The organism is Streptomyces bambusae (genome assembly GCF_020532645.1).
Taxonomy (GTDB): domain Bacteria; phylum Actinomycetota; class Actinomycetes; order Streptomycetales; family Streptomycetaceae; genus Streptomyces; species Streptomyces bambusae.
The window spans coordinates 1-57,230 of record NZ_JAJAUZ010000028.1 but is presented as its reverse complement, the minus strand read 5'-3'; the positions used below and the strand labels follow the sequence as shown (position 1 = coordinate 57,230).

The 57,230-nt window shown below is 72.4% G+C and carries 51 protein-coding genes and 1 riboswitch; of the genes, 16 read left to right on the top strand and 35 right to left on the bottom strand.

All coding sequences use genetic code 11. The features are described from left to right. Positions 1–4: 4 nt before the first annotated feature. A complete protein-coding gene (locus LG634_RS20335; protein ID WP_226735319.1) occupies positions 5–445 on the bottom strand; it encodes an SRPBCC family protein in 441 nt (146 codons plus the stop codon). A gap of 81 nt (positions 446–526) precedes the next feature. After that, positions 527–1,309: a metallophosphoesterase family protein gene (locus LG634_RS20330; protein ID WP_226735318.1), complete on the bottom strand. Its 783-nt coding sequence runs from the start codon at positions 1,307–1,309 to the stop codon at positions 527–529. A 274-nt stretch (positions 1,310–1,583) separates the two neighbouring features. Here LG634_RS20330 and LG634_RS20325 point away from each other — a divergent pair, with 274 nt between their 5' ends. Then, positions 1,584–3,380 carry an AMP-dependent synthetase/ligase gene (locus LG634_RS20325; protein WP_226735317.1) on the top strand — a complete coding sequence of 599 codons (1,797 nt, stop codon included), beginning with the start codon at positions 1,584–1,586 and terminating at the stop codon, positions 3,378–3,380. A gap of 33 nt (positions 3,381–3,413) precedes the next feature. On the opposite strand, the gene LG634_RS20320 is transcribed toward LG634_RS20325, so the two are convergent. Together LG634_RS20320 and LG634_RS20315 are read right to left on the bottom strand one after the other, a co-directional pair. Beyond that, complete coding sequence (locus LG634_RS20320) at positions 3,414–5,021, bottom strand: GMC oxidoreductase (protein WP_226735316.1); 1,608 nt, start codon at positions 5,019–5,021, stop codon at positions 3,414–3,416. Positions 5,022–5,158: 137 nt separating this feature from the next. Continuing rightward, a complete protein-coding gene (locus tag LG634_RS20315; RefSeq protein WP_226735315.1) occupies positions 5,159–6,301 on the bottom strand; it encodes a glycosyltransferase family 4 protein in 1,143 nt (380 codons plus the stop codon). 68 nt (positions 6,302–6,369) lie between these two features. Here LG634_RS20315 and LG634_RS20310 point away from each other — a divergent pair, with 68 nt between their 5' ends. Further along, the gene (locus LG634_RS20310; protein WP_226735314.1) at positions 6,370–7,551 is read left to right on the top strand and encodes a glycosyltransferase 87 family protein; all 1,182 of its coding nucleotides are present in this window, start codon (positions 6,370–6,372) and stop codon (positions 7,549–7,551) included. Here LG634_RS20310 and LG634_RS20305 read toward each other — a convergent pair. From LG634_RS20305 to LG634_RS20285, 5 genes are all read right to left on the bottom strand, one after another. Next, positions 7,508–8,737 (bottom strand): hypothetical protein, encoded by a 1,230-nt coding sequence (locus LG634_RS20305; protein ID WP_226735313.1) that lies wholly within the window; start codon positions 8,735–8,737, stop codon positions 7,508–7,510. The two genes, LG634_RS20310 and LG634_RS20305, sit on opposite strands and share 44 nt — an antisense overlap. 40 nt (positions 8,738–8,777) lie before the next feature. Then, on the bottom strand, positions 8,778–9,812 hold the full coding sequence (locus tag LG634_RS20300) for a C40 family peptidase (RefSeq protein WP_226735312.1): 1,035 nt from the start codon (positions 9,810–9,812) through the stop codon (positions 8,778–8,780). A 242-nt stretch (positions 9,813–10,054) separates the two neighbouring features. Continuing rightward, positions 10,055–11,086: a C40 family peptidase gene (locus LG634_RS20295; RefSeq protein ID WP_226735311.1), complete on the bottom strand. Its 1,032-nt coding sequence runs from the start codon at positions 11,084–11,086 to the stop codon at positions 10,055–10,057. Positions 11,087–11,331: 245 nt separating this feature from the next. Then, positions 11,332–12,678: an NYN domain-containing protein gene (locus LG634_RS20290; protein WP_226735362.1), complete on the bottom strand. Its 1,347-nt coding sequence runs from the start codon at positions 12,676–12,678 to the stop codon at positions 11,332–11,334. Between the two features lie 42 nt (positions 12,679–12,720). Further along, positions 12,721–12,960, bottom strand: coding sequence for a hypothetical protein (locus tag LG634_RS20285; RefSeq protein ID WP_226735310.1), 240 nt, complete (start codon positions 12,958–12,960; stop codon positions 12,721–12,723). Positions 12,961–13,104: 144 nt separating this feature from the next. Between LG634_RS20285 and LG634_RS20280 the strand changes: the two genes are divergently transcribed. Next, a complete protein-coding gene (locus LG634_RS20280) occupies positions 13,105–13,827 on the top strand; it encodes a rhomboid family intramembrane serine protease (RefSeq protein ID WP_226735309.1) in 723 nt (240 codons plus the stop codon). Beyond that, complete coding sequence (locus LG634_RS20275; RefSeq protein WP_226735308.1) at positions 13,824–14,105, top strand: Lrp/AsnC family transcriptional regulator; 282 nt, start codon at positions 13,824–13,826, stop codon at positions 14,103–14,105. The genes LG634_RS20280 and LG634_RS20275 overlap by 4 nt, the downstream gene beginning before the upstream one ends. Positions 14,106–15,062: 957 nt before the next feature. Here LG634_RS20275 and LG634_RS20270 read toward each other — a convergent pair. The 6 genes from LG634_RS20270 to ctaE form a co-directional block, all read right to left on the bottom strand. Then, positions 15,063–16,517, bottom strand: coding sequence for an aminotransferase class V-fold PLP-dependent enzyme (locus tag LG634_RS20270; protein ID WP_226735307.1), 1,455 nt, complete (start codon positions 16,515–16,517; stop codon positions 15,063–15,065). A 253-nt stretch (positions 16,518–16,770) separates the two neighbouring features. Then, positions 16,771–16,887: riboswitch (SAM riboswitch) on the bottom strand. An 86-nt stretch (positions 16,888–16,973) separates the two neighbouring features. Continuing rightward, positions 16,974–18,065: an anthranilate phosphoribosyltransferase gene (trpD, locus tag LG634_RS20265; protein WP_226735306.1), complete on the bottom strand. Its 1,092-nt coding sequence runs from the start codon at positions 18,063–18,065 to the stop codon at positions 16,974–16,976. A gap of 171 nt (positions 18,066–18,236) precedes the next feature. After that, the gene (gene qcrB / locus LG634_RS20260; protein WP_226735305.1) at positions 18,237–19,865 is read right to left on the bottom strand and encodes a cytochrome bc1 complex cytochrome b subunit; all 1,629 of its coding nucleotides are present in this window, start codon (positions 19,863–19,865) and stop codon (positions 18,237–18,239) included. Then, a complete protein-coding gene (gene qcrA, locus LG634_RS20255) occupies positions 19,862–20,920 on the bottom strand; it encodes a cytochrome bc1 complex Rieske iron-sulfur subunit (RefSeq protein ID WP_226735304.1) in 1,059 nt (352 codons plus the stop codon). Before qcrA ends, qcrB begins: the two co-directional genes overlap by 4 nt. Further along, on the bottom strand, positions 20,917–21,726 hold the full coding sequence (qcrC, locus tag LG634_RS20250; RefSeq protein ID WP_226735303.1) for a cytochrome bc1 complex diheme cytochrome c subunit: 810 nt from the start codon (positions 21,724–21,726) through the stop codon (positions 20,917–20,919). Before qcrC ends, qcrA begins: the two co-directional genes overlap by 4 nt. 76 nt (positions 21,727–21,802) lie before the next feature. After that, a complete protein-coding gene (ctaE, locus tag LG634_RS20245) occupies positions 21,803–22,423 on the bottom strand; it encodes an aa3-type cytochrome oxidase subunit III (protein WP_226735302.1) in 621 nt (206 codons plus the stop codon). 185 nt (positions 22,424–22,608) lie between these two features. On the opposite strand from ctaE, the gene LG634_RS20240 reads away from it, so the two are divergent. Further along, the gene (locus LG634_RS20240) at positions 22,609–23,010 is read left to right on the top strand and encodes a hypothetical protein (protein WP_226735301.1); all 402 of its coding nucleotides are present in this window, start codon (positions 22,609–22,611) and stop codon (positions 23,008–23,010) included. Between the two features lie 92 nt (positions 23,011–23,102). Here LG634_RS20240 and LG634_RS20235 read toward each other — a convergent pair whose 3' ends face one another. From LG634_RS20235 to ctaC, 4 genes are all read right to left on the bottom strand, one after another. Then, the gene (locus tag LG634_RS20235) at positions 23,103–24,353 is read right to left on the bottom strand and encodes a L,D-transpeptidase (protein WP_226735300.1); all 1,251 of its coding nucleotides are present in this window, start codon (positions 24,351–24,353) and stop codon (positions 23,103–23,105) included. Between the two features lie 136 nt (positions 24,354–24,489). Further along, positions 24,490–24,888, bottom strand: a complete 399-nt coding sequence (locus LG634_RS20230) for a cytochrome c oxidase subunit 4 (RefSeq protein WP_226735299.1) — start codon at positions 24,886–24,888, stop codon at positions 24,490–24,492. Then, positions 24,885–26,621, bottom strand: a complete 1,737-nt coding sequence (gene ctaD, locus LG634_RS20225) for an aa3-type cytochrome oxidase subunit I (protein WP_226735298.1) — start codon at positions 26,619–26,621, stop codon at positions 24,885–24,887. The genes LG634_RS20230 and ctaD overlap by 4 nt, the downstream gene beginning before the upstream one ends. Beyond that, on the bottom strand, positions 26,618–27,652 hold the full coding sequence (ctaC, locus tag LG634_RS20220) for an aa3-type cytochrome oxidase subunit II (protein ID WP_226735297.1): 1,035 nt from the start codon (positions 27,650–27,652) through the stop codon (positions 26,618–26,620). Before ctaC ends, ctaD begins: the two co-directional genes overlap by 4 nt. A gap of 283 nt (positions 27,653–27,935) precedes the next feature. Between ctaC and LG634_RS20215 the strand changes: the two genes are divergently transcribed. Continuing rightward, a complete protein-coding gene (locus LG634_RS20215; protein ID WP_226735296.1) occupies positions 27,936–29,321 on the top strand; it encodes a cysteine desulfurase/sulfurtransferase TusA family protein in 1,386 nt (461 codons plus the stop codon). A gap of 58 nt (positions 29,322–29,379) precedes the next feature. Here the strand turns inward: LG634_RS20215 and LG634_RS20210 are convergent, their stop codons facing one another. Continuing rightward, complete coding sequence (locus LG634_RS20210; RefSeq protein ID WP_226735295.1) at positions 29,380–30,357, bottom strand: carbohydrate kinase family protein; 978 nt, start codon at positions 30,355–30,357, stop codon at positions 29,380–29,382. 132 nt (positions 30,358–30,489) lie between these two features. Here LG634_RS20210 and LG634_RS20205 point away from each other — a divergent pair, with 132 nt between their 5' ends. Beyond that, positions 30,490–30,705: a hypothetical protein gene (locus tag LG634_RS20205; protein WP_372482464.1), complete on the top strand. Its 216-nt coding sequence runs from the start codon at positions 30,490–30,492 to the stop codon at positions 30,703–30,705. A 67-nt stretch (positions 30,706–30,772) separates the two neighbouring features. Continuing rightward, positions 30,773–32,167 carry a hypothetical protein gene (locus tag LG634_RS20200; protein ID WP_226735294.1) on the top strand — a complete coding sequence of 465 codons (1,395 nt, stop codon included), beginning with the start codon at positions 30,773–30,775 and terminating at the stop codon, positions 32,165–32,167. A gap of 91 nt (positions 32,168–32,258) precedes the next feature. Here the strand turns inward: LG634_RS20200 and LG634_RS20195 are convergent, their stop codons facing one another. Beyond that, complete coding sequence (locus tag LG634_RS20195) at positions 32,259–32,615, bottom strand: HesB/IscA family protein (protein WP_125640545.1); 357 nt, start codon at positions 32,613–32,615, stop codon at positions 32,259–32,261. Positions 32,616–32,923: 308 nt separating this feature from the next. On the opposite strand from LG634_RS20195, the gene nadA reads away from it, so the two are divergent. Continuing rightward, positions 32,924–34,111: a quinolinate synthase NadA gene (gene nadA, locus LG634_RS20190; RefSeq protein WP_226735293.1), complete on the top strand. Its 1,188-nt coding sequence runs from the start codon at positions 32,924–32,926 to the stop codon at positions 34,109–34,111. Positions 34,112–34,211: 100 nt separating this feature from the next. Here the strand turns inward: nadA and LG634_RS20185 are convergent, their stop codons facing one another. From LG634_RS20185 to LG634_RS20160, 6 genes are all read right to left on the bottom strand, one after another. Further along, a complete protein-coding gene (locus tag LG634_RS20185; protein WP_226735292.1) occupies positions 34,212–34,925 on the bottom strand; it encodes a response regulator in 714 nt (237 codons plus the stop codon). Beyond that, the gene (locus LG634_RS20180; protein ID WP_443729018.1) at positions 34,922–36,160 is read right to left on the bottom strand and encodes a sensor histidine kinase; all 1,239 of its coding nucleotides are present in this window, start codon (positions 36,158–36,160) and stop codon (positions 34,922–34,924) included. The genes LG634_RS20185 and LG634_RS20180 overlap by 4 nt, the downstream gene beginning before the upstream one ends. Before the next feature lie 47 nt (positions 36,161–36,207). Then, positions 36,208–36,918, bottom strand: a complete 711-nt coding sequence (locus LG634_RS20175; protein ID WP_226735291.1) for a hypothetical protein — start codon at positions 36,916–36,918, stop codon at positions 36,208–36,210. Beyond that, positions 36,915–38,777 (bottom strand): phosphatidylglycerol lysyltransferase domain-containing protein, encoded by a 1,863-nt coding sequence (locus LG634_RS20170; protein WP_226735290.1) that lies wholly within the window; start codon positions 38,775–38,777, stop codon positions 36,915–36,917. Before LG634_RS20170 ends, LG634_RS20175 begins: the two co-directional genes overlap by 4 nt. Positions 38,778–38,867: 90 nt before the next feature. Beyond that, the gene (gene cobT, locus LG634_RS20165) at positions 38,868–39,941 is read right to left on the bottom strand and encodes a nicotinate-nucleotide--dimethylbenzimidazole phosphoribosyltransferase (protein WP_226735289.1); all 1,074 of its coding nucleotides are present in this window, start codon (positions 39,939–39,941) and stop codon (positions 38,868–38,870) included. 152 nt (positions 39,942–40,093) lie between these two features. After that, on the bottom strand, positions 40,094–41,299 hold the full coding sequence (locus LG634_RS20160) for a bifunctional adenosylcobinamide kinase/adenosylcobinamide-phosphate guanylyltransferase (protein ID WP_226735288.1): 1,206 nt from the start codon (positions 41,297–41,299) through the stop codon (positions 40,094–40,096). Between the two features lie 94 nt (positions 41,300–41,393). Here LG634_RS20160 and LG634_RS20155 point away from each other — a divergent pair, with 94 nt between their 5' ends. After that, positions 41,394–41,606, top strand: a complete 213-nt coding sequence (locus LG634_RS20155) for a hypothetical protein (protein WP_226735287.1) — start codon at positions 41,394–41,396, stop codon at positions 41,604–41,606. 79 nt (positions 41,607–41,685) lie between these two features. On the opposite strand, the gene LG634_RS20150 is transcribed toward LG634_RS20155, so the two are convergent. Beyond that, on the bottom strand, positions 41,686–42,438 hold the full coding sequence (locus LG634_RS20150) for a class I SAM-dependent methyltransferase (protein ID WP_226735359.1): 753 nt from the start codon (positions 42,436–42,438) through the stop codon (positions 41,686–41,688). Positions 42,439–42,476: 38 nt separating this feature from the next. Beyond that, the gene (locus LG634_RS20145; protein WP_226735286.1) at positions 42,477–43,085 is read right to left on the bottom strand and encodes a DUF3043 domain-containing protein; all 609 of its coding nucleotides are present in this window, start codon (positions 43,083–43,085) and stop codon (positions 42,477–42,479) included. A 244-nt stretch (positions 43,086–43,329) separates the two neighbouring features. On the opposite strand from LG634_RS20145, the gene LG634_RS20140 reads away from it, so the two are divergent. Both LG634_RS20140 and pspAA read left to right on the top strand, forming a co-directional pair. Next, positions 43,330–44,121 carry a PspA/IM30 family protein gene (locus LG634_RS20140; RefSeq protein WP_226735285.1) on the top strand — a complete coding sequence of 264 codons (792 nt, stop codon included), beginning with the start codon at positions 43,330–43,332 and terminating at the stop codon, positions 44,119–44,121. Positions 44,122–44,135: 14 nt separating this feature from the next. Further along, a complete protein-coding gene (gene pspAA / locus LG634_RS20135) occupies positions 44,136–44,414 on the top strand; it encodes a PspA-associated protein PspAA (protein WP_226735284.1) in 279 nt (92 codons plus the stop codon). Here pspAA and LG634_RS20130 read toward each other — a convergent pair. After that, positions 44,386–45,222 carry a hypothetical protein gene (locus tag LG634_RS20130; protein WP_226735283.1) on the bottom strand — a complete coding sequence of 279 codons (837 nt, stop codon included), beginning with the start codon at positions 45,220–45,222 and terminating at the stop codon, positions 44,386–44,388. The genes pspAA and LG634_RS20130 overlap by 29 nt on opposite strands. 70 nt (positions 45,223–45,292) lie before the next feature. On the opposite strand from LG634_RS20130, the gene LG634_RS20125 reads away from it, so the two are divergent. Continuing rightward, positions 45,293–46,120 carry an adenosylcobinamide-GDP ribazoletransferase gene (locus tag LG634_RS20125; protein WP_226735282.1) on the top strand — a complete coding sequence of 276 codons (828 nt, stop codon included), beginning with the start codon at positions 45,293–45,295 and terminating at the stop codon, positions 46,118–46,120. Between the two features lie 39 nt (positions 46,121–46,159). Here the strand turns inward: LG634_RS20125 and LG634_RS20120 are convergent, their stop codons facing one another. The 5 genes from LG634_RS20120 to LG634_RS20100 form a co-directional block, all read right to left on the bottom strand. Beyond that, positions 46,160–46,987 (bottom strand): endo alpha-1,4 polygalactosaminidase, encoded by an 828-nt coding sequence (locus LG634_RS20120; protein ID WP_226735281.1) that lies wholly within the window; start codon positions 46,985–46,987, stop codon positions 46,160–46,162. Next, the gene (locus LG634_RS20115; protein ID WP_226735280.1) at positions 46,984–47,631 is read right to left on the bottom strand and encodes a spherulation-specific family 4 protein; all 648 of its coding nucleotides are present in this window, start codon (positions 47,629–47,631) and stop codon (positions 46,984–46,986) included. The genes LG634_RS20120 and LG634_RS20115 overlap by 4 nt, the downstream gene beginning before the upstream one ends. Before the next feature lie 29 nt (positions 47,632–47,660). Then, complete coding sequence (locus LG634_RS20110) at positions 47,661–49,193, bottom strand: hypothetical protein (RefSeq protein ID WP_226735279.1); 1,533 nt, start codon at positions 49,191–49,193, stop codon at positions 47,661–47,663. Beyond that, positions 49,190–50,746, bottom strand: a complete 1,557-nt coding sequence (pelF, locus tag LG634_RS20105; protein WP_226735278.1) for a GT4 family glycosyltransferase PelF — start codon at positions 50,744–50,746, stop codon at positions 49,190–49,192. The genes LG634_RS20110 and pelF overlap by 4 nt, the downstream gene beginning before the upstream one ends. A 225-nt stretch (positions 50,747–50,971) precedes the next feature. After that, positions 50,972–53,005, bottom strand: coding sequence for a hypothetical protein (locus LG634_RS20100; RefSeq protein WP_372482463.1), 2,034 nt, complete (start codon positions 53,003–53,005; stop codon positions 50,972–50,974). Positions 53,006–53,343: 338 nt separating this feature from the next. Between LG634_RS20100 and LG634_RS20095 the strand changes: the two genes are divergently transcribed. From LG634_RS20095 to LG634_RS20085, 3 genes are all read left to right on the top strand, one after another. Continuing rightward, positions 53,344–54,873, top strand: a complete 1,530-nt coding sequence (locus LG634_RS20095; protein WP_226735276.1) for a leucyl aminopeptidase — start codon at positions 53,344–53,346, stop codon at positions 54,871–54,873. A gap of 291 nt (positions 54,874–55,164) precedes the next feature. Then, entirely contained in the window at positions 55,165–56,553 is a 1,389-nt protein-coding gene (gene lpdA, locus LG634_RS20090; RefSeq protein ID WP_226735275.1) for a dihydrolipoyl dehydrogenase, read from the top strand. 54 nt (positions 56,554–56,607) lie between these two features. Continuing rightward, positions 56,608–57,230, top strand: a 623-nt coding sequence (locus LG634_RS20085; RefSeq protein ID WP_308072598.1) for a biotin/lipoyl-containing protein, incomplete at its 3' end; no start/stop codon positions are given.

Sequence of the window (57,230 nt, the reverse complement as noted above, 5' to 3'; positions counted from 1 at the left end):
GGGCCTACTTGCCGGACTCGACGCGCTTCTTCAGGCCGGCGAGGGCGCGGTCGATGATGACCTTCTCGGCCTTGCGCTTGATCATGCCGAGCATGGGGATCTTCACGTCGACGGTCAGCTGGTAGGTGACCTCGGTGCGGCTGCCGCCGAGCCCGGCCAGCTTGTACGAGCCGTCCAGGACCCGCAGCATCTGCGACTTGACCAGGGTCCAGCTGACTTCGTCGGCGCCGGTCCAGGTGTAGGCGAGGGTGTGGTCGTCCTTGATGGCGCCCGCGTCGAGCAGCAGCCGGACCTGCTCGGCGCGGCCCTGGCCGTCGGTGGCGAGCACCTCGGCCTCCTTCACCTCGCCGGTCCACTCCGGGTAGCGGGCGAAGTCGGCGATCACGGCCATGACGTCGGCCGGGGCCGCCTCGATGGTGATGCTAGAGCTCGTGTGTTCCGCCATCGCTGCGGCTCCTCCAGAGGTGGTTTCGCGGTGAACAGGCGCCGCGCGGCGCCGCGTGAAGGCTACCGCGCACCGCGCCGGTCACCACTCCAGGGCCCAGGGGCGCCCGGTCGCGGCGAAGTGGCCGACGTTCACGCATTCCGTGGCGCCGATGCGCATGCGGCGGGCCATGGGCTGGTGGACGTGGCCGAAGAGCGCGTACCGGGGCCGGGTGCGGTGGATCGCGTCGAGGAGGGCGGTGCTGCCGCGTTCGAAGCGGCGGGCGACGGTGTCGTAGCAGAGTTCGGGGACCTCGGGCGGGATGTGCGAGCAGAGCACGTCGACCTCGCCGAGGGCCTCGACCTTGGCGGCGTACTCGTCGACGTCGACCTCGTAGGGGGTGCGCATCGGGGAGGGCAGGCCGCCGCCGACGAAGCCGAAGACCAGCCCGCCGATCTCGGTGCGTTCGCCGTCGAGGACGGTGGTGCCGGGCCGGGCGTACTCGGGCCACAGGTGGGGGACGTCGACGTTGCCGTACGTGGCGTAGGTCGGGGTGGGGAACGCGGCGAACATCTCGGCGTACTGGCGGCGCACGCCCTCCTCGATGAGGGCCTCGCGGTCCAGGCCGGACCAGAGCCGGGCGCCGAGGCGGCGGGCCTCGTCGAAGCGGCGCTCGGTGCGGAGCTTCACGATCAGTCCTGCGTTCTCGGCGCCGAAGAGCTCGGGGAAGATGCCGCGCGAATGGTCGGCGTAGTCGAGGAAGAGGACCAGGTCGCCCAGGCAGATCAGGGCGTCGGCGCCCTCGCCGGCGCGGGCGAGCGCCTCGGTGTTGCCGTGGACGTCGCTGACGACGTGGACTCGTGTGCTGCGCCTGCTGCCACCCATGCGGATCACCCTAGGGGCGGCCGGGCGCGGCCGGTAGGGGGCGGTGGGACGGGTGGGGCGGGGCCGGCCGGGTGTGCTGTCGCGACCCGCACACGGGCGCCCTACCTGCGGTTACTTCCTGGTCGCAAACCGTGTCGACTACTGTCGGCCAGGGAGGAGCGCGGCGTGTGACGCATGGAACATCTGGCCGGTTCCCTCTATCCGGAACCCACTACCGGTGGGTAACGTCCGGTCGGTCCACACCGTGGCGATGGCGCCCAGAGGAGCAGCAGTCTTGCGCGAGTTCAGCCTTCCGGCCCTGTACGAGGTCCCGTCGGACGGGAATCTCACGGATCTCATCCGCCGCAACGCAGCTCAGCACCCGGACACCGCCGTCATGGGCCGCAAGGTCGACGGCGTGTGGCAGGACGTCACCGCGACCGCGTTCCTGGCCGAGGTGCGGGCTGCCGCCAAGGGCCTGATCGCCGCGGGCGTCAAGCCCGGCGACCGGGTGGCCCTGATCTCCCGCACCCGCTACGAGTGGGTGCTGATCGACTTCGCGATCTGGTCGGCGGGCGCGGTGACCGTACCTGTGTACGAGACCAGCTCCCCCGAGCAGATCCAGTGGATCCTCGGCGACTCCGGCGCGACGGCCGTCGTCGTCGAGAGCGCCGGGCACGCGGAGGCGGTCGCGGGTCTGCGCGAGCAGCTGCCGGCGCTGGCTCACGTGTGGCAGATCGACGCGGGTGCGCTCGACGAGCTGCGCACCGCGGGCGCCGGGATCACCGACGAGCAGGTCGACGAGCGCAGCTCGGTGGCGAACGCCGACGACCCGGCCACCATCGTCTACACCTCCGGCACCACCGGCCGCCCCAAGGGCTGCGTGCTCACCCACCGCAACTTCTTCGCGGAGTGCGGCAACGTGGTGGAGCGGCTGAAGCCGCTGTTCCGCACCGGCGAGTGCTCGGTCCTGCTGTTCCTCCCGGCGGCCCACGTGTTCGGGCGGCTGGTCGAGGTGGCGTCCGTACTGGCGCCGATCCGGCTGGGCTGCGTACCGGACATCAAGAACCTCACCGACGAGCTGGCGGGCTTCCGGCCCACCCTGATCCTCGGTGTGCCGCGCGTCTTCGAGAAGGTCTACAACTCGGCGCGCGCGAAGGCGCAGGCCGACGGCAAGGGCCGGATCTTCGACGCGGCCGCCGACACCGCCATCGCGTACAGCCGGGCGCTGGACGCGCCGGGCGGTCCGGGTCTGGGCCTGCGGCTCAAGCACAAGATCTTCTCGAAGCTGGTCTACTCGAAGCTGCACACGGTGCTCGGCGGGCGCGGCGAGTACGCGATCTCCGGCGGCGCCCCGCTGGGCGAGCGGCTGGGCCACTTCTTCCGCGGCATCGGCTTCACGGTCCTGGAGGGCTACGGCCTGACGGAGTCCTGCGCGGCCACCGCCTTCAACCCGTGGGACCGCCAGAAGATCGGCACGGTGGGCCAGCCGCTGCCGGGCTCGGTGGTGCGGATCGCGGACGACGGCGAGGTGCTGCTGCACGGCGAGCACGTGTTCGCGGGCTACTGGCAGAACGAGGCGGCCACGGCCGAGGCGCTGACCGACGGCTGGTTCCACACCGGTGACGTCGGCACCCTCGACGAGGACGGCTACCTGGCGATCACCGGCCGCAAGAAGGAGATCCTGGTGACGGCGGGCGGCAAGAACGTCGCCCCGGCGGTCATCGAGGACCGGATCCGCGCGCACGCGCTGGTCGCGGAGTGCATGGTGGTCGGCGACGCGCGGCCGTTCGTCGGTGCGCTCGTCACCATCGACGAGGAGTTCCTGGGCCGCTGGGTGCAGGAGCACGGCAAGCCGGCGGGCGCCACGGCGGCCTCGCTGCGCGAGGACCCGGACCTGCTCGCCGCGGTGCAGAAGGCCGTCGACGACGGCAACGCGGCGGTCTCCAAGGCGGAGTCGGTGCGGAAGTTCCGGATCCTCGGCTCCCAGTTCACGGAGGAGTCGGGCCACATCACGCCGTCGCTGAAGCTCAAGCGGAACGTGGTGGCGAAGGACTTCGCGGACGAGATCGAGGCCCTGTACCGGGGCTGACGGGTGCGGCCGGCCGGTCTTCGGCCGGCCGGGTCAGCGGGGGTCCTCGGCGAGGATCCGGTCCATGTTCCGCTCGGCGAGGGCGGTGATGGTGACGAACGGGTTGACGCCGAGCGAGCCGGGCACGAGCGAGCCGTCGGTGACGTACAGGTTCGTGCACCCCTTCACCCGGCCGTGCAGGTCGGTGGCCCGGCCGAGCACGCAGCCGCCCAGCGGGTGGTACGTGAAGTCGTCGGCGAACGCCCGGTTGCCGCCGAACAGGTCGTGGCGGTAGACCGTGAAGTTGGACCGGTTGACGCGGTCGAAGAGGCATCTGGCGGCATTGACGGACGGGGTGTTCTGGTCCCGCGTCCAGTGCAGCCGGGCGGAGTCGGTGGCCGGGTCGTAGCTGAACCGGCCGCGTTCCGGGTTCTTCGTGATGGCCAGGTACATCGAGATCCAGTGCTCCAGGCCCATGGGCAGCGGGGCGATCTCGGCGAAGACCGGGTTGGCCGCGTTGTCCCAGTCGTCGATGCCGAGGGCGGGCATGGTGGCCTGGTGGGCCCCGACGGTGTCCCACAGGTGGTTGGCGCGGGCGGTCATGACGTTGCCGTTGGGACCCCAGCCGAGCCCGACTTCGGGGCTGAGCCCGGGGAGCGCGCCGGTCTCGCGGGCCCGCAGCAGGATCTCGGTGGTGCCGAGGCTGCCGGCGCCCAGGAACAGCTGCCGGCACCCCAGTTCGCGGGTCCCGGTGACCCGGCCGGCCAGGTCGATGGTGCGGACGGTGAGGACGTAGGTGCCGTCGGGCTCGCGGCGGACGGCGGTGACGCGCCGGAGGGTCTCGATGGTGACGTTGCCGGTGCCGACCGCCTCGGCCAGGTAGGTCTTGTCGAGGCTCTTCTTGCCGTGGTTGTTGCCGTAGATGACCTCGCCGGCGAGCGCGGACCGGGGTGCGGTGCCGGCCGCTTCGCGCTGCATGTACGCGAAGTCGTAGACGTTGGGGACGAAGACGGTCTTCAGGCCGGTCCTGGCGGCGTGCTTGCGGGAGACCCGGGCGAACCGGTACCACTCGGTGGACTCGAACCAGGCCGGGTCGATGTCGTTGACCCCGAGCATGCGGCGGGCGCGCGGGAAGTACGTGCCGTACATCTCGTCGGCGTCGACACCGGGGAAGACCTCGGTGAAGTACGAGCGGCGGGGCGTGGGTGCCATGCCGCCGTTGACGAGGGAGCCGCCGCCGACGCCGCGGCCGACGTAGACGGACATGTCGCCGTGGTGGACGCGGTCGAGGACGCCGGGGTACGGGGTGATGTTCCGGTTGACGACGTCGAGCCAGAGGAACTGGGCCAGGGGGGCTTCGGTCCTGGTGCGGAACCACATGGAGCGGTGGTCGGGGGCGGAGGTGGAGGGGAACACCTTGCCGTCGGGGCCGGCGGAGTCCCACAGCCGGCCCATCTCCAGGACGACGGTCCGCACGCCGGCCCGGCCCAGGCGGAGGGCGGCCACGGCGGCGCCGTATCCGGAGCCGACCACCACGGCCGGGGCGTGGTCCCGGTCCTCGGCCCTGGCCGGTTCCAGGCCGATTCTCGTCAATCCGAGCACGGCTGCGGTCTGTAGCGCGCCGAGTCCCAGTAGGTGACGCCTCGTCAGTTTTGGTGTCATGCCCGCATCATGTGCGGAATCGGCCCTTCCGCCCAGACGCGGCCTTGACACACATCTGAGTGACAGTCACCCCGCACCCTCGGGGCCCCGCGTCGCCCCCAGCCTCGCCGGCGAGGCTGAAATGGGCCCGGCCCCCGTTACAGCAGCGCGCGCAGCCGGTCCGCCAGCAGGTCCCAGCGCCACCGCTCCTCGACCCAGGCCCTCCCCCGCGCCCCCATCCGCGCACGGAGCGCAGGGTCGAGCAGCAGCGTGACGACCCGTTCGGCCGCATCCGCCGGGGAGCCACCCCGCACGACCCACCCCGTCTCCCCGTCCAGCACCGCATCCGGCGCCCCGCCGGAATCCCCGGCCACGACCGGCAGCCCGGTCGCCGAAGCCTCCAGGTACACGATCCCGAGCCCCTCGACGTCCAGCCCGCCCCGCCGCGTACGGCACGGCATGGCGAACACGTCCCCGGCCCCGTAGTGCGCCGGCAGCTCGGCCCACGGCACCGCCCCGGTGAACCGCACCGCGTCCGCCACCCCCGTGGCCGCCGCCAGCTTCCGCAGGTCCGCCTCGTACGGCCCGCCGCCCACGATCAGCAGCACCGCGTCCGGCACCGCCGCCAGGATCCGCGGCATCGCCTCGATCAGCGTGTCCTGCCCCTTCCGCGGCACCAGCCGCGACACGCACACCACGACCGGCCGGTCGGCCAGCCCCAGCCGGGCCCGGACCTCCGCACCCCCGGACTCCGGGTGGAAGGTCTTCTCGTCGACACCGGGCGGCAGCTGCACCATCCGGGCGGCCGCCGACTCGGTCAGCGCCCCCGCGATCCGGGACCGGGTGTACTCGCCCAGATAGGTGATCGTGTCGGTGCCCTCGCCGATCCGGCGCAGCAGCTGACGCGCACCCGGCAGCTGCGCCCATCCCGCCTCGTGCCCGTGCGAGGTCGCCACCAGCCGCTTCGCCCCGGCCCGCCGCAGTGCCGGCCCCATCAGCCCGAGCGGGGCCGACGCACCGAACCACACCGACTCGCAGCCGTGCTCCCGCAGCAGCCCGACGGCCCGCCGCGTCACCCGCGGTGTCGGCAGCAGCATGGTCGTACGGTCCCGCACCACCCGGAACGGCTGCTCCGCGTCGAACGCCGCGGTCGCCTCCCGCCCCTCGGCACTGTGCTTCCACGTCGAGGCGTAGACGACGATCCGCTCCGGGTCCAGGCGCAGCGCCATGTTGTGCAGGAAGGCCTGGATGCCGCCGGGACGGGGCGGGAAGTCATTGGTCACGATCAGCGTCTTGTGCATCGCCTGCGACAGTACCGAACGGCCGCGCCTCACCGCCGCGTACCCCGTCCGCCCGGCATCATGGCGCGATGCTCCTCACCGCCTGGGCGGCGACCCGAACCCTGCTCCTGCTGTGCGTCTTCCGGGTGGTCGTCCTACCGGGGACCGACGTCACCACCGACGTCCACGTGATCTACCGGGGCTGGTTCGAGGTGCTGCGCACCGGCACCTTCCCGCTGGACGACGTCACCTGGCAGTACCCGCCCGGCGCCGCGCTCGCGGTCCTCTCCCCCGGCCTGCTGCCGTTCCTCGCCTACCCGGCCGCCTTCTTCCTCCTGTGCCTGGCCGCCGACGCAGCCGTGCTGCGGCTGCTGGTCCGCGAGGGCCGCCGCCCGGACCGCCGCCGGTGGGGCGCCGCCGCCTGGACCGCCGGCCTCCCCCTCCTCGGCCCCACCGTCTACGCCCGCTACGACGTGATGGTCGCGGCCGTCGCGGTGGCCGCCCTGCTCCTGCCCCGGGCCCGCGGTCCGCTGGTGGCGCTCGGCGCCGTCCTCAAGGTCTGGCCGGTGCTCCTGCTGGCCGGCGTACGCGGGTACCGCACGGCCCTCGCCGCCGCCGTCACGGCCGCCGCGCTGCTGGCCGGCTTCGCGCTCGCGCTGCCCGGCTCGCTCGCCTTCCTCGCCTTCCAGCGGGACCGCGGCATCGAGGTGGAGGCGCTCGCCGCCCTGCCGTTCCACCTGGCCCGCTTCCGGGGCTGGCCGGGCACCGCGGCGATGAACTACGGCTCGGTGGAGTTCCTCGGCCCGTACGTGCCGCTCGCCGGCCGGATCGCCCTCGCGCTGACCATGGCGGCCCTCGGCTGGCTGGTGTTCTGGCGACTGCGGGCCCGCACCTTCCACCCGCACACCCCCGCGGACGCGGCCCTCGCCGCCGTGCTGCTGTTCGTCACGACCAGCAGGGTGCTCAGCCCGCAGTACCTGGTGTGGCTGGTGGCTCTGGCCGCGGTCTGCCTCGCGTTCCGCGGCACCCGGATGCGGCGCCCGGCCCAGCTGGTGCTGGCGGCCGCACCGCTGACGTTCCTGGAGTTCCCCCTGTGGTTCGCGGACGTCGTCCAGGGCGGCCTGCCGGGCACCGCGGCCCTCTTCGCCCGCAACGGCCTGCTGGTGGCGGCCGCCCTCCTGGCCTGCCGGGCCCTGTGGCGGGACACCGTCCCCGGCCCGCCGGCCGTCAGCCCAGCCGTTCCCGCAGGTACGCCCGCCAGTCGGCGGTGAACGTCCGCTCGTCGGTGCCGAGCACCGAGGCGAACGCGGCCGGCGCCGAGGACCGGGCGGCCGCCGCGTAGAACGCGGCCGGCGCCTGCGCACCCCACCGCTCGGCCATCATCAGACAGGCCAGCCAGGCCCCTTCGTACGAGGCGGCCAGCGCGTCCGCGTCCCCGCCGAAGGCGAACGCACCGCCGCCGGGCAGCGCGGCCGGCACCTCCCCGCGGCGCACCGCCCGGGCCAGCGCCGGCGCGGCCTGCGCCGGGCTGCGGCCGCTGCCCCGGTACGCCACCCAGTCCGCGAACCCCTCGGACAGCCACAGCGGGGTGCCGGCCGGGGTCGCCGAGCGGGTCGCGACGTGCACGGTCTCGTGGGTGAGCACCACCCGCCGGCCCAGCGCGCCGAGTTCCCCGTACGCCTGCGCGTTGACGGTCACCCGGTCCGCGGGGCCCGGCCCGCCGCCGACCCGGCCGGTGGTCACGGCCGCCATGCCGGCGTACGCGGAGGCCGGCGAGCCCAGCAGTGCCGCCATGTCGTCGACCGAGGCCGGAACCACGAGCAGCACCTTCCGCGGCCAGGTGCCGGGCCAGGCCGCGGACACCGCCGGGACCGCCTCGTCGGCCGCGGCCGCGAGGGCCGCCGGCAGCTCCGGCCGGACCGCGGCGGACCGGACCGCGAGCACCAGGCCGTACCGGCCACGGGACACCGACACCGGGCCCTGGTCCCACAGCTGTGGGCGGGCACCGGCCGCGGGCCGGTCCGCGGCCACCCGCCAGCGGTCCCCGTGCCGGACCAGCTCCACCTCCCGGGCGGCGGTCGCGGGGACGGTGTCGTAGCCGGCGATCCGGTAGCGCAGCTCGGCCGCGGCGTACGCCCGGCCGCCGCTGACCCGGACCGAGGAGACCGCGTACTCCCAGGACGCCAGCGGCACCCCGGACAGCCGGTCGAAGCCCTCCCGGGCCCCCGCCCGGCCGTCCTCTGCCGTGTATCGGGCGCGGTCGCGGGCGAGCAGCGCGGCCGACCAGCGGGCCAGCACCGCCCGGACCTCCTGCTGCGCCCGGTCCGGCGGCGCGGCGGTCCCCGTGCAGGCGGCCAGGAGCGGGAGCAGCGCCAGGACCAGCGCGGACAGCAGCGCGCCCGGCACGGCCCGCAGGGTCCGCACCGGGCGGGTCCCGCACGCTCCGGCCGCCGTCACGGGCCCGATCGTACGTGCGGGGGCCGCGGGATCCGGCCGGTCAGGGCCTGGTGACCGCGGAGACCGGCATCATCCCGACCGGGTCGTAGCGCACCGGGGCGCCCGGGTAGGGGGCGTGGACGACCTGGCCGTTGCCGACGTACATGCCGACGTGGCTGGCGTCGGAGCGGTAGGTGACGAGGTCGCCGGGCCGGGCCTCGGAGAGCGGGACGTGCCGGCCGGCGAACCGCTGGGCCTGCGAGGTCCGCGGCAGCGAGACCCCGGCCTGCCGGTACGACCAGACCATCAGCCCGGAGCAGTCGAAGCCGGACGGCCCGGTGGCACCCCACACGTAGGGGCGGCCGACGGCTGCGCGGGCCGCCGCGACGGCGGCGGCCGCCCGGCCCGACGCGGGGCCCAGGCCGGAGGGTTCGGGCAGGTCGACGCCGCGGCCGGAGGACCGGTTGGCCCGCTCGAAGGCGGCCCGCTCCTCGCTGGGCATGGCGTTGAGGATGCGCCGGGCGGCGGCGAGCTTCGCGGTGACCGCGCGCTTCTGCCTGGCCACGTCGGCGCGCAGGGCGTCGAGTTCGGCGAGCTTGTGGGAGGCCGCGCGGCGCTGCTGGGCCAGTTTCCGCTGGGCCTCGTGGAGTTCGGCGAGCTGCCCGGCCTGGCGGCCGGCCAGCCGGTCGAGGGCGGCGGCCTTCTCCAGGTAGCCGTCGGGGTCCTCGGAGAGCATCAGCTCGACGGCCGGGTCGACGCCGCCGGAGCGGTACTGGGCACCGGCGTAGGTGCCGAGGAGCCCGCGCATGGTGTTGATGCGGTCCTGGCCGCGGGCCACGCTCTCCTGCACCCCGCGGATCTCACCGCGCAGCTTCGCGGCCTTCTCGCCGGCCTTGTTGAACCGTTCGGTGGCCTGCTCGGCCTCCTCGAAGAGGCGGTCCACCCGGGCCCGGGCACCGGACGCCGGGTCGGCCGGGGCGGCGCTCGCGGGGGCTGCGGCGAGGGCGGCCGCGGCGGTGGCCGCGGCGGCGGAGAGGACCGTGAGCGTGGTGCTCCGGTCCGGGCCCGAGGTCACGGGCCGGCGATGGGACGCCACAGGAAGCCGCACTCCCTTCCGCGGTGCGGGTCCCGTGTCCGCCCCCGTGGACGGCCGCGACCGGGCTCCGCGCTGGCAGACAGTAGCCGCGCGGACACACCGCCGCCAAAGACCCCGGCAGGCACGCAGAGTGACGCCCCGCCGGAGAACACAGGTCACCGGCGGGGCGTGAGGTCAGCGGAGCGTGCCGCAATTCGCCCGGATGGGCGGTGTCGGCGCGTCCCGTCCGAGAAGTCCGGAGGTCAGCCGATCCGGACGCCGAACTGGAACGGCATGTTGTCCATCGACTCGTACTTGACGCCGCCGCGCGGGTTCGACGCGTGGAGCGTCATGTTGTTGCCCGCGTACAGGCCGACGTGGTGCAGGTCGTTGTAGAAGAAGACCAGGTCGCCGGGCTGGAGCTGACTGCGGCTGATCCGGGTGCCGTCGTTGGCCTGCGTGTACGTGACGCGGGATATGTTCACGTTCGCCTGGCGGTAGGCCCACTGCGTGAGGCCCGAGCAGTCGAACGAGTTGGGGCCTTCGTGGCCGGAGATGTACGCGGAGCCGACCTTGGTCTGCGCGGCGGCGAGGGCGGCACCGGCGCGGCCGGAGGGCTTCACGTTGCCGAGGTCGGGACGCTGGCCGCCGCCGGCGCGGCTGGCGCGGTTCTCCTCCTCGTTGAGCTTCGCCTTCTCCTCGGCGGTCAGCGTGTTGAGGAGCCGCTGGGCCTCGCCGAGCTTCGCCTGGACCTGCTTCTTCTTCTCGCCGAGCTCCTTGCGGGTCTCCGCGAGGTCCTTCAGCTTGCCCGCGGCCTCCTGGCGCTGCTGGGCGAGGGTGCGCTGCTTGGCCTGGATCTGCGCCACCGCGTCGGCCTGCTTCGAGCCCAACTGGTCGAGCACGGACGCCTTTTCGAGGTAGCTGTCCGGGTCGGCCGACAGGAAGAGCTGGAGCGAGCCGTCCATGCCGCCGGAGCGGTACTGGGCGCTGGCCATCGAACCGAGGGTGGCGCGCAGCTCGTTGAGCTCGCCCTGGCCGCGCGCGACCTTGTCCTGGAGCTGGCCGATCTGCTTCTCCAGCTTGGCCTGCTGCTCCTTGGCGCCGTTCCACTTCTCGGTGGCCTGCTCGGCCTGCTCGTAGAGGGCGTCGACCTTCGCCTTGACCTCGTCCTTGCCCGGCTTGGCCGGAGCGGCGGAGGCTCCCTGGGAGGTGAGGGCGACGGCCGCGGCGGCGGTTGCGGTGAGCACGGTCACACGAGCGCGGGTCGGCTGCTTGGGTCGACGGTGGGACGCCACGGGGGCGATCTCCTTCTTCCTGGAGCCGCCGATCGAACGCAGACTCGGCGGACCTCCGCCCGCCACCCCGAATGGGTGATCAACCGCACGAAGGTTTGAGCCCAGACCCTAGTGACCAAGTTGTGATCACTTCAAATCCTCCCGGGCAAAATCTCGCCGCACAGCCAGGTTCTTTACCGTGTCCGCACGCGCAGTAGCGGCCACTTGACCGTCCGTTCCGCGAAATCGGGCATTAGGCCCAGGAGTTACGAGATGCGCGAAAGCCGCTTGAGGAGCATCGCGGAAGCAACCGGACGGGCACCGGACTTGGCGACCCCGTCGGCCACCTCGCGGTCCGTCGACACCACGACCACCGGCCGGCCGGGCGGCTCGGCCCGCACCAGCTGCCGGATCAACTCGTCCGCCGTCACACCGGGCTTGGAGAACAGCACCCGCACCCCGCGCGGCGGCGCGAGCAGCACCGGCGCCGCCAGCTCCGCCCCGTCGAAGACGCACGTCATCTCGGCACCGGTCTGCGCGGCCAGCATCGACAGCCCGCCCAGCAGCCGCAGCCGCTGCTTCTCCAGCGGCATCGTCGGATAGCCGGTCTTGGTCACGTTGTAGCCGTCGACGACCAGGTGCGCCTGCGGCAGCGCCAGCAGCTGGTCCAGGAGCGCCGGATCGGTCTCCGACAGCGCCCGCGCCGCGATGTCCTTCGGCGTCATCCGGCCCGGCTCCACCGCGTCCACGGTCTCCGCCGGCCGCACCGACACCGGCGGCAGCGCCAGTTCGCGCCGCAGTCCCTGCGCCGACTCCAGCACGGTGTCCAGCAGCAGCCGCACCCGCATGTCCTCGACACTGCGGCCCTCCCGGGTGGCCCGCCGGCTCGCCTCCAGCGCCGCCTCGGCCTCGCCCAGCCGGGACTTCAGCCTCCGGGCCTCGCTCTCGGCAGCCGCGACCTGCCCGGCCGCCTCCGCCCGCACCGCCTCGATCTCGCCGGTCGCCTTCCGCAGCGCCGCCTCACCGCGCTTCACGTCGTTGAGGGCGCTGCGCAGCTTCCGCTGAAGCGATTCGGCTTCCTTCTTGGCGGCGTCCAGCTCCTGGCGCAGCTGCTCCCCGCCGGTCTTCTGCTGCTCCCGCAGCCCGGCCAGCTCGGCGCGCAGCCGCTCCAGCTCCCGCTGGGTCTCCTCGCCGGCCCGCTCGGCGTCGGCCCGTTCGACCTCTTCACCGGCGGCCGCGACCAGCTTGACCCAGCCCGGGGGGCGCAGCACGTACGCGGCTGCCGCCACGTCGAGCGGGTCCGCGGCGGCCGGCGGCACGCCGGACTCCAGCGCCCCCGCCAGTTCGGGCTGGGCCTCCTTCAGCTTCTCGCCGATCCGGCCGCGGAAGACCGGATCGCTCTCCAGCGCGGAGGCCATCGCGTTGCCGGCGAACTTCGCCCGCCGGGTCGGGGTGAACCGGGCGTACTGCCGCAGCTGCGCGGGCAGATCGGCGAGCGTCAGCCCCCCGAACGCATCGGAGACGAAGCCGACGACCCGCCGCCGCACGCCCTCGGGCAACGGGCGGTCGAGCGCCTCGGCGGCGTCGCCGGCGCCGCTTGCAGGCTCCACAATCCGTCACCCCTACCGTCAGAAAACGATCCGGACCCGACCCCCTCAGGAGTCCGTGCCCGGCCTGTCCACGAGCTCGATCTGGTCCACCGCGTTGCACCAGCGGCAGCGGACCGACTCGATGGTCTCACTCACCACCTCACGCTCCTCGACCTTGGGCTCTCCCGCAAGGTCGAGGTGGACGTACTCGACCACCTTCGACGAGCGGGTGACGTCGAACCGGGTGAGGTTGCCGCACAGCGTGCAGCGCCAGCGCGTCGTCTCGGTCGGCAGAGGAACCGTCATCTGGGCGCAGTCTCCTTCGGGTGGGTGCCTGAGTACCGCTCGTTACCCTACGGCCTCCCGGCGTCCCGGCGCGGGCCCCCGTCCTCCATGCGAGACACGGCGGGGCAACCCGCCCCGTTCCTCCCGGTACGCGATGCTCTGAGCATGATCGCACCGGGCAGGGTCAGGCAATGGGGAGCGGGCCCGGTCATCACCCACACCCTGATCGCGGCCTGCTCCCTGATCTTCGTCCTGAGCCCGCTCTCCGGCCTCAACCCGGCCTACGGCACCGGCGACGCGCTCCTCGCCGCGCAGAACGACTACCTCCGCCGCTGGGGCGTGGTCCCCGACGAACTCTTCACCTTCTCCGCCCGCACCGCCCTCACCCCCCTGACGGCCCTCTTCATCCACGGCAGCTGGTTGCACCTGCTCGGCAACATGCTCTTCCTGTACGTCTTCGGCGTCATGACGGAGGAACGCATGGGCCGCGCCGAGTTCACGGCCTTCTACCTGGTCTGCGGCTACCTCTCGCTCGCCGCGTACGCCGCCGCCAACGCGAGCTCCGACCAGACCCTGGTGGGCGCCTCCGGGGCGATCTCCGGCGTCCTCGGCGCCTTCCTCCTCCTCTTCCCCCGGGCCCGCGTGACCAGCCTCTTCCCCTTCCTCCTCTTCCTCCCCCTGCGCTTCCCCGCCTGGCTCGTCCTGGCCTTCTGGTTCGCCATCCAGAGCCTGGCCGCCCACCGCGCCGGCGGCGGCCCCGGCGTCGCCTACCTCGCCCACGTCGCGGGCTTCGCCCTGGGCTCCGCCTACGCGTGGGCCCGCTACCGGCGTACGACTAAAGTGAGCAGCAGCCCAGCCCCGGCCACCGAGGGAGACAACCCGCCGTGATCACCGCTCTCGTCCTCATCAAGACCAGCGTGGACCGGATCCCCGAGATCGCCGAGGCGATCGCCGCGCTGGAGAACGTCAGCGAGGTCTACTCCGTGACCGGCACCTACGACCTGATCGCCCTGGTCCGCGTCGCCCGCCACGACGACCTGGCCGACATCATCCCCGGCCGTATCTCCAAGATCCCCGGCGTCGAGGCCACCGACACGCACGTCGCCTTCCGCACGTACTCCCAGCACGACCTGGAAGCGGCCTTCGCGATCGGGCTCGACGCGTAACCGTTGCACCTGGCCTGCGTGGCTCCGGCCCTGCCCGTGCCGGGCTCGGCCTTCGTGTCCGGCTGCCCGCCGGTGGGGTGCCCCGCGCTCCGCGCGGGGATGTTCTCCCACCCGCACCACCCACTGAGCGCATCCGGATGCGGAGCCGCTGGTGAATGGCCGGGCTTTCGTTGGCGGCCTCCCGCGCCGGTGGGTGCCCCGCGCTCCGCGCGGGTTGGTCTCCCACCCGCACCACCCGTGCAAGGCATCACAGTTGCCGGGCCACTGGTGGGGGGCTGGGGATTCGTTGGCGGCCGTCGCCCGCCGGAGGGGATGGGCCCTTGACGGGGCCGGATGACCCGCTCAGCGCACTTTGTTGACGGCAAGCGTCACACGTCCCCCGGCGGGCATCTGCCCGGCGGAAAACCGCAGGTCACGGGGGCGCCGCCGGGCGAGGGCGCGCACGTGGCGATCGTGGGCGGCTTATGCCCAACCCCTGGCCGGCCCGGTGGCCGCCATACGGAAGTGACTGCGTAGCGATCGAAGGCGCGGGCTCAGCCCGCACCCCGCAGGACTACCGGACACGCCACGGCCGCACCCGTCCCCCTGCCCGTTCCTCCCCCTCCGGGGGGTGCTCGCAGGTCTGGACACCGGCGGCACGGTGGCCGGAGTCAAGGGTGGCCCGAAGGGCCATCGCGCAGCGACGCGACCGAAGGGAGCGCCCTTGACGCCGGCCACCGGGCCGACCGCACCATCAGACCAGCGGGCAACCCCCGGAGCCCCCACAACCCGGCCCGGCCCCGCCACCGCAAACCCCAGACCCCAGACCCCGCCCCACCACGGGGGTGGAGGGCAGATCCGGCCCCGCAGCATCGGGATAGGGGGGAAAGGAAACCCCGCTCAAGGGCAACACCCGCCTACGACACCGCCCAGCAACGCCTACCGGCTACCACCTACCGCCCACCGCCCACCGCCCCCTCACCCCACCACCGCCACGCACCTGCCGCCCTCCGTCCGGTACTGCCACCGCGCCCCGCACTCCACGAGTTCCCGGACCGCCCCCACGAACCGGTCCACGTGCTCGTCGGGGGTTCCCGCGCCGAAGCTCACGCGGATCGCGTTCAGGGACCGTTCCCCCGGCCCGCCTTCGGGGGACCCGCACTCCCCCGCCTCCTGGGGTTCGCTGCCCAGCAGCGTCCGTACCAGCGGGTGGGCGCAGAACAGGCCGTCGCGGACGCCGATGCCGTATTCCGCGGAGAGTGCGGCCGCGAAGTGGGAGCTGTTCCAGCCTTCGACCACGAAGGAGATGACGCCGACGCGCGGGGCGTCGTCGCCGAACAGCGACAGGACCTTGACCGCGGGCACCGCCGCGAGGCCTTCCCGTACCCGCCGGACGAGGGACTGCTCGCGTTCGACCAGCCGGTCGAAGCCGGCTTCGGTGAGGGCGCGGCAGGCGGAGGCGATCGCGTAGACGCCGATGACGTTCGGCGAGCCGGCTTCGTGGCGGGCGGCGGTGGTGTGCCAGGCGACGTCCACGCCGCCGTCTTCCCGCCGTGCGACCTGCCGGGACGCGCCGCCGCCGGCGAGGTACGGCTCGGCCTCCTGGAGCCAGTCGGCACGGCCGGCGAGGACGCCGGAGCCGAAGGGCGCGTACAGCTTGTGTCCGGAGAAGGCGACCCAGTCGACGTCGAGGTCGGCGATCGAGACGGCATGGTGGGGTGCGAGCTGGGCCGCGTCGAGGACGATCCGCGCGCCGTGGGCGTGGGCGGCGGCGGCGAGTTCCCTTACGGGCCAGAGTTCGCCGGTCACGTTGGACGCGCCGGTGACGCAGACGAGTGCCGGACCGTACGGGTCGCGGTCGGCGAGGGCCCGTTCCAGGGTGGCGACGGCCTGGGCGGGGGTCCGGGGCGCGTTGAGGTAGGTGACGTGCGCGTCCCGCCACGGCAGCAGCGAGGCGTGGTGTTCGGTCTCGAAGACGAACACCTGGCAGCCGGCGGGCAGGGCCTGGGCGAGCAGGTTGAGGCTGTCGGTGGTGGACCGGGTGAAGACGACCTGGTCGCCGTCGCGGCAGTCGAGGAATTCGGCGACGGCGGCCCGGCTCTGCTCGAACAGGTCGGTGGACAGCTGCGAGAGGTACCCGGCGCCGCGGTGGACGCTGCCGTAGTAGGGCGCGTAGGCGGCGACGTCGTCCCACACCCGCTGGAGCGCGGGCGCGCTGGCGGCGTAGTCGAGCGCGGCGTACGTGACTTCCCCGCCGGTCACGAGCGGCACGGTCACGTCCCGCCCGAGCACGGGCAGCGGCTGACAGGCGGCGTCGGCATCGCCGGCGCCCACAGCAGAGGCAAGGGCAGAGGAAGACGCAGACGCAGAGGCAGCCCCGGCCCCAGCGCCGGAAACAGCAGCAGAACCAGCAGAATTCAGGTACGCGGACATGACGGTATCTCCCGGGATGGAATGGCTTCAAGAAACCCGCACGAAAGCCGTCGGCGAAAACCGAAGACACCGAGGAAACCCACGCACGGGTAAACCCCCACGCACGCACGCCACACAAAGGAAGGAGGGGCGGCATCGGCCACAAACCCACGGGCCCGCGGAGGAAATGATGAAGAAGGGGCGCTACGCGCCTATCGCATTCGCTTGCTCACGGAAAACGCTCCTCGAATGACCAGGATCCCTGGTGTCGAGGGATCCGCGCTTGCCGGGGACCTTGTGGTCCACGGCCAGGTCATCACCCGGGGCACCCCGCCACGGAAGGAGGGTTGCCGGACAGCAAGCCGGGGCCTGATCGCTGTCACTCGTGACCTACATGCATCCTGCCACAAGATCCCGACACGACAAGGCCCGGTCCACCATTCGGACCGGGCCCTGAGGTTTTTCAGTCGCGCGGAGTCATTTCTGACTGAATCCGACCCACCGTTCCAGTGCCTCCCGGGCGGCTCCCGAGTCGATCGATTCGGCAGCGCGCTCGATCCCTGCCCGAATCCGCTCTTCCAGCGTCCCGGAGCCCAATTCCCCGGCCCCTTCCCCTTCGAGCCCGTCCAGGGCCACGAGCGCCGCCGCGGAATTCAGCAGGACGGCATCGCGCACGGGTCCGGTCTCTCCCGCGAGCAGCCGCCGTGCCACATCGGCGTTGTACGAGGCGTCCGCGCCCCGCAGCGCCGAGATGTCGACGATCTCGATCCCCACGTCCCGCGGGTCGAACGCCTGCGTGTCCACCCGTCCTTCCCGTACCCACCAGACCCGGGAGGTCGCCGTGGTGGTGAGTTCGTCGAGGCCGTCGTCGCCGCGGAACACGAGGGCGGAGGAGCCCCGCTCGGCGAGCACGCCGGCGACGATGGGGGCCATCCGGGCGTCGGCGACGCCGGTGGCCTGGGCGCGGACCTGGGCCGGGTTGGTGAGCGGTCCGAGGAAGTTGAAGGTGGTCCGGATGCCGAGTTCCCTGCGCGCGGCGGCGACGTGCCGCAGGGCGGGGTGGAACTTGACGGCGAAGCAGAAGGTGATGCCGGCTTCTTCGGCCACCTGGGCGACGCGGGCGGGCGTCAGGTCCAGGTTGACGCCGAGCTTCTCCAGGACGTCGGAGGCGCCGCTGGCGGAGGAGGCGGCCCGGTTGCCGTGCTTGACGACCTTGGCGCCGGTGCCGGCGACGACGATCGCGGACATGGTGGAGATGTTGACGGTCTTGGCGCCGTCACCGCCGGTGCCGACGATGTCGACGGTCCGGCCGGGAACCCGGATCAGGTTGGCGTGCGCGTACATGGTGCGGACGAGTCCGGTGATCTCGGCGACGGTCTCGCCCTTGGCGCGCAGGGCCACGGCGAAGCCGGCGATCTGCGCGTCGGTGGCTTCGCCCCGCATGATCCGGTCCATGGCCCAGGCGGTCTCGTCGGCCGAGAGGTCCTTGCCGCCGAGCAGGGCGTCGAGTACGCCCGGCCAGGTCAGGCCCGCCACGCCGTCGCCGCCTGTCGGGGTCGCAACGTTCATGGTCCACTCCTGGGTCCATCGCCGAATTACAGAGGGTGTCGCATGGTCACCCTATCCAGCCCGCAGCACAGCGAAGAGCCCCGTCCAGAGGCTGGACGGGGCTCCTGCTGTGGCGATCAGTTCGTCTCGGAGGGGTCCGGGGACCGCTCCGAGGGGGATCCCGGAGGGAGATCAGTGGTGGCCGTGGCCGCTCTGGATCTCCTTGTACTCCTCGGCCGTGGCCTTCGGAATCTGGTGGTCCTCCCCGTAGTAGCCCTTGCTGAGCTTCACGCGGAGCTTCTCCATCAGCTTCACCTTGCGCTCGACACCGTTCTCGTCGACCGTCGGGCCGATCTCGGCGGGCTTGTACTGCTCGTGCGCGGTGAGGGTGTGCAGCTTGCCAGGCGACAGCGGCTCGTGGACCTCGACGAACTCACCGTGCGGCAGGCGCTTGATGATGCCGGTCTCACGGCCGTGCAGCACCTTGTCGCGGTCGCGGCGCTGGAGGCCGAGGCAGATGCGCTTGGTGATGACGAACGCGATGACCGGGCCGACGAAGAAGCCGATGCGGGCGAACCACGTGATGGCGTTGATCGACAGGTGGAAGTACTGCGCGAACATGTCGTTGCCACCTGCGATGAGCAGGATGACGTACCAGGTCAGCCACGCGACGCCGAAGCCCGTACGGGTCGGCGCGTTGCGCGGGCGGTCCAGGATGTGGTGCTCGCGCTTGTCGCCGGTGACCCAGGACTCGATGAACGGGTAGACGGCGATGGCCGCGAGGACCAGCGGGAAGATCACCAGCGGGATGAACACGCCCAGGACGAGCGTGTGGCCCCAGAGGTTGATCTCCCAGCCCGGCATGGCACGGATGAGACCTTCGGAGAAGCCCATGTACCAGTCGGGCTGTGCACCCGTGGACACGTGGTCCGGGATGTACGGGCCGAGCGCCCAGATCGGGTTGATCGAGGCGATCGCGGAGATGACCGCGATGACGCCGAAGACCAGGAAGAAGAAGCCGCCGGCCTTGGCCATGTACACCGGCAGCAGGGGCATGCCGACGACGTTGTTGTTCGTGCGGCCGGGGCCCGCGAACTGGGTGTGCTTGTGGTAGAAGACCAGGATCAGGTGCGCCACCAGCAGGCCGAGCATGATGCCCGGCAGCAGCAGGATGTGGATCGAGTAGAACCGGGCCACGAAGTCGTGGCCGGGGAACTCGCCGCCGAAGAGGAACATCGACAGGTACGTGCCCACGATCGGCACGGACAGGATCGCGCCCTCCATGAAGCGGACACCGGTGCCCGAGAGCAGGTCGTCCGGCAGGGAGTAACCGGTGAAGCCGGTGAACATGCCGAGGACCAGCAGCAGGAAGCCGAAGACCCAGTTGACCTCACGCGGCTTGCGGAACGCGCCGGTGAAGAACACGCGCATCATGTGCACGAGCATGGCCGCGACGAAGATCAGGGCCGCCCAGTGGTGGATCTGCCGGATGAGCAGACCGCCGCGGACGTCGAAGCTGATGTCCAGCGTCGAGGCGTAGGCCTCGGACATCCGGACGCCCTGCATCGGCACGTACGAGCCGTGGTACACGACCTCGTTCATGCTCGGGTGGAAGAACAGCGTCAGGTACACACCCGTGAGGATGATGATGATGAAGCTGTAGAGGCAGATCTCACCCAGCATGAAGGACCAGTGGTCCGGGAAGATCTTGCGCATGTTCGACTTGGCGAGGCTGTAGATGCCCAGGCGGCCGTCCGCCCAGTCGGCTACGCGCTCGCCCGCCGGCGCTTTGCGCTTGTCGGTAGCGGTCGCAGTGCTCATCCGCGCTCCCAGAAGGCAGGACCGACGGGCTCTTCGAAGTCGCCGAGCGCCTCGAGGAAGCCTTCGTCATTCACGCCGATCCGCAGCTGCGGGAGGGCGTGACCGGCCGGGCCGAAGATGACGCGGGCGCCGTCGGAGAGGTCGAAAGTGGACTGGTGGCACGGGCAGAGCACGTGGTGGGTCTGCTGCTCGTACAGGCTGATCGGGCAGCCGACGTGGGTGCAGATCTTCGAGTAGGCCACGATGCCGTCGTGGGACCACTCCAGCTCCTGCTTGTCCTTGATGTCCTCCGGCTGGATACGGACGATCATCAGGGCAGCCTTGGCGATCTGCTGCATGTAGTCGTGCTGGTCCTCTTCCAGGCCCTCGGGCATGGCGAAGGTCAGCGAACCGACGGCGACGTCCTCGGGACGCAGCGGCTCCATCGTGTTCTGGTTGATGAGCAGCTTGCCCTTGGCCCAGATCGTCTTGCGGAGCTTGTCCTCGGGCAGCGGGCCCAGGTCGCGCAGCAGGACGACACCGGAGAGCGGCACCATGGCCAGCGCTCCGAGCATCGTGTTGCGGATGAGCTTGCGGCGGCCGATGTCGGACTCGCGGGCACCGTCGGCGAAGTCCGCCAGGACCTTGGCCTTGACCTCGGGGGCGGCCTCGATCGGGTGGCGCTCGTCGGCGACCTCGACGTCGGACATCAGGGTGCGGGCCCAGTGGACCGCGCCCGCGCCGATGCAGAAGAGGGCGATGCCGAGCGTGACGCCGAGGGCGAAGTTCAGACCGCTCACGTGGCCGAACGGCCAGATGTAGACGATCTTGTCCACCGGGATCGTCACGTAGGACGCGATGAAGCCGATCGTGGCCAGCATCGACAGCGTGAACAGCATGGCCACGGTGCGCTCGGAGCGCTTGGCCGCCCGCTCGTCGATGTCCTGGATGCGCGGCTTGTGGGCCGGCAGGCCGGGGTCGGCGAACGGGTCGTCCGCCACCGCCACACCACCGTGGTGCGCGTCGCCCTGCTCGGTCGGCAGGTGCTTGTCTTCGGGAATGTCTTGGCTACTCATGACTTCTTGGCCTTAGCGGTGTGGGCCGCGACCCAGACGGCGACAGCGATGAGCGTTCCCAGACCGAAGATCCAGCCGAACAGGCCTTCGCTGACGGGGCCGAGGCCGCCGAGCTTGAGGCCGCCGGGGCTCTCCGACTTGTCGCCGTTGACGGTCTGGAGGTACGCGATGATGTCCTTCTTCTCCTTCTCCGGCATGGTGCTGTCCGGGAAGGAAGGCATGTTCTGCGGGCCGGTGAGCATGGCCTCGTAGATGTGCTTCGGCGAGACACCCTCAAGGTTGGGGGCGTACTTGCCGTGCGTCAGCGCGCCGCCCTCACCGGTGAAGTTGTGGCACTGCGCGCAGTTGTTGCGGAACAGCTCACCACCGCGGGCGATGTCCGCGCCGGCCGGGTCGTACTGCTTCTCGGTCGGCGTGATCGGGCCGGCACCGAGGGACGCGATGTACGCGGCGAGCTGGTCGATCTGCGCCTGGGTGTAGATGTTCTTCTTCTTCGGCACCTGGGCGCCGGGCTGCTGGGCGGGCATACGGCCCGTGCTCACCTGGAAGTCGACGGCGGCGGAGCCGACGCCCACCAGGCTCGGGCCGTCAGATGAACCCTGACCCCCGGACCCGTGGCAGCTTGCGCAGCCCACGGCGTAGAGCTTCTGACCCTCCTCGATGGCGAGGGACTGGGCGGTTTCATCGGCCTGCGCCTTGCCCGCGGGCGCGAACGCGGCGTACAGCCCCCCAGTGGCCGCCAGCGCGAGGAGTAGAACGACGACCGCCGCCAGCGGATGGCGTCGTCGTGCGGAGAGCTTTTTCACGGATTACCCCGGTGTCAGGATCTTCTGCGTCGGTGTTGCTGGATGGATGCCGGGTTCGGACCCGGCGACGTGATCGCTACTTGATCAGGTAGATCGTCGCGAAGAGGCCGATCCAGACGACATCGACGAAGTGCCAGTAGTAGGACACGACGATGGCCGAGGTCGCCTGTTCGTGGGTGAACCTCTTGGCCGCGTAGGTCCGGCCCAGGACCAGCAGGAAGGCGATGAGACCGCCCGTCACGTGCAGACCGTGGAAGCCGGTGGTCAGGTAGAAGACCGAGCCGTACGCGTCAGACGAGAGCGAGAGGCCCTCGTGCTTGACCAGCTCGGTGTACTCGAACACCTGGCCGCCAATGAAGATCGCACCCATGACGAAGGTGATCACGAACCAGGTGCGGAGCTTCTTCACGTCACCGCGCTCGGCGGCGAAGACGCCGAGCTGGCAGGTGAGGGAGGAGAGCACCAGGATCGTGGTGTTGGTCGCCGAGAACGGGAGGTTGAGAAGGTCGGCCTTCTCGGTCCAGAAGTCGGTACCCGTCACCGATCGCAGGGTGAAGTACATCGCGAAAAGGGCCGCGAAGAACATCAGCTCGGAACTCAACCAGATGATGGTTCCGACGCTGACGAGGTTCGGCCTGTTGACCGTCGGGTGCGCGTGCCCGGTATCTACTGTCGTTGCTGTCGCCACGACCGACATTATGTCGGTCGCTTATCCCGCCCTCACCCCGGGGGGTGCCGTTCGGAGTGTCCGGGGGGTGTGCACTGCCCGAACGGCCCAGCAAACGGCCGTCACCGGGGCGTGCGAACCGATGTTGACAGGACGTCGGGAGGAGTACGATCCCGCGCAACATCACTGTGATTCCTGTGACGCGTGGAGGAACGATGCGGGCGACTGCGAGGGTTCTGGTCTACAGCGACGACGCCAACACGAGGGAGCAGGTGCGGCTGGCGTCGGGCCACAGGCCGGCCGCGGACCTGCCGCCGGTGGAGTTCGTCGAGTGCGCGACGCTGCCGGGCGTGTTGAAGGCCCTGGAGGACGGCGGGATCGATGCCTGCGTGCTGGACGGGGAGGCCGTGCCGGCGGGCGGCATGGGCGTCTGCCGGCAGATCAAGGACGAGGTGTTCCGGTGCCCGCCGGTGCTGCTGCTGATCGGGCGCCCGCAGGACGCCTGGCTTGCCACGTGGAGCCGGGCGGACCGTGCCGTCACCCATCCGGTGGACCCGGTGGAGTTCGCGGGCGCGCTGGCGGACGTCCTGCGGACCCGCCTCTCGGTGGATCACTGAGACGGCCGGTGCGGCCCTGCGGGGCCTGAGGAGGCGGTTCGGGGCCCCGAGGGGCCCCGAATGCGTGTGAGGGCCGCTCAGCGGCCTTGTGATCACACCCGGGGGCGCAGCCGGGCGCTGTCGGCGGGGGTGCTGCCGTCCGGGGTGCCGGCGATCAGGGCGCTGCCCTCGCGCCACTTCTTCCAGGGCACGTTCCAGTCGCCGAAGCCGTTCCCGAACGGGTCCATGTCCTCGCCGATGCTGTTGACGACGCGGACGATGTCGCCCTCCTTGATGTTCTCGTAGAACCAGGCGGCGTTGCCGGTGCTCATGCCGGTGCAGCCGTGGCTGACGTTGGCGTAGCCCTGGGAGCCGACGGACCACGGGGCGGCGTGCACGTATTCACCACTCCAGGTGACGCGGGTGGCGTAGTAGACGGGCAGGTTGTAGTACTCGCTGCTGCTCTGGGAGATGCCGACGGTGTCGCCGCGCATCTGGACGAAGTACTGCTTGCCGAGGACCACCTTGTAGCCGTTGCGGGTGGAGAAGCCCGGCTTGCCGGTGGTCACCGGGATGGTGTTGATCACTTCTCCGTTGCGTTTGAACGTCAGCTGGTGCGAGGAGGCGTCGGTTTCGACCTCGACCCGGTCGCCGATCTCCAGCTTCAGCGGCGCCCCGGTGGCCCCGTGCAGGCCGGGGGCGACCTGGATGCCCTCCAGGTTGCTGCGTACGGAGACGGTGGCGTGGGCGGGCCAGTACTCCTTCGGGCGGTAGTGCAGCTTCTTGTCGTCGACCCAGTACCAGGAGCCCTCGGTGCGGGGGGCGGACTCGACGACCAGGGCCCGCTCGACGACGGCGCGGGCCGCCTTGTCGGCGACGGGCTCGCTGAGTTCGGCCGTGATGGGCTGCCCGACGCCGTACGTGCCCGCGTCCGGGCCGAACACGACCTTGAGGAGCTTGTGGGCCGGGGTGGTGTCGAAGGAGAGGGTGCGCTGCCCGGGAGAGCCGTCGGGCTTCTCGGTGCGGACGGTGACGGTGTAGCGGACGCCGGCGGCGAGCGGGGTCGTGCTGTGCCAGCGGTCGCCGTCGGCGGAGAGTTCGCCGGCGAGGCGGCGGCCGTGCGTGTCGGTGACGGTGACGTCGGTGATCCGGCCGTCCTTGCCCTTCGCGGTCACCTCCAGCGGCCGTCCGGGGTCGACGGGGCGGCTGCCGGCCTTCTGGTTGAAGCCGACCTGGTCGGCCGCGTCGTAGGGGCGGGCGGCGAGCGGGCTGCCCTTGGACCCGCACGCCGTGGCGCCGGCTCCGAGGGACGCGACCAGCATGGAGCAGCTGAGGACGGTCCAAAGACGCGGTGTGTGGCTCATGCCACAAACGCTATGAAGATATGACTATTACTGCGCGCGGGGTGACTGCAAACGAGGGGCCCGGACTCCTCGTGACGAGGTGTCCGGGCCCCAACGCGTGCTGCGTGCCCACCGGGTCGTACCGGCGGAGCGGGTCCTACTGGTTCTGGTTCTCACCGCGGTAGTACTCGTACACCCAGCCCCACAGACCCACGAGGATCACCGGAGCGGAGAAGTACATCAGCCACCAGCCGAAGATGACGCCCATGAAGGCCAGGGCGCCGCCGACGGCCAGGGAGAGCGGCTGCCAGCTGTGCGGGGAGAAGAAGCCGAGCTCGCCGGCCTCGTCCGCGACGTCCGCTTCCTTGTTGTCCTGGGCCATGGCGTCGACACGCTTGGCCGTGAAGGCCAGGTAGTAGCCGATCATGACGCTCAGGCCGAAGGCCAGGAAGAGCGCGGTGGTGCCCGCCGGCTCCTTCGACCACACGCCGTACACGACGGCCATGATCAGGATGAACGCGGAGAGCCAGAGGAACATCTTGCCCTGGATCTTCACTTGCCGGCCTCCTTGTCACCGGTGACGGCCTTGGCCGGCTCGCCGTGGTTCTCGAGGTGGTCGAGAGCGGCGATCTCAGGGTGGTGCAGGTCGAACGCAGGGGATTCCGAGCGGATGCGCGGCAGCGTGAGGAAGTTGTGCCGCGGCGGCGGGCAGGAGGTCGCCCACTCCAGCGAACGGCCGTAGCCCCACGGGTCGTCGACCTCGATCTTCTTGCCGTACTTGGCGGTCTTCCACACGTTGTACATGAACGGAAGCATCGACAGGCCGAGCAGGAAGGAGCTGATCGTCGAGATCGTGTTCAGCGCGGTGAAGCCGTCGGCGTCCAGGTAGTCCGCGTAACGGCGGGCCATGCCCTCCGCGCCGAGCCAGTGCTGCACCAGGAACGTGCCGTGGAAGCCCACGAACAGGGTCCAGAACGTGATCTTGCCGAGGCGCTCGTCCAGCATCTTGCCCGTGAACTTCGGCCACCAGAAGTGGAAGCCGGAGAACATCGCGAAGACCACGGTGCCGAAGATGACGTAGTGGAAGTGCGCGACGACGAAGTACGAGTCGGAGACGTGGAAGTCCATCGGGGGCGAGGCCAGGATGACGCCGGTCAGACCACCGAAGGTGAAGGTGATCAGGAAGCCGACGGCCCAGAGCATCGGGGTCTCGAAGGACAGCGAGCCCTTCCACATGGTGCCGATCCAGTTGAAGAACTTCACACCGGTCGGTACCGCGATCAGGAAGGTCATGAAGGAGAAGAACGGCAGCAGCACACCACCGGTGACGTACATGTGGTGGGCCCACACCGTCACCGAGAGGCCGGCGATCGCGATCGTCGCGGCGATCAGGCCGATGTAACCGAACATCGGCTTGCGCGAGAAGACCGGGATGACCTCGGAGATGATGCCGAAGAACGGCAGGGCGATGATGTACACCTCTGGGTGTCCGAAGAACCAGAAGAGGTGCTGCCACAGCAGTGCGCCGCCGTTGGCCGCGTCGAAGATGTGCGAGCCGAACTTGCGGTCCGCCTCCAGCGCGAAGAGCGCGGCGGCGAGCACCGGGAAGGCGAGCAGGACCAGGACACCGGTCAGCAGCACGTTCCAGGTGAAGATCGGCATGCGGAACATCGTCATGCCGGGCGCGCGCATGCAGATGATCGTGGTGATGAAGTTGACCGAGCCGAGGATCGTGCCGAAGCCGGAGAAGGCCAGACCCATGATCCACATGTCGGCGCCGATGCCCGGCGAGCGGACGGCGTCCGACAGCGGGGAGTAGGCGAACCAGCCGAAGTCGGCGGCACCCTGCGGGGTGACGAAGCCGGCCACCGCGATGGTCGAACCGAAGAGGTACAGCCAGTACGCGAACATGTTCAGCCGCGGGAACGCCACGTCGGGCGCGCCGATCTGCAGCGGCATGATCCAGTTCGCGAATCCGGCGAACAGCGGCGTCGCGAACATCAGCAGCATGATCGTGCCGTGCATCGTGAACGCCTGGTTGAACTGCTCGTTCGACATGATCTGCGTACCCGGACGGGCAAGCTCGGCGCGCATGAAGAGCGCCATGATGCCGCCGATGATGAAGAACACGAACGAGGTGACCAGGTAGAGCGTGCCGATCGTCTTGTGGTCGGTGGTGGTCAGCCACTTCACGACGACGTTGCCCGGCTGCTTGCGCCGCACCGGCAGCTCGTTCTCGTACGAGTCGTCAGCTGCCGCGGCACCCTGAGGTTCGTTGAGGATGCTCACAGTTTGTTCGTCTCCGAGTTCCGGGCCGGGTCGGTCAGCTTGATACCGGCCGGGAGGTAACCGGTCTGCCCCTTCTCGGCCAGCTCCTTCAGGTGCGCCTGGTAGCGCTCCGGGGAGACGACCTTCACGTTGAAGAGCATCCGGGAGTGGTCGACGCCGCAGAGCTCGGCGCACTTGCCCATGAAGGTGCCCTCCTGCGTGGGGGTCACCTCGAAGACATTGGTGTGCCCGGGGATGACGTCCTGCTTGAACAGGAAGGGCACCACCCAGAACGAGTGGATGACGTCGTTGGACGACAGGATGAAGCGGACCTTCTCGCCCTTGGGGAGCCAGAGGGTCGGGCCCGGGTTGCCGTTCTGCGGGTTCCGGTCACCGGGGACGCCCTTGGTGTAGACGCCCTCGGCGCCCGCGGGGAAGTCCTTGGTGTACTTGTCCGGGATGGAGGCGAGTTCCTTGGGAACGCGCGGCGCCTTCTCGGCCTCGGCCTTCTCCTTCGCGGACGCGCCCTCGGGCACCTCCACGGGGGGAAGCTGCGGGGTCGCGGGGTCGCCGTCGACGTCCTCGATGTAGTTGAAGCCCCAGCTCCACTGGAAGCCCACCACGTTGATGGTGTGCTTCGGCTTGTCGGAGAGGGCGAGCAGCTTCGACTCGTCACGTGCGGTGAAGTAGAACAGCACCGAAACGATGATGAGCGGGACCACGGTGTACAGCGCCTCGATCGGCATGTTGTACCGGGTCTGCGGCGGAACCTCCACCTTGGTGCGGCTGCGCCGGTGGAAGATGACGCTCCACAGGATCAGGCCCCAGACCAGGATGCCCGTGACGAGGGCGGCCGCCCAGGAGCCCTGCCACAGGGAGAGGATGCGCGGCGCCTCCTCGGTGACCGGAGTGGGCATTCCGAGGCGGGGGAAGTCTTTCCAGGTATACGAGCAACCAGTCGCGGTCGCCAGGACCATACCCGCAGTCAGCGCCTGCAGCAGCTTCCGCCGCATCGGGCGCCGCGGCGAGCGGTCGGAGCCGTAGGGACTCACGTAGCGCCTTCCCGAGAGTCTCGGCCCGCGCGACCGGCTGCGGCCGTCTCGCGGGTCGGTCGCCGGCCCTGACGCGGGCAGGGGTTTGGATGTTTATGCGGACCAAACCCTACTGGACGCTATTTGGGGTCGCGCGGGGAGGGTGCCCAACGCGCCGCGACAGCCCCCGAAGGGGTGGCTCCGCCTTCCGGGGGACGGCTCGCGCGAGCCCGACCGGCGGGCCCGGAGGGCCATCTGACGCCCCCTGACCTGAGGAGCGGGGTGCGCGGCGTAGCGTGCCCACATGCCGTACTTCGACTCCGCTTCCTCTGCTCCGCTGCATCCCGTCGCCCGCCAGGCCCTGGTGGCCGCGCTCGACGAGGGGTGGGCGGATCCGGCCCGGCTGTACCGGGAGGGGCGGCGGGCCAGGCTGCTCCTGGACGCCGCCCGGGAGGCCGCGGCGGAGGCGGTGGGGTGCCGTCCGGACGAGCTCGTGTTCACTCCTTCGGGGACACGCGCGGTTCACCTCGGCGTCCGGGGGGCGCTCGCGGGACGCCGGCGGGCCGGCGGGCATCTGGTCGTATCGGCGGTGGAGCACTCCTCCGTGCTCCATGCGGCCGAGGCGCACACGGCGGGCGGCGGGACTCTGACCGAGGTGCCGGTGGACCGGACGGGTGCGGTGGCGGCGGAGTCGTTCGCCGCGGCGCTGCGGGCCGACACCGCGCTGGCCTGCCTGCAGTCCGCCAACCACGAGGTGGGGACGGTGCAGCCGGTCGAGGAGGCCGCGGCGGCCTGCCGGGCGGCTGGGGTGCCGCTGCTGGTGGACGCGGCCCAGTCGCTGCCGTGGGGGCCGGTGCCGGGCGACTGGTCGCTGCTGGCGGGGAGCGCGCACAAATGGGGCGGGCCGGCCGGGGTGGGGCTGCTGGCGGTCCGCAAGGGGGTCCGGTTCGCTCCCCAAGGGCCGGTGGACGAACGGGAGTCGGGGCGGTCGGCGGGGTTCGAGAACATCCCCGCGATCGTGGCGGCCGCGGCCTCGCTGCGGGCGGTACGGGCGGAGGCCGAGGAGGAGGGGCGGCGGCTGCGGGTCCTGGTGGACCGGATCCGGCGGCGGGTGGCGCGGCTGGTGCCGGACGTGGAGGTGGTCGGGGACGCGGAGCGGCGGCTGCCGCACCTGGTGACCTTCTCCTGTCTCTACGTCGACGGGGAGATCCTGCTGCACGAGCTGGACCGGGCCGGGTTCTCGGTGTCGTCCGGGTCGTCCTGTACGAGCTCCACGCTGACGCCGAGCCATGTGCTGCGGGCGATGGGGGTGCTGTCGGAGGGGAACGTGCGGGTGTCACTGCCGCCGGGCACCTCGTCGGACGACGTGAACCGGTTCCTGGAGGTGCTGCCGGGGGTGGTCGCGGGGGTGCGGGAGCGGCTCGGGGTGCCGGTCGCCGGGACCGATGCCGAGCCCGTCGCCGAGTCGGTGGTCGTCGACGCGCTCGGGCTGCGGTGCCCGCAGCCGGTGATCGAGCTGGCGAAGGTCATCTCCACCGTGGCGGTGGGGGGTGTCGTCACGGTCGTGTCGGACGACGAGGTGGCCCGGCTGGACATCCCGGCGTGGTGCGCGATGCGGGGGCAGGCGTACCTGGGCGAAGCGCCGGCGGACGGCGGCGGCGTGGCGTACCGGGTGCGGCGCCGGGTGTGACCCCGCACCGCACGGGGCTCCGCCCCGGACCCGCGGGTCCGGGGCGGAGCCCCGGTGCTCAGACGGTCAGGTGGGCCTGGACCTCGGCGGCGGCCTCGTCGCCGTACGCCTTGGTGAAGCGGTCCATGAAGTGCGCCCGGGCCAGGGTGTACTCCTGGGTGCCGAGGGTCTCGATGACCAGCGTGGCCAGCATGCAGCCGACCTGCGCGGCCCGCTCCAGGCCGACGCCCCAGCCGAGGCCGGTCAAGAAGCCCGCGCGGAACGCGTCGCCGACGCCGGTCGGGTCGACCTTGGCGTTCTCCTCGGGGCAGCCGACCAGGATCGGGTCGTGGCCGGCCCGCTCGATCTTGACGCCCTGGGAGCCGAGGGTGGTGACGCGGGTGCCGACCTTGGCGAGGATCTCGTCCTCGGTCCAGCCGGACTTCGACTCGATGAGGCCCTTCTCGTACTCGTTCGAGAAGAGGAAGGTCGCGCCCTCCATCAGGGTGCGGATGTTCTCGCCGTCCATGCGGGCGATCTGCTGCGAGAAGTCGGCCGCGAACGGGATCCCGCGGGTCCGGCACTCCTCCGTGTGGCGGAGCATCGCCTCGGGGTCGTCGGCGCCGATCAGGACCAGGTCCAGGCCGCCGACCCGGTCCGCGACGGACTTCAGCTCGATGAGGCGGGCCTCACTCATGGCGCCGGTGTAGAAGGAGCCGATCTGATTGTGGTCCTTGTCCGTGGTGCACACGAAACGGGCCGTGTGCAGGACCTCGGAGATGCGCACGGAGGCGGTGTCGACGCCGTGCCGGTCGAGCCAGGCACGGTACTCGTCGAAGTCGTACCCCGCGGCGCCGACCAGGATGGGGCGGGCCCCGAGCTGGCCCATCCCGAAGCAGATGTTCGGGCCGACGCCGCCCCGCCGCACGTCGAGGTTGTCGACGAGGAAGGAGAGGGAGACCGTGTGCAGCTGGTCCGCGACGAGCTGGTCGGCGAAGCGGCCGGGGAAGGTCATGAGGTGGTCGGTGGCGATGGAGCCGGTGACTGCGATACGCACGGCGTGGATGCTCCTGCGAGGGGCGGAAGGGGACAGTCAACGCTACCCGCTCCTGCCCGCTCCCGGGCACGGTGCGAAACTACCCCGTAGTAGCCCTTTCTTCGCAGAGAGCGCCGTGCTTACCGTGCCCGCATGAGGACATACCCCGACTCCGCCATGTCCACCGCCGGACCGGCGGCCGGTTCCGGCCTCGCCGGCCTGATCGGCGACTGCACGCGGATGGCCCCGCACTGGGCGGTGCCCGCCGGACCGGCCCCCGTCCGGGTGACCCCCGACCGGATCCACGGGATCACCGTCCCGCCCTCCTCGGCCCGCCTGATCGCCGGTACGGCCGCGTACGGCGACTGAGGGCCCGGGAACCGGATAGCGTCCGGGTCCGTCCCATCTGCACCACGGACGGCGAAGGAGCAATGCGGTGACCGGAGAACCCACCTCAGGGATGCGACGGCGGCCTTCGGTGGCCGTCGCCTCGATCGCGGCCGCGGTCCTGCTCGCGGGCGGCGGTACGGCGTACTGGGCGAGCACCGCGTACGGGGACCCCGCCGCGCCGCGCAGCGCGGCCGCGGCGGACACCCGTACGGCGGATCCCACCACTCCCCCGCCGGGCATCGCGCCCGGGGAGCCGGACCCGTCGGGCCACGGGGTGGTCTACCGGGCGGCCGGGAAGCTCCCGGAGGGGCCGGGGCGGGCGTACGCGTACCGGATCGCGGGGGCGGTGACGCAGGACGGGGTGGCCCGGCTGGCGTCCGCGCTCGGCGTGCCCGGCGTGCCGCGGGAGTCCGGCGGGCTGTGGCGGGCGGGCGTGGCCAAGGACGGCTCGGGCCCGCGGCTCCAGGTGTCGGCGCAGGCCCCGGGCGCCTGGTCGTTCAGCCTGTTCCAGACGGGCGGCTCGGACGACTGCGAGCGCGGGAAGGACACCTGCGGCCCTGCGGTGCTGCCGGAGGGCGGGGCGGACGGCGCCGGCACCCCGGTGGGCGAGGAGGCGGCGAAGGCGGCCGCGAAGCCGGTGCTGGCGGCGGCCGGGCTGGCCGGGGCGAAGCTGGACGCGTCGGTGGTGCTGGGATCGGCCCGGGTGGTCACGGCCGACCCGGTGGTCGGCGGGCTGCCGGTGCACGGCTGGTCCACGAAGGTGCACATCGGCCCGGACGGGCAGGTCGTGAGCGGCAGCGGTGAGCTGTCGGCGCCGGTGCGGGGCGACGAGCAGCAGGTGCTGTCGGCGGCGCGGGCGCTGGAGCGGCTGAACGCGGGCGCGCCCAAGCCGTCGATCGGCGGCTGCGCCACGCCGGTCCCGGACGCGGCCGTCGCACCGGACGCGGTGGCGGACCCGGCGGTGCCGTGCCCGCCCGGTTCCGGCACGCCCGGCACGCCCGGCCCGGCGCGGATCGAGCGGGTGACGGGTGCGGTGCTGGGGCTGACGCCGTCGGCAGACGGCGGTACCCGGCAGCTGGTGCCGGCCTGGCTGTTCTCGGTGGCCGGGCGGGACGGCGGCCCCGGGCACGTGGTGGCGCAGCCGGCCGCGGCGGCCGGGGAGACCCGGCCGGAGGTGCGGACCGTGCCGGGGTTCTCGTACGAGCACCGCGGCGGGAAGCTGACGGTGCACTTCTGGGGCGGGGTGTGCAGCACGTACGCGCTGGAGGTGCGGGAGCACCCGGCGTCGGTGACGGTGCGGGTGACGGAGACCAATCCGGACCCGGACCGGGCCTGCATCATGATCGCCCAGGAGATGTCGCTGTCGGCGGTGCTGGAGCAGCCGCTGAACGCGAAGCGGGTGGTCGACGGCACCACCGGCGATCCGCTGCGCCGGCAGTAGCGGGCGGCCGGCGGGGCCGGAACGCGAGAAGGGGCGGCACCGGGATTCCGGTGCCGCCCCTTCTGCGCGTGCCGCGGTTGCGGGGGTGCGCTTAGCTGAACGAGTCGCCGCAGGCGCAGGAGCCGGTGGCGTTCGGGTTGTCGATCGTGAAGCCCTGCTTCTCGATGGTGTCCACGAAGTCGATCGAGGCGCCGCCCAGGTAGGGGGCGCTCATGCGGTCGGTGACGACCTTGACTCCGTCGAAGTCCTTCACGACGTCACCGTCGAGGGAGCGCTCGTCGAAGAAGAGCTGGTAGCGCAGGCCGGAGCAGCCGCCGGGCTGGACGGCGACGCGGAGCGCCAGGTCGTCCCGGCCTTCCTGCTCCAGCAGGGCCTTGACCTTGGCGGCGGCGGCGTCGGACAGGAGGATGCCGTCGCTCACAGTGGTCTTGTCGTCCTGAACGGACATCTGCATTCACTCCCGAAGTGGGGCGGCTCCCCGCCGGGGCAGGGAAACGTCGGACTCTTGCCGTCGGTGGCAACCGACGGGGCCGCGGATTCATTCCGGGCCTGACGCTTGTTTCAGACATTCATGCTCGCACACCGGGACGGAGGGGTGGACCCCCTCGCGAGCCGCCCGCGAATTCGTCACATCGACACTATCGGCATCGTCAAAGTGACGTGAAGCGGTTATGATAGATAACGTCAACTAGACGAGAAGTCGCAGAAGTCGCCTAGCCGCAGACCTGCGGACTCCCAAGTCGCAGAACAGAAAGGGTGCGTGTCGTGACCACCGCCCAGCCTTTGGACGTCCAGCCGACGCCCCTCGCCCTGCTGCTGCTCGGCCGCGAAGCCGACCCCAAGAGCGAGCGCGGCGTGGAGTGCCCGGGCGACCTCCCCTCGCCGTCCGACCCGGACCTCGTGGCGCGCGCCCGCGCGGCCAAGGAGAAGCTCGGGGACAAGGTCTTCATCCTCGGCCACCACTACCAGCGTGACGAGGTCATCGAGTTCGCCGACGTCACCGGCGACTCCTTCAAGCTGGCCCGCGACGCCGCCGCCAAGCCGGAGGCCGAGTACATCGTCTTCTGCGGCGTGCACTTCATGGCCGAGTCCGCGGACATCCTGACCACCGACGACCAGATGGTGGTCCTGCCGGACCTGGCCGCGGGCTGCTCGATGGCCGACATGGCCACCGCCGAGCAGGTCGCCGAGTGCTGGGACGTACTGACCGAGGCCGGGATCGCGGACGTCACCGTGCCCGTCTCGTACATGAACTCCTCCGCCGACATCAAGGCCTTCACCGGCAAGCACGGCGGCACCATCTGCACCTCGTCGAACGCGAAGAAGGCGCTGGACTGGGCCTTCGAGCAGGGCGAGAAGATCCTCTTCCTGCCGGACCAGCACCTGGGCCGCAACACCGCCGTCCGCGACATGGGCATGTCCCTGGACGACTGCGTGGTCTACAACCCGCACAAGCCGAACGGCGGGCTGACCGCCGACCAGCTGCGCGCGGCGAAGATGATCCTGTGGCGGGGTCACTGCTCGGTGCACGGCCGCTTCAGCCTGGACTCGGTCAACGACGTCCGCGAGCGGGTCCCGGGCGTCAACGTGCTGGTGCACCCCGAGTGCAAGCACGAGGTGGTGGCGGCCGCCGACTACGTGGGCTCCACGGAGTACATCATCAAGACGCTGGAGGCGGCCCCGGCCGGCTCCAAGTGGGCCATCGGCACGGAGCTGAACCTGGTGCGCCGCCTGGCGAACCGTTTCGCCGCCGAGGACAAGGAAGTCGTCTTCCTCGACAAGACGGTCTGCTTCTGCTCCACGATGAACCGCATCGACCTGCCGCACCTGGTGTGGACGCTGGAGTCGCTGGCCGAGGGCAACCTGGTCAACCGGATCCAGGTCGACAAGGAGACCGAGAGCTTCGCGAAGCTCGCGCTGGAGCGGATGCTCGCGCTGCCGTAGTACGGCGGGCGGCCGGCGGCCGGCCGCTCCCGGGCACCGGAAGGGGCGCCCCTCACCCGAGGGGCGCCCCTTCACGTCGTTCTGCTGCGGGTGCGGCGGCCTACTGAGGGTGCGGCGCGCCGTCCCCGCGCGGCCTGACCAGGCCGGACTCGTACGCGATGACGACGAGCTGGGCGCGGTCGCGGGCGGAGAGCTTGGCCATGGCCCGGTTGACGTGGGTCTTGACGGTGAGCGGGCTGACTTCGAGGCGCCCGGCGATCTCGTCGTTGGACAGGCCGGCGGCCACGTGGACGAGGACCTCGCGCTCGCGGCCGGTGAGGGCGGCGAGCCGTTCGGCGTGCCCGGTGCCCGGAACCGGGTCGGAGCCGCCGCCCTGGGCGAGGAAGCGGGCGATGAGGCCCTTGGTGGCGACCGGGGAGAGCAGGGCCTCGCCGGCGTGCGCGATCCGGATGGCGTCGAGGAGGTCCTGGGGTTCGGCGCCCTTGCCGAGGAAGCCGGAGGCGCCGGCGCGCAGGGCCTGGACCACGTACTCGTCGGCCTCGAAGGTGGTGAGCATCACGACGCGGACGTCGGCGAGGGCCGGGTCGGAGCTGATGGTGCGGGTGGCGGCGAGGCCGTCGGTGCCGGGCATCCGGATGTCCATGAGGACGACGTCGGCGTGCTGCTCGCGGGCGAGGGCGACGGCCTGGGCGCCGTCGGGGGCCTCGCCGACGACCTCCATGTCCGGTTCGGAGTTCACGAGGATCTTGAAGGCGCTGCGCAGCAGGGCCTGGTCGTCGGCGAGCAGCACCCGGATGGGGCGGTCGGTGCTCATGCGTCCTCCCTGGCGTGGTCCAGGGGCAGGATCGCATGGACCCGCCAGCCGCCTCCGTAGCGGGGTCCGGCCGAGCAGCTGCCGCCGAGGGCGCCGGCCCGCTCGCGCATGCCGAGGAGGCCGTGGCCGCCGCCGGGGCCGGCGGGGACGGCGGTGGTGGTGCCGCCGTCGTCGAGGACCGTGACCTCCAGGGCGGAGCCGACCCGGACGATGCTGACCTCGGCGCGGGCGTCGGCGCCGGCGTGCTTGCGGACGTTGGTCAGGGCTTCCTGGACGATGCGGTAGGCGGCGAGGTCGGCGCCGGCGGGAAGCGGCGGGGCGCCGGGGTCGCGGGCGACGGCCACCGGCAGTCCGGCGTGCCGGAAGGTGTCGACGAGGTCGTCGAGGACGGCGAGGCCGGGAGCGGGTTCGGTGGGGGCCTCGGGGTCGCCGGACTGGCGGAGCAGGCCGACGGTGGCGCGGAGTTCGCCGAGGGCTGTGCGGCTGGCCTCGCGGACGTGGGCGAGGGCTTCCTTGGCCTGGTCGGGGCGCTTGTCCATGACGTGGGCGGCGACCCCGGCCTGGACGTTGACCAGGGCGATGTGGTGGGCGACGACGTCGTGGAGGTCGCGGGCGATGCGCAGCCGCTCCTCGGCGACGCGGCGGCGGGCCTCTTCCTCGCGGGTGCGTTCGGCGCGTTCGGCGCGTTCGCGGATGGCGTCGACGAAGGCGCGGCGGCTGCGGACGGCGTCGCCGGCGGCCGCGGCCATGCCGGTCCAGGCGAACACGGCGATGTTCTCCTGGGCGTACCAGGGCAGCGGGCCGGCCAGCAGGGCGGCGGCGGTGAGGCCGGTCATCGTGAGCAGGCCGACCCGCCAGGTGGTGGGCCGGTCGGTGCGGGCGGCGACGGTGAACAGGGCGACGACGGCGCTCATGGCGACGGGGGCGCGGGCCGGGCCGGCGAGGAGCTCGACGAGGGTGACCGCGCTGGTGGCGGCGAGAACGGTGCGGGGCCGGCGGCGCCGGAAGACCAGCGCGGCCGCTCCCAGCACCATCAGTCCGAGGCTGGGCAGGTCGGGGGTGCGGGTGCCGAACTCGGGCCCGCCGACGCCCTGCGGCTCGGCGAAGGAACCGATGACCATGGCCGCGAGGACCGCCAGCGCGAGCATGGCGTCGGTCCCGTCGGGGTGCGCGCACAGCCAGTCGCGGATGCGGGTGGTACGGGAGGCCTGCGGGGCCGGGGGTGTCGCCGTCACGACGGGCTACGGTACGCGCCCGGGCCCGGTGGCCGGCCCCCGGCCGGTCACCCCCCGGTCCGCCGGCCCGGGTGGAGCCGTGGCCCGGCGGGGGCCGGGGGGCGGGACGGGCCCCAGGCGGTGCGGACCGCGCAGACGGCGAGGACGGCGGCGATCGCGGCGAGGTGCTCCTTGCCCGCGAGGTTGTTCTTCACCAGCACCTCGATGATCATCACGGCGATCACGAGGGCTCCGGTGACGTACGCGCGGTAGCGCCAGCAGACGTACACGGCGAGGCCGACGACGGCGGCGGACGGGCCGGTGTCGTTGACGAGCCGGTCCGAGTCGGGCAGGCCCAGCGGGTGGTCCTGGCCCAGGGCCAGGCCGATGCGCGCGTACGTGGTGCCCGCGAGGGTGGCGACGTAGCCGATCAGCAGGGTCCGCCACCAGCCGATGCAGATCTCCGCGATGCCGAAGACCAGCAGGATCTGGGCGAGCGCGCCCCAGACCGGGAGGTCCAGGGCGGGCACGAACAGCGACAGCGGGGTGCGCAGCAGGGCCAGCCACAGCGGGTCGGTGGCCTTGACGGAGCCGAGGTTCTGGACGGGCTGGAAGCCCCAGGGCTGGTTCTGCACGATCTGGAAGACCGAGGTCAGGGCGACCGCGCCGAGGGTCATGGGGGCGGCCCGCCAGCGGCGCCGGACCAGTGCGTCCTTCAGCGTCCCGTACAGGGGTCCCCACTCGCGGCGGGCGAAGCGGGCCGCGGCGCCCGTGTTCAACGCTTGGTCTCCAGGTGTCTGCGGTGCAGCCACTTCGGCAGCCCGGGGGCCTCCAGGAAGCCCTCGGCCCGGCCCGCGGCGATGCCGATGCGCAGCAGGTCGGAGCTCTTCTCGAAGAGCATGAACCGCGGTTCCCAGATCGGCCGGTACTTGGCGTTGGCCCGGTAGAGGGACTCGATCTGCCACCAGCGCGAGAAGAAGCTCAGCAGGGAGCGCCACAGCCGCAGGACGGGACCGGCGCCGAGGCGGGAGCCGCGTTCGAAGACGGAGCGGAACATGGCGAAGTTCAGGGAGACCTGGGTGACGCCGATCTCGCGGGAGCGTTCGAGGAGCTCGATGACCATGAACTCCATCAGGCCGTTCTCGGAGTCGCGGTCACGGCGCATCAGGTCGAGGGAGAGTCCCTTGGGGCCCCAGGGGACGAAGGACAGCAGGGCCCGCAGGTTGCCGTCGCCGTCGGTGCACTCCAGCATCACGCACTGGCCGTCGGCGGGGTCGCCGAGCCGGCCGAGGGCCATCGAGAAGCCTCGTTCGGTGGCGCCGTCGCGCCAGTCGTCGGCGCGGCGCAGGAGTTCGTCCATCTCGGCGGCGGGGATGTCGGCGTGGCGGCGGATGCGGACGTCGTAGCCGGCCCGCTTGACCCGGTTGTAGGCCTGCCGGACGGTGCGCATGGCGCGGCCTTCGAGGGTGAAGTCGGCGGTCTCGACGATGGCTTCGTCGCCGAGTTCGAGGGCGTCGAGGCCGTGCCGGGCGTAGACGGTGCCGGCTTCCTCGCTCGCGCCCATGACGGCGGGGACCCAGCCGTGTTCGCGGGCCTCGGCCAGCCAGGGCTCGATGGCGCCGGGCCAGGCCTCGGGGTCGCCGAGGGGGTCGCCGGAGGCGAGGGAGACGCCGCCGACGACGCGGTAGGTGACGGCGGCCTTGCCGGTGGGCGACCAGATGACGCTCTTCTCGCGGCGCAGCGCGAAGTAGCCGAGGGAGTCGCGGTCGCCCTGGCGGGCGAGCAGGGCCCGCAGCCGCTCCTCGTCGTCCTCGGTGAGCGGGTCCACGGCGCGCCGGGAGCGGAACGCGGCGAACAGCACGGCGAGGAGCAGCAGCATCGACAGGACGTTGATGGCGACGTCCACCCAGGCGGGGGTGGAGATGCCGCGGTACGCGGAGTCGTCGGCTGCGAGGGTGACCAGGCGCATGACGCCGTAGCGCCAGCGGTCCATGAAGGAGGAGCCGTCGCCGTGGGCCCGGTTGGTGAGGCCGACCAGGCAGGCGGCGGCCAGCGAGGTGGCGAGCAGGCCGAACACGCCGACGGCGGCGGCCAGTCTGGGGTTGGAGCGGTCGCCCTTGGCGTAGAACTCGCGGCGGCCGAGCAGCAGCGCGAGGACGAACAGGCCGGTGAAGGCGAGGGAGATCCAGTTCTGCGGGTGCCGGCTGATCTCGGGGAACTTGAGCCCGTAGCCGAGCAGGAGCAGCAGCAGGCCGCTGAGGACGAGGTTGAGGATCCAGGCGGCGCGCTTGCGGCGGCCCATGGTCACGGCGAGGAGCAGGGTGAACAGTCCGGAGGCGAAGCCGGCCGTGAGCATGTACGGGGTGAAGTAGTCGTCGGTGTTGTGGCGGCGCAGGTCCTGCCCGAGCGACACCCAGACGGCGCTGAGGAAGTTGACGAAGGTGACGGCCCGCAGGTACCAGACGGCGAACGCGGCGCTGCGGCGGGAGCGGGCGGTGCTGCGGTCGGCGGCACCGCGGTCGGTGTCATTTCCGGAGCGGTGCTCACTGGTGCGGCCGGTGCTCTCCCGGCCGTCCCCGCGGCCCGGTTCCCGGCCGGTGTCCCGGCCGGGCTCTCGGCTCGAATCGACGGTAGCCAAACGGACTTCTCCCATGAAAAACGATGATATGGGGCATCACAGTCCATGGAAGAGCAGGGGCGCGGCGTGGTCAGGGCCGGACCCCGAAGCTCAGACCGCCGGCTCCGCCGCCGCGTCCTCCTCGCGGAGCGGCAGCTCGGCCGCGAGTGCGGCAGCCGCCTGGACGAGCGGGAGCGCCAGCAACGCCCCGGTTCCTTCACCCACACAGACGCCGTGGTCGAGCAGGGGGTTGAGTGCCATCCGGTCCAGGGCCTTGGCCTGGGCCGGCTCGCCGCTGGTCTGCCCGGCCAGCCACCAGTCCGGCGCCCGGAACGCGGCGCGCTGGGCGACCAGCGCACAGGCCGCGGTGACCACGCCGTCGAGGACCACGGGCAGCCGGCGGACCGCGCACTGGAGCAGGAAGCCGGTCATGGCGGCCAGGTCGGCGCCGCCGACCGCGGCCAGCAGCTCCACCTGGTCGCCGAGGACCGGGCGGGCCCGGCGCAGCGCGTCGCGGATCGCCGCGCACTTGCGCATCCAGGCCAGGTCGTCGATGGGGGCGCCGCCGCGGCCGGTGACCACGGAGGCGTCCGTGCCGCACAGGGCGGCGATCAGGGTGGCGGCGGCCGTGGTGCCGCCGACGCTCAGGTCACCGAGGACGATCAGGTCGGTGCCGGAGTCGGCCTCCTCGTCGGCGATCCGCATGCCCAGCCGGAGGGCCGCCTCGGCCTCCTCGGCGGTCAGCGCGTTCTCGACGTCGATCCGGCCGCTGCCGCGGCGCACCCGGTGCCGCACGACCTCCTCGGGCAGCAGCTCCGGGTCGCAGTCGAGGCCCGCGTCGACCACGCGGACGCCGGCGCCGAACCGGCGGGCCAGCACGGCCACCGGGCTCTCCCCGTCGAGCACGGCGCGCACCAGCAGGTGGGCGGAGCCTGCCTCGCGGGCCGAGACGCCCTGGCCGGCGATGCCGTGGTCGGCGGCGAACAGCAGCACCCGGGGCCGCTCCACCGGGCGCACCGGCACCGCGCCCTGGGCGGCGGACAGCCACTCGGCCAGCTCGTCGAGGCGGCCCAGCGAACCGGCGGGCACGGCCAGCCGTTCGCGGCGCTCTTCGGCGTCGCGCCGCACGCCCGCGTCGGGGCGCTCGATCAGGTCGGAGAAGTCGTCGAGGTTCAGCCTGTCCATTTGCCGAAGGTTACAGGCGGCCCGTGCCGTCCCGGCCGGGCCGTGCACCCTTGCCGTACGCCGCTTCCCGGCGGCCTCTCCGGCGATCTCCCGGGCGCCCTCCCGCCCGTCCCGTCCGACGGGACCGGCGCGGGGTTCCGGCGTACGGGCGGTCAGCCGTCCTTGAGGACGAGGGCCTGTCCGGCGACGACCAGCAGGACGTGCTCGCACTCGGCGGCGACGGCCGCGTTGAGCCGGCCCAGCTCGTCGCGGAACCGGCGGCCCGCCGCGGTCGCCGGCACCACCCCGGAACCCACCTCGTTGCTGACCGCGACCACCTGCCGGGAGGTTCCGCGGACCGCCGCCACCAGGGCCTGCGTCCGTTCGGCGAGCTGCGCCCGGCCGCCGTTCTCCCAGGTCCCGTCGTCCCAGGCGCCGGCCCGGTCCATGGCGTCGGTCAGCCACAGCGCCAGGCAGTCGACGAGCAGCGGCGGGCCGGCGGTGCCGAGCAGCGGCACCAGGTCGCAGGTCTCGGTGGTGCGCCAGCTGCCGGGGCGGCGCTCGCGGTGCAGGGAGACCCGGGCCGCCCATTCCGGGTCGCCTTCCCGGGTCCCGCCGGTGGCCACGTACTCGACCTCGGGGAAGGCCTCCAGCCGGCGTTCGGCCTCCACCGACTTGCCGGACCGGGCGCCGCCCAGCACCAGCGTGCGGCGCGGCAGGTCGGGCACCGCCCGGTAGTCGCCCACCACGAGGGTGGTGCCGTCGGGCACCGCGCGGGCGCCGGCCGCGGCAAGCCGGCGGTCCAGCTCACGGCCGGGCGGCACGTCGTGGTCGAGGTGCACGGCGATCACGTCGGTGGTCGGACCCACCGCGCCGGTGGCCCGCAGCAGGGCCAGCGCGTCCGGCCGCCCGGTGGCGTCCGCGAGGACCATGCCGTACGGCGCGGCCCGGTGGCCGCGGGCCCCGGCCGGGGAACCGCCCGGCGGCAGGTACAGCAGGCGCTCCCCCGCCGGGCCGGTCACCTCGTACCCGGTGCCGGGCCCGTCCATCGGCACGGCCTTCACCCGGTGCCCGCTGATCACCGCCAGCTCGCGGCCGTCGGGCACCCGGACCGCGGCGGGCAGCCCGGGCGGCAGCTCCAGGGCGGGCCCGTCGTGCGGGTGGGTCAGCAGCACCTGCCGCACCCCGCCCAGGGAGTGCCCGGCGCGGGCCGCGGCCAGCACCGCTCCCGGGGTGAGGTCGAGCAGCACGGCGCCGTCGACGAGCAGGGCGGTGGCGGCGCGGCTGCGGCCGCCGACGGAGGCCGCGCACGCGGCGCAGGGGCAGCCGGGACGGGGGAGGCCGTCGGGGGCGCCGGTGCCGAGGAGAGTCAGTTCCACGAGGAAGATCCTCCCGCGTCGCCGCGAGTGGTGCGCGCCCGGCTACGCTGCGGGCAGTCTTACGGCTGAGGCAACTGAACCTGTGGAGGCGGACATGGCGTGGACGTGGCGGTTCGAGACGGCCGACGGAGCCGAGACCTCGCCGGCGGTGGAGCCGGAGGAGTTCAGCACCCAGGGCGACGCGGAGTCCTGGATCGGCGAGGTGTGGAGGGAGCTGCTGGACGGCGGCGTGGAGCAGGTGAAGCTCTCCGACGACGCCGGGGCGGAGATCTACTCGATGAGCCTGCGAGGGGCCCTGGACGCCTGAGGCGCCCGGCAACGGCGACGGCCCCCTGCCGCGGTGTGCGGCGGGGGGCCGTCGTGTGCCGGTGCCGTAGAGCGGCAGGCTAGCCCCGGACGCCGCACAGGTGCAGCAGGGCGGCCACCGAGCGGTACGGGTCGGTGCGGCCGGCCCGGTCCTCGGCGGCCAGCAGCCGGTCCAGCTCGGCCTCCGGCGGCAGCGCCGCGCCGTCCGCGGCGGTGTCCGTGAAGACCCGTACGCCGTACCAGGCGCCCAGCGGGGCGCCGATGCCGGACAGGGTCGCGGTGAGCGCGCCGAGCCGGTCGGCGCGGACCGGCAGGCCGAGGCGGTTGGTGTACTCGGCGGAGTCGAAGGCGGTGTTCGCGCCTTCCCAGTCGCCGCCCAGCCCGGCCCGCATGGCGAGCGCGTCGCCGTTGCGCACGAGCAGGGAGAGCAGCCCGCCGGGGGCGAGCATGCGGGCCAGCCCGGCCAGCATGGCGTCCGGCTCGGGCACGTACATCAGCACGCCGTGGCAGAGCACCACATCGAAGCTGCCCGGCAGGAAGTGCGCGCCGGTCTCACGGCCGTCGCCCGCCATCAGGCGGACCCGGTCGCGGATCCCGGCCGGCTCGCCGGCCAGCGCCTCCTGGGCGGCGGCCAGCATCTCGGGATCGGACTCCAGGCCGGTCACGAGGTGCCCGGCGCGCGCCAGGCGGAGCGCCTGGGTGCCCTGGCCCATGCCGACGTCGAGTATCCGCAGCCGCTGCCCCACCGGGAAGCGCTGCCCGATCTGCTCGTCGACCTGACGGGCGACGAGCTCCTGGCGGACGGCGTTGCGGAGGCCGCCGAGACCCGACAGCCAGGGGCCCGCGCCCCCCGCGAAGCCGTCCGCTCCGCTCAGGGCCGCTCTCCGCGCTTGACCTGCGGCTTGGGAAGCCGCAGCCGGCGCATCTGGAGGGTGCGCATCAGGCCGTACGCGACGGCGCCGCGCCGGGGCTCGTCCGGGAAGCGCTGGGCCAGGGCCTTGCGCAGCCGGAACACGATGCCGATGGAGTCGATGATGATCAGCGCGATCACCGCGAGCCACATCAGCAGGGCGATGTTCTGCAGCGCCGGCACCCGGATCATGCTGAGGACCAGGATGACCACGGCCAGCGGCAGGAACAGCTCGGCGACGGTGAACCGGGAGTCCACGTAGTCGCGGACGTACCGGCGCACCGGGCCCTTGTCGCGGGCGGGCAGGAAGCGCTCGTCCCCGCTGGCCAGGGCCTCGCGCTGACGCGTCAGCTCCACCCGGCGCCGCTCGCGGGCGCGCTTGGCGTCCTCCTTGCGGTTTCCGGTCGAGGCCGCCACGCTGCGGCGCTGCGACTGGGCGACGGCGCGCTTCGGCGTGGGGCGGCCCTTGGGTGCCTGAGGGTCACGGGGCTGCTTGGAGAGGTCCGCGCTCACCTTGTCGGTGGGGGCCTTCTCTTCCTTGGAGGAACGGCTACCAAACACAGGACCCAAGGGTACGGGGTACCGGGCATGGACCCCACCCCTGCGGGGAACGATCCGGCAACGACGGGCGTCTTCACCAGTGCGTCTGCGGGTGACACCTACTCCTCAGGCCGGAGGCGCACGGTGTCACGCTCGTCCTGGAGGAGGAGCGCAGAAGCTCATCAAGAGTGAGCTAATGGAAGCAGCCCCCGCGTAGGGTGGGAGCTGTTGGAGTCCGAGCCGGTGTCCGTCGAGAAGGGGGCGCGCGAAGCCCATGAGCGGTGTCATGAAGCGTATGGGGATGATCTTCCGCGCGAAGGCGAACAAGGCCCTTGACCGGGCCGAGGACCCTCGCGAGACCCTCGACTACTCGTACCAGAAGCAGCTGGAGCTGCTGCAGAAGGTGCGCCGCGGTGTCGCGGACGTCGCGACCTCGCGCAAGCGGCTGGAGCTGCAGCTGAACCAGCTCCAGGGCCAGTCCGCGAAGCTGGAGGACCAGGGCCGCAAGGCGCTGGCGCTCGGCCGTGAGGACCTGGCGCGGGAGGCGCTCAGCCGCCGCGCCTCGCTCCAGCAGCAGGTCAGCGACCTGGAGGTGCAGCACCAGACCCTTCAGGGCGAGGAGGAGAAGCTGACCCTCGCCGCGCAGCGCCTCCAGGCGAAGGTCGACGCGTTCCGGACCCGCAAGGAGACGATCAAGGCGACGTACACCGCGGCCCAGGCGCAGACCCGGATCGCGGAGTCCTTCTCGGGCATCTCCGAGGAGATGAGCGACGTCGGCCTGGCGATCCAGCGGGCCGAGGACAAGACGGCCCAGCTGCAGGCGCGGGCCGGGGCGATCGACGAGCTGCTCGCCTCGGGCGCCCTCGACGACCAGTCCGGGCTGGGTTCCAAGGACGACATCCAGGCCGAGCTGGACCGGCTCTCCGGCGGTACGGACGTGGAGCTGGAGCTCGCCCGCATGAAGGCCGAGCTGGCCGGCGGCTCCGCCCCGAAGCCCGCCATCGAGGGCGGGCAGAACGGCGGCGCGCAGCAGTCCCAGTCGCAGCACCGGTTCGACAAGCAGTAGGAACGGGGCCCGTCATGATTGTCCGGATCATGGGGGAAGGCCAGGTCCGCCTGGCCGATGCGCACGTCGCCGAGCTGAACGTGCTCGACGACGAACTGCTGGCGGAGCTGGAGCAGGGCGACGGGGAGGGTTTCCGGCGCACCCTGCACGCCCTGCTCGACAAGGTGCGCGAGCTGGGATCGCCGCTGCCCGACGACGCGCTGGAGCCGTCGGAGCTGATCCTGCCGGCGCCCGACGCGAGCCTCGAAGAGGTCCGCGAGATGCTCAGTGACGACGGTCTGATTCCCGGCTGAGTCCCGGGCCCCCGTCCGGGCCCGGGTCCTCGCCCCCGGCCCCGCCCGGCAGGGCCGCCGCGGCGGGGGCCGGCCGGTCGGGTGCGCCGCCGATCCAGTCGTGCAGCTTGCGGCCGTGCGCGGCCCACCGGCGGTCGTGGCGGTACGCCCGCAGCCCGGCCTTGGCCCGGGCCCGCGGCCGGTTCACGTAGAACCGCTTCGCGTACGGGGAGCCCGGCCGGGCCAGCCGGACCGCGCCGATCAGGGCGAGGAACGGGATGACGGTGCCGAACAGGGCCATCCGCGGCTTGCCCTTCCACAGGGCGATCAGGGCGAGGAAGAAGTTGGTCGCCGTGTTGATGACGACCAGGCCGCGGTTGTGCCGCTCGTCCTCGGTCAGCTCGTTGACGCCGAACGGCAGGAAGCCGCCGAGGACCAGGGCCACCAGGGCGGCGGTGAGCACCACGATCTCGACGCTCTTGCGGCCCTGTTCGCTCCAGTAGACGTCGTCCAGGTGCAGCACCAGGGCGAATTCGTCGAGCACCAGGCCGGCGCCGAGGCCGAACAGGACGGCGGAGAGCATGCCGCCGAAGCTGTGGTGGGCGCTGCCGATGGAACCGAAGCCGCCGATGACGGTCAGGACCACACCGGGCACCACGTGGTGGACGTGCAGGCCGCCGGGGGTGACGTTCTTGAACGGTCCGCGGCCCGCCCGGATCAGCCGGGTGATGGTCCGGGTGACCAGGAACGACGTCACGAACGAGACAAGCGCCAGCAGCAGGGGGAGCTTCCCCGGCTCGACGATGTTGCGGTACCACCAGTGACCCATGCCACCAACTCCCGTTTTGGTGCGTATTGGGTAATTTACCGGTCCGGCCGTGCCGGTAGCGTTCGCGGCGATGACCGAGACGCCTCCCCCGCCGCCCCCGCCCGCCGCCTCGTCCGAGGACCGCGCGCGGCTGTCCGACGGCCTCCGCTTCGCCTTCGGCACCCTGACGGTGCTGCCCGCCCGGATCACCCGCTGGGACCGGCCGGCGGCCCGTACCGGCATGCTGTCCGCCCCGCTCGCCGGGCTGGTCGTGGGCCTGGCCGCGGCCGCCCTGGGCAGCGCCCTGGTGATCCTCGGGTCGGGGTCGCTGCTGGCCGCCGTGGCCACGGTGGCGGTGCCGGCCGCGCTGACCCGCGGGCTGCACCTGGACGGGCTGGCCGACACGGCCGACGGCCTGGGCAGCGCCAAGCCGGCCGAGACCGCGCTGCGCATCATGAAGGCGTCCGACATCGGGCCGTTCGGAGTGATCGCGCTGGTGCTGGTGCTCGGCGCGCAGACCGCGGCGCTCGCCGAGCTGTACGCGGCGAGCCTGCCGCGGGGGGCGTTCGCGGCCGTGCTGTCGGCGGTCACGGCGCGGCTGGCGCTGACCCTGGCCTCGCGGGCGGGCGTGCCGCCGGCCCGGCCGGAAGGGCTGGGCGCGGCGGTGGCCGGCGCGGTGCCGGTACGGGCGGCCGGCGCGGCGGCGGTGCTGGTGGCGGCGGCCGGTGCGGCGGTGGCGCTGCCGTTCGGCTGGCCGGTGGCGGTGCAGGCCGTGGCGGCGGTGGCCGGCGGGCTGGTGGTGGCCGAGGGCGTGCTGCGGCGGTGCACGGCACGGTTCGGCGGGGTGACGGGAGACGTGTTCGGGGCGACCGCGGAGAGCGCGGCGACGGCCGCCCTGGTGGTGCTGACCTTCGGATGAGGCCGGTGCCGGGTCTGTCCGCCGGACCCGGGCGCCGCTTCAGCAGGTGCGGCGCCAGGGGCCGAGGTCGTACTCCTTGCGCAGGGAGCTCAGGCCCAGCCGGCGGCTGTCGGGGCAGAACCGCTCGACGGGGAGTTCGTACTCGACGTGGAAGACGGCCTTCCCGGCGCGGACGAACGGGGTGAGCCGCTCGCACTCGCGGTATTGGGCGCACTGCTCGTTGACGGCGAAGTCGAAGTCGGGGACCAGCTGCGGGATTTGGTCGAGGTCGTTCTTCAGGCCGACGGCGAGGCCGCGGTCGTGGGCGAGGCGGGCGATGAGCCGGTTGTAGCGGAGCTGGTCGGCGGCGGTGAGCGGGAAGCCGGTGCGGTTGCGGTAGCCGTCCATGTTGTCGGGTTCGACGGCGTCGAAGCCCTTGCTGCGGCACATGTCGAGGCGGTGGGCCATCAGCGGTCCGAGGACGTCGGTGCGCCGGATGTCGAGCCAGCGTTCGCCGTCCCAGCCGTTGCCGCGGCCCAGGACCGCCTCCGGGAACCGGCCGGCGTCCGGGCGGAAGTCCTCCCAGGCGCCGGTGGACAGGTAGCAGATGACCTTGCGGCCGTCCCGGTGCAGGGCGGCGACGTCGGCGGCGGTGTTCTCGAACCCGTCGATGTCGTAGACGGGTACGTCCGCCGAGCGGTCGAGGCGGCCGGTGAGCTGCCACTGCCAGGCGAGTCCGGGGCGGGGCTGCCAGCGCGCGCCCGCCCGCGGGCCGCCGGTACCACCGCCGGGGCCGCCCGTACCGCCCGGCTCGTGGTCCGGGGGTGCGGTGGTGCAGGCGGCGAGGAGCAGGGCGAGCAGCAGGAGCGGTACGGGCAGCCGCCTCACCGGGCCGGCTCCAGGGCGTACGGCAGGGTGTTCCAGGGGTGGGCGCCGGAGCCGGGCACGGCACAGTGCACCGCGGCCCGCCGGGTGCGGGCGAGCCGGGCGGCGGGCGCGCCGGGCGGTACGCCGTACACGAGGTGGCAGAAGCGTTCGGCGGGGTGGCCGGCGGTCCATTCCGGCACGACGGCGTCCCGGTAGTCGTCCCAGGGGCCTTCGAACGTGACCAGCAGGTCGGCGAGTTCGGCATAGCCGGGGTGCGGGTGGGTGCCGTGGTTGAGGACGAGGGTGCGGGCGCCGGCGGCCCGGGCGGCGACCGCCAGCCGGCGGTAGTGCGGCAGGGCCTCCCCTTCGGCGGAGACCTGGTCGAGGAAGGCACCGTCGGCGCCGTACCAGTCGCGGTGGCGCAGCAGGTCGCCGACGACGTCGGCGTGCGGGCGGCGACCGTAGTCGGTGTCGGTGTAGCCGAGCACCGGCACGCCCGCGTCGCGCAGCCGTGCGGAGACCTCCTCGAACCGGGCGTCGGGGGCGTCGCCCGGGCCGCTGTCGGGGTTGAGCACGACCGCGTACAGCCGGCCGGCCGCGCGGATCAGCGCCTCCCAGGCGTCGGGCCGGTGGGCGGGGTGCTCGTAGAGCGGCACCAGGAGCATGGGGTCCTTCTCGGTGGGGGTCGGGGTGGTCAGCGGTGGGCCGTGGCGCGGCCGAGGAGGACGCAGGCCAGGGCGGACAGCACGGCGGCCGCGGCGCCGGCGACGGCCACCTGCACCAGCCGGGGGTGCCCGGTGCCGACGAGGACGGCGACGCTCTGGACGGCGGCGGCCAGGGCGCACACCCCGGCGGCGAGCCGGACCGCGCCGAACGACTGGAGCAGCAGCCCGGTCCACATCACCGCGCCGAGCAGCAGCAGGGTGAGCACCCGGACCCCGCCGAGGGCGGGCGCGCCGGGCCACAGCAGGGTGCCGGCCACGCCGAGGACCAGCAGGACGGCCAGGTAGAGCGCCAGGCAGCGGGCCAGGGTGAGGACCAGCCGGCGGCGGAACGCGGCCGGGGTGCGGGCCGAGCGCAGGCCGGCCAGGCTGCCGCTGCGGAAGCGGTGCAGCAGCCATTCGGCGGGTCCCATGCTGAGGGTGAGCGCCACCGCGGAGGGGGCCGCGGCCGCCTCGGCGGGGCCGCCGGCGAGCACCTCGCCGAGGGCCGCGTACAGCACGAGCACGCCGGTGCCCAGGCCGAACAGGCCGTACGGGACGGAGTCCGCGAAGCAGGGTCCGCGGGGCCCGGGCGCCTCCTCGGGGTCGCGCAGCATCCGCCAGCGGACCGGGCCGCCGGGGTCGCGGGCGGCCCGCAGGCCCCGGAGCCGGCCGGCGGCGGCCCGGATCCCTTCTGCGACGGGCAGTTCGCGGACGGCCAGGGTGCAGGCGGCGAGGAGCGAGAGGCCCAGCAGGCCGGTGCGCACCGGCAGCGGCAGGCCGACGGCGAGGGCGACGAGCGTGCCGGCGGCCATCGGGGTGAGCGCGCACAGCAGCAGCCGTTCCCGGCCGAGGACGAGGAGCACGGTGGCGGCTCCGACGTAGCAGGCCTGGCCCGCGGCGAAGGCGGCCGAGAAGGCGGGGCCGGGCACGGCCAGGGCGGCCGCGCTGCCGAGCAGGGCGCCGGCCGGGGCTCCGACGAGCAGGGTGCGGCCGGCGGCCGCCCGGTCGCCCAGGCCCAGCCAGGAGTACGCCCGGTGGGAGAGGGTCTGGTCCCAGACCCAGCCGATCAGGGCGCCGGCGAGCAGAGTGAGGGTGCCGTTCGGCAGGCCCAGTCGGTCGGGCGGGCCTTCGAGGAGCGGGGCGCCGAGGACGTACGCGAGGCCGGGCAGGGCGAAGACGATGCCGCGCAGCAGGCAGGCGAGGAGGGAGACCCGCCACGGGTCGGGGGCGCCGGCCGGTTCCGGGAAGGAGCGCGGGACCTGCGCGTACAGGGCTTCGGCGAGGGCGAAGGAGTCGGGGCGGCCGTAGGTGAGCCGGATGTGCTCGTCGGTCATGCCGTCGGACTCCAGGACGGCCGCGATCTCGTCGGGGTGGACGGCGGCGGCGACGAACGGCTCCAGCCGGCCTGCGAGTTCCTCCATCGGGTCGGCGGCCACGGTTCCGCCGCGGCGCGGGCGGGGGATCCTCGGGAGGGTGTCGTCGCCGGAGCGGGTGCCGGGCGTCAGCCACAGGCCGCCGCTCACCGGGCGCTCCCGCCGGTGGTGTCGGGCCGGCCGCCCCAGGCGGCGAGTTCGCGGTACCAGGGGTCGGCGGTGGTCCAGTCGGGCCGGGCGGCCCCGGCGGGGACGGTGGCGGGGACGGGTCCGCGGGCGAGTTCGCGGTAGATGTGCCGGAAGCCGTCGACGGAGCGGTGCAGGGTGAACTCGTCGACCACCCGCTGCCGGGACCGCCGGCCGAGTTCGGCGCGGCGGGCGTCGTCGCGCAGCAGGGCGAGGGTGGCGCGGGCCATCAGTTCGGGCTCGCGGGGCGGTACGACCAGGCCGGTGTCGCCGACGGCCTCGCGGACCCCTCCGACGTCCGTGGAGACGGTCGTACGGCCGCAGGACATGGCCTCGATGATGCTGAACGGGAAGCCCTCGCTGATGCTGGAGAGCATGACGACGGTGCCGGCCGCATAGGCCTTGGCGACCTGGCTGATCCGGCCTTCGTAGGTGATGCCGTCGGTGACGCCGAGTTCGGCGGCCAGCTTCTCCAGGCGGGTGCGGTAGTCCTCGCAGCCGGCCGGGACCGGGCCGAACAGCCGCAGCCGGAGCGCGGGGAGTTCGGCGCGCATCAGGGCGTAGGCGCGGATCAGGGTTTCGAGGTCCTTGATGGGGTCGATGCGGCCGCACCAGCTGAGGGTGGGGACCTCGGGTTCCGGTCCGGCGTCGGGGAAGAGGTGCGGGTCGACGCCGTTGTAGACGGTGCGGATCCGGTCGGCGGGAGCGCCGCCGCGCTCTTCCCAGCGGCGGTTGTACTGGTTGCAGGGGGTGATGAGGTCGGCCTGCCGGTAGCCCTCGGAGTTGAGGGCGCGGTAGAAGCCGAGCATCAGGGCCTTGACGGGCCAGCGCTGGGCGGCGCTGCGGTAGCCGAGGTAGCGCTCGCGGAGGTAGATGCCGTGCTCGGTGAGGAGGAACGGTACGCCGTCGAGGTGTTTGGCGGCGAGCGCGGGCAGGGTGGCCAGGCCGCTGCTGACGGCGTGTGCCACGCAGTCCGGCGGGATCCGTACGGCCAGGGGGCGCAGGGCGTGTTCCAGCAGGTCGGTGGCGGTGAGGGCGTCGTGGATGGTGGGGCGGGCGGCGGCGGTGGGCAGACCGGGCCGCAGCCACACGTGCATCAGGGTGCGCAGGACGGACTCGGAGCGCAGCGCGGCCGACAGCCGGCCGGCCCGGGCCAGCCGGGCGAGCTCGTAGAGGGCGGTGGAGAAGCCCGCGCCGTCGGGGTCGGCCGCCGGATCGAGCAGGCAGGTGAGGAACTGCCCGTAGGTCCCGGTGAAGCGGCGGTGGGCGCGGCCCCGCAGGGCGGTGCCGCGGCCGCGGTGCGGTGGTGGGCCCCAGAGCGGGACGGCGGTGTGGCGGTAGACGTTGCGCGGCAGCTCCCAGGTGACCGGTTCGCGGCCGGTGCCGGTGAGGGCGACGACGTTGAAGTCGACCTCCGGCATGCCGCGGACCAGCTGGTCGCACCAGGTGCTGACGCCCCCGTGGACGTGCGGGTACGTGCCTTCGGTGAGCATGGTGACGTGACGCCCATGGCTCATGCGGTGTGTCCCCCCAAGGACTGTGTTTTCTGAGGCTCGGTTCGCCTCCGGGAGCACCGTTGTCGGTTCCAGGCGGGCGTGCGTCCTCGGAAACCGCTCGTTCCTCGCGGTTTCCTCCGGGCGCTCGCCCGCCTTCGCCGACCTGCTCCCTTCGGCTCACTCGCCCTGCGCAGGGCGGAGGCCGAGCGGGCGGCGGCCCGCTCGGCCGTGGGACAGGAGGTCGAGTCAGCCGGGCAGGCGGAGCGTGACGGCGGACTGGAGCAGCTCGGGCGAGGTCCAGGCCGAACGGGTGCCGGCGTACGCGGAGCCGTAGGCGGTGGTGCCGAGGAGCAGCTGCTTGCGGGTGCCCTCGGGGGCGGTGACCGGGGCGGGCATCCCGGCGGGTGCCTTGACGGTGACGGTGGTGCCGATGCGGTAGGCGGTGACCCGGCCGTCGGCGAGCGCCCGGTCCCAGGCGGCGCGGCGGCCGAGTTCGACGCCGGTGTCGCGCTGGCGCTGGTTCACCAGCGGGGTGTTGGCGGCGAACAGGGTGCGGTAGGTGTCGATGACCCCGTCGAGCACCGGGTAGAGGATCCGGTCCTCGGCCAGGTTGGACTGGTGGACGTAGTGCGGCCGGGGGTCGTTGCCCAGGACGTGCCGCAGGGCGATGCCGGTCTCCTGCGGGACGATGTACGAGAGGTAGCCGGTCTCGGTGTCGAGCGGCTCGGGCAGGCAGGTGGAGGCCGGGTTGGACTCGCAGATGCCGCTGCCGCCGTCGGCGGCGCTGGTGTAGATCCAGTTGTACTCGTCGGCCATCTCGGTGCGGCGGCCGGTGTTGTAGTAGACGTTCATCGGGTGCCGCGGGACGGTGTCGGCGTTGCCGACGGGCCGCTGCTGCGGCTCGCGGGAGTTGTCGCTGGCGATCCACTTGACCCCGTTGTCGGCGAGCGCGCCGGCCAGGTTCGGGTTGTCCTGGGGCTGCTGCGGCAGGGTCTTCAGGCCGGAGTGCTCGCCGGTGACGAGTTCGGAGCGGTCGACGGAGATGCCCTTGCCGACGGCCCAGTTGTGGTTGTCGCGGATCTGCGCGGAGATCTCGGAGCGGCTCATCCACTGGGTGGCGCCCTGGGCGTTGACCGCGCAGGTCCACGGGACGGTGGAGGTGTCCTGGACGCAGCCGAGGAACGGGTGCGTGTAGGTGTGGTTGATCCAGCGGTAGCGGGCCCGGTCGGCGACGAGCCGGTCGGTGAACGCGTCGGTGCCGCCGTTCTCGGCCTTCCACTCCTCCCCCGCACCGGCGTTGTAGACCATGTCGAGGGTGAAGCCCTTGGTCTGCTGCCACTGCGCGGCGTACGCGGCGTCGGCGGCGGTCATCCGGATGGTGCTGCCCTCGCCCTCGCCGCCGGCGCAGTCGTAGTCGCCGGGCGTGCAGTTGAGTTCCGGGTTCCAGCGGGCGTCGGGCGCGAAGACGTCGTCGACGTGGACGGCGAAGTAGTTGCGGCTCTGGCCGAGGTGGACGCCCTGGGTGAGCCACTCGACCATGCCGCGGGCCAGCAGCCGGAACTGCCGCTGGTACTGGTTGTAGCCGAAGGTGACGACCAGTTCGGTGCGCCCGTCGTGCACGTACTCGCCGACGAGGGAGGCCCGGCCGGTGCCGACGGGGGCGTCGACGAGGCTGGTGTATCCGGTCCGCGGGCGGCCGAGGAAGCCGTAGCTCTCGGGGATGAGCACCGCGTTGTCCTCGAAGGCGACCTGGCCGCCGAGGTAGCCGAACGGGCCGGCCTTGCCGGCGTCGGTGACGGCGGCCTCGGTGCCGTCGAGGGTGCCCGCGTACCCGCCGTTGTCCGTGTAGTCGAGGCCGACGCCCGGGTGGGCCCACGTGTACGCGTCGATCTGGCGGATCCCGAAGGCGCGCTCGTAGGCGGCCAGGGCGGTCATCTCGGCGGAGCCCGCGCCGAACGGGTCCTCGTTCGGCAGCACCACGCCCTGGTACTTGGCGCGCGGCCGGCCGTCGACCGTGTCGCTCAGGAAGGCCGCGTCGATGACGGGCCGGCTGTCGTCCGCCAGCTCGACCCGGGTGTACGGGACCCCGGTGTCGCGCAGCTCGGCGGTGATCGCCTCGACGGAGCTGCCCCCGTCGTCGACGACCAGCACCTTCAGGTCGATCCGGGGTGTGACTGCTTCTTCCGCGGCGCGCGCCGTCGCGGCCGGTACCGCCAGCGTGACCAGCGCCGCGGCAAGGCATGCAGCGGCACGCCGGTTCATCCGGTTCCTGTGGACCATCGTGGCCTTTCCCCCCGACAGAGCCGCGTCCCGGGGCCGTGGGGAGGCCGTACGGGTGAGGCTCTGTGGAAATAGTGCAAAGGAACCCCGCGTCCCCTTGCGAGAGTGGCTTGAGTGTTGCGGACCGGTCTTTGTGTAAGCGGCAAACCTGGAGCAGAGACCACAGATGGGTGAACCATGTGACGCACAGGTCGAACAAGCTCGCCAACCTTCGAGTGACGTACGACCATCCCTGACGCGTAGGCTCATTTCCGGCGGCAGGCGGGCCCGAATACGATCGCTGGGTCCGGCCGGCCACCCCGCGGCCTTCACAACAACGGAAGAGAGACCTCACCACCGTGACTGCTCTGACTCTCAGCACTGCCGGCGCGGCGACGCTGCGCGCCGACGCCCTCGTCGTCGGCGTGGCCAAGGGCGCCAAGGGCGCCGTCGTCGCCCCCGGCGCCGAGGCCGTGGACCAGGCGTTCGACGGCAAGCTCGCCGCCGTCCTCGACGCCATGGGCGCCACCGGCGCCGACGGCGAGGTGACCAAGCTCCCGGCGCCCGCCGGACTCAAGGTCCCGGTCGTGCTGGCGGTCGGCCTCGGCCCGGTACCGGAGAAGGACGAGTCCTACGACGAGGACGCGCTGCGCCGTGCCGCCGGTGTGGCGGCCCGCGCCCTGTCCGGCACCAAGAAGGCCGCGTTCGCGCTGCCGGTGGAGGACGCCTCCGCGGTCACCGCCGTCGCCGAGGGCGCCCTGCTCGGCGCCTACGCCTTCACCGCCTACCAGGGCGGCGCGAAGAAGGCTGCCAAGGCGGACGCGGCCAAGGGCCCGCTGGGCGAGGTCGCCCTGCTCGGCGCCAAGCCGCGTGACAAGGAGCACAAGGCGGCCGTCGAGCGGGCCCGGATCGTGGCCGGCGAGGTCAACGTCGCCCGCGACCTGATCAACACCCCGCCGAACGACCTCACCCCCGAGGCCTTCGCCGCGGTCGCCTCGGCGACCGCCAAGGAGCTGGGCGTCAAGGTGCAGATCCTCGACGAGAAGGCGCTGACCAAGGGCGGCTACGGCGGCATCATGGGCGTCGGCAAGGGCTCCGAGAACCCGCCGCGCCTGGTGAAGATCGCCTACACCCACCCGAAGGCGGAGAAGCACCTGGCCTTCGTCGGCAAGGGCATCACCTACGACTCGGGCGGCATCTCCCTGAAGCCGGCCGGCCACAACGAGACGATGAAGTGCGACATGTCCGGCGCGGCCGCCGTGTTCAGCGCCGTCGTCGCGGTCGCCAAGCTGGGCCTCGAGGTCAACGTGACCGGCTGGCTCGCGCTCGCCGAGAACATGCCGTCCGGCTCCGCCACCCGCCCCGGTGACGTGCTGCGCATGTACAACGGCAAGACCGTCGAGGTCCTGAACACGGACGCCGAGGGCCGCCTGGTGCTCGGCGACGCGCTGACCAAGGCCTCCGAGGAGAACCCGGACGCGATCGTCGACGTCGCGACCCTGACCGGCGCGATGGTGCTGGCCCTGGGCAACCGGACCTTCGGCATCATGGCCAACGACGACGCGTTCCGCACCTCGATCCACGAGATCGCCGAGGAGGTCGGCGAGGCCTCCTGGCCGATGCCGCTCCCCGCGGACCTGCGCAAGGGCCTGGACTCCCCCACCGCCGACCTCGCCAACATGGGCGAGCGCATGGGCGGCGGCCTGGTGGCCGGCATCTTCCTCCAGGAGTTCCTGGGCGAGGGCATCACCTGGGCCCACCTCGACATCGCCGGCCCCGCCTTCCACGAGGGCGCGCCGTACGGCTACACCCCGAAGGGCGGCACCGGCTCCGCGGTCCGCACCCTGGTCCGGCTCGCCGAGCGCACCGCCACCGGCGACCTGGGCTGACGGAGCGATCCGTACGTCTTGTCGTGAACACGGCCCCGGACCGGAGACGGTCCGGGGCCGTGTTCACTCTCGACGAAATCCGTAGGTTTCTACGCAGCGGTAACGCTCCCTCCGGGCAGAACCGCCCGCTGCACCCCGGGCCCGGCGTCCCGCGTTCCCTCGACAAATGCGAAGATGGGTTCTCGGCAGGACAGGGCCCCCACCACAGGGCCGAAGAAACAGCGGCCGAATACCAGCCGCCGCCCGGTCACAGAGGACCGGTGCCCGGCGCACATGCATGGAGGACGTGACGTGGCGAACGACGCCAGCACCGTTTTCGACCTAGTGATCCTCGGCGGTGGCAGTGGCGGTTACGCCGCGGCGCTGCGCGCCTCCCAGCTGGGTCTGGACGTTGCCCTGATCGAGAAGAACAAGCTCGGCGGCACCTGCCTGCACAACGGCTGCATCCCGACGAAGGCTCTGCTGCACGCCGGTGAGATCGCGGACCAGGCCCGCGAGGCCGCTCAGTTCGGTGTCAAGGCCTCCTTCGAGGGCATCGACATCGCGGGCGTCCACAAGTACAAGGACGACGTGATCGCCGGCCTGTACAAGGGCCTGCAGGGTCTGGTCGCCTCCCGCAAGGTGACGTACATCGAGGGCGAGGGCCGGCTGTCCTCCCCCACCTCCGTGGACGTCAACGGGCAGCGCATCCAGGGCCGCCACGTCCTGCTGGCGACCGGCTCCGTGCCGAAGTCGCTGCCGGGTCTGACCATCGACGGCAACCGCATCATCTCCTCGGACCACGCGCTGGTCCTGGACCGCGTGCCGGAGTCCGCGATCATCCTGGGCGGCGGCGTCATCGGCGTCGAGTTCGCCTCGGCGTGGAAGTCGTTCGGTACCGACGTCACGATCATCGAGGGCCTCAAGCACCTCGTCCCGGTCGAGGACGAGAACAGCTCGAAGATCCTCGAGCGCTCCTTCCGCAAGCGCGGCATCAAGTTCAACCTCGGCACCTTCTTCGACAAGGCCGAATACACCGAGAACGGCGTGCGGGTCACCCTGGCCGACGGCAAGACGTTCGAGGCCGAGGTGCTGCTGGTCGCCATCGGCCGCGGCCCGGTCTCCCAGGGCCTGGGCTACGAGGAGCAGGGCGTCGCGATGGACCGCGGCTACGTCCTGGTCGACGAGTACATGCAGACCAACGTGCCGACGATCTCGGCCGTGGGCGACCTCGTCCCGACCCTCCAGCTGGCGCACGTCGGCTTCGCCGAGGGCATCCTCGTCGCGGAGCGCCTGGCCGGTCTGAAGACCGTCCCGATCGACTACGACGGCGTGCCGCGCGTCACGTACTGCCACCCCGAGGTCGCCTCGGTCGGCATCACCGAGGCCAAGGCCAAGGAGATCTACGGCGCGGACAAGGTCGTGGCCCTCAAGTACAACCTGGCGGGCAACGGCAAGAGCAAGATCCTGAAGACCGCGGGCGAGATCAAGCTCGTCCAGGTCAAGGACGGTGCCGTGGTCGGCGTCCACATGGTCGGTGACCGGATGGGCGAGCAGGTCGGCGAAGCCCAGCTGATCTACAACTGGGAGGCCCTGCCGGCCGAGGTCGCGCAGCTCATCCACGCGCACCCGACCCAGAACGAAGCCCTGGGCGAGGCCCACCTGGCCCTGGCCGGCAAGCCGCTGCACGCCCACGACTAGCAGTCCCTCGGGCGCGACGACCACTTCCGCAATTCGTAAGGAGCAACAGAAACCATGGCGGTTTCCGTAACCCTTCCGGCGCTCGGCGAGAGCGTCACCGAGGGCACTGTCACCCGCTGGCTGAAGGCCGAGGGCGAGCGCGTCGAGGCCGACGAGCCGCTGCTCGAGGTGTCGACCGACAAGGTCGACACCGAGATCCCGGCCCCGGCTTCCGGCATCCTCGCCTCCATCAAGGTGGCCGAGGACGAGACCGTAGAGGTCGGCGCCGAGCTGGCCATCATCGACGACGGCACCGGCGCCCCCGCGGCTGCTCCGGCGCCGGCCGCCGAGACCGTCGTCCAGGCCCCGGCCCCGGTCGCCGAGGCCCCCGCGGCTCCGGCGCCCGTCGCCGAGGCCCCGGCCGCCCCCGCCGCCGCGGCGCCCGCCGCGTCCGGCACGGATGTCGTGCTGCCCGCGCTGGGCGAGTCCGTCACCGAGGGCACCGTCACCCGCTGGCTGAAGTCGGTCGGCGACACCATCGAGGCCGACGAGCCGCTGCTCGAGGTCTCGACGGACAAGGTCGACACCGAGATCCCGGCGCCGGTCTCCGGCACCCTGCTGGAGATCGTGGTCGGCGAGGACGAGACCGCCGAGGTCGGCGCCCGTCTCGCCGTCATCGGTGCCGCCGGTGCGGCTCC

Excerpts from the sequence above, each read along its gene's own strand:
- LG634_RS20335 (WP_226735319.1), bottom strand. The coding sequence starts at position 445 with ATGGCGGAACACACGAGCTCTAGCATCACCATCGAGGCGGCCCCGGCC.
- LG634_RS20330 (WP_226735318.1), bottom strand. The coding sequence starts at position 1,309 with ATGGGTGGCAGCAGGCGCAGCACACGAGTCCACGTCGTCAGCGACGTC.
- LG634_RS20320 (WP_226735316.1), bottom strand. The coding sequence starts at position 5,021 with ATGACACCAAAACTGACGAGGCGTCACCTACTGGGACTCGGCGCGCTA.
- LG634_RS20315 (WP_226735315.1), bottom strand. The coding sequence starts at position 6,301 with ATGCACAAGACGCTGATCGTGACCAATGACTTCCCGCCCCGTCCCGGC.
- LG634_RS20310 (WP_226735314.1), top strand. The coding sequence starts at position 6,370 with ATGCTCCTCACCGCCTGGGCGGCGACCCGAACCCTGCTCCTGCTGTGC.
- LG634_RS20285 (WP_226735310.1), bottom strand. The coding sequence starts at position 12,960 with ATGACGGTTCCTCTGCCGACCGAGACGACGCGCTGGCGCTGCACGCTG.
- LG634_RS20280 (WP_226735309.1), top strand. The coding sequence starts at position 13,105 with ATGATCGCACCGGGCAGGGTCAGGCAATGGGGAGCGGGCCCGGTCATC.
- LG634_RS20270 (WP_226735307.1), bottom strand. The coding sequence starts at position 16,517 with ATGTCCGCGTACCTGAATTCTGCTGGTTCTGCTGCTGTTTCCGGCGCT.
- trpD (WP_226735306.1), bottom strand. The coding sequence starts at position 18,065 with ATGAACGTTGCGACCCCGACAGGCGGCGACGGCGTGGCGGGCCTGACC.
- qcrB (WP_226735305.1), bottom strand. The coding sequence starts at position 19,865 with ATGAGCACTGCGACCGCTACCGACAAGCGCAAAGCGCCGGCGGGCGAG.
- qcrA (WP_226735304.1), bottom strand. The coding sequence starts at position 20,920 with ATGAGTAGCCAAGACATTCCCGAAGACAAGCACCTGCCGACCGAGCAG.
- ctaE (WP_226735302.1), bottom strand. The coding sequence starts at position 22,423 with ATGTCGGTCGTGGCGACAGCAACGACAGTAGATACCGGGCACGCGCAC.
- LG634_RS20240 (WP_226735301.1), top strand. The coding sequence starts at position 22,609 with ATGCGGGCGACTGCGAGGGTTCTGGTCTACAGCGACGACGCCAACACG.
- LG634_RS20235 (WP_226735300.1), bottom strand. The coding sequence starts at position 24,353 with ATGAGCCACACACCGCGTCTTTGGACCGTCCTCAGCTGCTCCATGCTG.
- LG634_RS20215 (WP_226735296.1), top strand. The coding sequence starts at position 27,936 with ATGCCGTACTTCGACTCCGCTTCCTCTGCTCCGCTGCATCCCGTCGCC.
- LG634_RS20205 (WP_372482464.1), top strand. The coding sequence starts at position 30,490 with ATGAGGACATACCCCGACTCCGCCATGTCCACCGCCGGACCGGCGGCC.
- LG634_RS20195 (WP_125640545.1), bottom strand. The coding sequence starts at position 32,615 with ATGTCCGTTCAGGACGACAAGACCACTGTGAGCGACGGCATCCTCCTG.
- LG634_RS20185 (WP_226735292.1), bottom strand. The coding sequence starts at position 34,925 with ATGAGCACCGACCGCCCCATCCGGGTGCTGCTCGCCGACGACCAGGCC.
- cobT (WP_226735289.1), bottom strand. The coding sequence starts at position 39,941 with ATGGACAGGCTGAACCTCGACGACTTCTCCGACCTGATCGAGCGCCCC.
- LG634_RS20155 (WP_226735287.1), top strand. The coding sequence starts at position 41,394 with ATGGCGTGGACGTGGCGGTTCGAGACGGCCGACGGAGCCGAGACCTCG.
- LG634_RS20140 (WP_226735285.1), top strand. The coding sequence starts at position 43,330 with ATGAGCGGTGTCATGAAGCGTATGGGGATGATCTTCCGCGCGAAGGCG.
- pspAA (WP_226735284.1), top strand. The coding sequence starts at position 44,136 with ATGATTGTCCGGATCATGGGGGAAGGCCAGGTCCGCCTGGCCGATGCG.
- LG634_RS20130 (WP_226735283.1), bottom strand. The coding sequence starts at position 45,222 with ATGGGTCACTGGTGGTACCGCAACATCGTCGAGCCGGGGAAGCTCCCC.
- LG634_RS20125 (WP_226735282.1), top strand. The coding sequence starts at position 45,293 with ATGACCGAGACGCCTCCCCCGCCGCCCCCGCCCGCCGCCTCGTCCGAG.
- LG634_RS20115 (WP_226735280.1), bottom strand. The coding sequence starts at position 47,631 with ATGCTCCTGGTGCCGCTCTACGAGCACCCCGCCCACCGGCCCGACGCC.
- pelF (WP_226735278.1), bottom strand. The coding sequence starts at position 50,746 with ATGAGCCATGGGCGTCACGTCACCATGCTCACCGAAGGCACGTACCCG.
- LG634_RS20100 (WP_372482463.1), bottom strand. The coding sequence starts at position 53,005 with ATGGTCCACAGGAACCGGATGAACCGGCGTGCCGCTGCATGCCTTGCC.